The sequence below is a fragment of the Gammaproteobacteria bacterium genome (assembly GCA_030949385.1).
Lineage (GTDB): Bacteria > Pseudomonadota > Gammaproteobacteria > JAUZRS01 > JAUZRS01 > JAUZRS01.
Map to the genome: position 1 here is coordinate 237,605 of JAUZSP010000002.1, position 55,602 is coordinate 293,206.

Sequence of the window (55,602 nt, forward strand, 5' to 3'; positions counted from 1 at the left end):
AAAAGTCAACAAAGATCGGGGTCAGTTTGATCTCCATCAGGCAAACAGGCATGGCATTTCGGGCTTTGCTGATCGCCGTAGGATTGGCATTTTCCAAAGCTTCCAGAGTGGCATCGTAAAGTTTACGCAGCCGTGCCATATGAGCCTTGACCTCTTCGGGGTCTGGGCCGGTATCGACGGGCTCTTCGCTGGCCTCGTTGTTTTCCTCGGCGGCCTTTTTCTCTGCTCGACTTTTCGCTACTTCACTGGGAGTAGGGATCTTGTCATCTGCATCAGGGTCGATAAACGCAACCATTAAATCGCTGAGGCGGGTTTCGCCAGCGACGACTTTTTCGTGCCGCTCTAAGATGCCCGCAATGGTGGTGGGATCGGTGGCCAGTGCTTGCAGGGATTGTTTTAAACCCTCTTCGATGCGTTTGGCAATCTCGATTTCGCCTTCGCGAGTCAATAGCTCAACGGTGCCCATTTCGCGCATGTACATACGCACGGGGTCGGTGGTGCGACCAAATTCACTGTCTACCGTCGCCAGCGCGGCGGCGGCTTCGTCAGCGGCGTCGTCGTCGGTGCCGATGGCGTTGTCAGAGAGAATAAGGCTGTCACGATCAGGCGCTACTTCATGGACAGAGATGCCCATGTCATTGATCATGCCGATGATCTCTTCAACCTGATCCGCTTCTACGATACCTTCGGGCAGGTGATCGTTGACTTCCGCGTAGGTGAGATAACCCTGTTCTTTGCCTTTGGCGATGAGTTGCTTTAAGCGAGATTGTTGTTCTTGATCCATAGGGGATAAATAATAACTTTTGTGGGCAAACGCCCATTATGGTTGAGTTTTATAATTTTGTCCATCTAGAGAGATAAATAGGCTTTTTAGGTATTTATTCTTTGGATATTTAAAAAACCCTCTGTAAACAGTCAGAGGGTTTTAGTTTCATCAGGAGTTGCGCTGGGGCTTATTTTCCAGCAGGCAAACCTGAGAAGTGAGCAGCCAAGTTGGCCATATCAGAATCGCTCAAAGGTTTGGCCATATTGCCCATGATGGGGTCTTTACGCGTACCGCTTTTGAAGGCTTTCAGTTGTTTAACGAGGTAGCCTTCTTTTTGGCCTGCCAAGTTGGGGAACAGAGGGCCTATGCTGATACCAGCAGAGCCATGACAACCGGCACAAACGGCTGATTTTGATTTGCCAGCAGCTGCATCGCCGCCCGCCAAAGTTGCTCCACTAACAGCCATAAAGGTTGCGGCGACGATAAATGCTATTTTTTTCATACTCTACTTCTCCATTGGCTCCGATCAGGAGCGATTAAAATTCAAATTGTTCATTGTTCTCAGTTTTTTGAGATGAACGGCTTGGCAGTGATTGTTTCAAATTACCCCAGGCGGTGTAAACAATATTGCGGTGACTAAAGTGGGTCACTTATTAGTATGTGCATAGAATATCAGAATTTTTTTATAATTTTTAGAGCTTTATCGCACTTTTTGCCCATTTGCCTGAAAATAAGCCCGATTGGTCGCTGGTTTTATTGTTCGATTTGTGGCTGGAGAGAAGTTCGTTAGAGGTTAACAATTATTACGCCATCAATAGAGAGGTTGTTCGCTTTTATTTTCTGTGCTTGTGAGGCAGATGAGGGGAGCTTGTTCGGTGCGAACTCCTTTGCGCCTATTAATATGTGTAAAAATGGCTAAAAATCTGATTTTTTATGACCTTTTGATCGGTAGGGTCATTGTTTTTAGGTTCAAAAAGGAGTAGATTGCCCGCACTTAATATTAGCAAACTCTAATTAAGGTGTTTTGATGGATTCGAAAGCAGTTGATCCCCGTTGGCTCTGGTTATTTCCTTTTATGAGTTGGTTGCCTTCGGTAACCAAACGCGATGTGCGTGCCGATGTGATGGCGGCGATTACCGGCGCTATTGTGGTGTTGCCGCAAGGGGTGGCGTTTGCCACCATCGCCGGTATGCCGCCGGAATACGGTCTCTATGCGGGCATGATTCCGGCTATTATTGCCGCGCTGTACGGTTCATCAAAACATCTGGTCTCGGGGCCAACCACGGCAGCGTCCATCGTCTTGTTTTCGGCTCTGTCGGTGTACGCTGAACCAGGTTCAATGGATTACGTTGCCTTGGCCTTGACCTTGACCTTTATGGTGGGGGTATTTCAGATTGTTTTAGGCTGGGCACGAATGGGGGTGTTGGTTAACTTTATCTCTCATTCGGTGATCATTGGTTTCACCGCCGGTGCGGCGTTGTTGATCGCCGCCAAGCAGTTGACGTATTTTTTTGGGATCGAAATTGAGCGCGGCGGTCATATGCACGAAATTTTGATTCAATTTTTTCAGCAGTTGGGTGACATTAACCCTTATGTGACCTTGGTGGCGATGGTGACGCTGTTGTCGGGCATTGCGATTAAACGCTGGATGCCACGAGTGCCGTACATGGTGATGGCGATGTTGATTGGCAGTATTGTTGCGGCGATTATCAACACTTTATTAGGTGGAGAAGCCGTGACCGGTGTGGTGACAGTGGGAGCATTGCCTGCCAGTTTGCCACCCTTGTCGGCTCCCTCCTTAACACTGGAAAACATCAAAAACTTAGCGCCTGTGGCCTTGGCGGTGACTCTGTTCGCCTTGACCGAAGCGGTCTCTATTGGCCGTTCTTTGGCCGCTAAGGGCGGTTATCGCATTGATGGTAATCAGGAGTTTATTGGCCAAGGCCTCTCTAATGTGGCAGGTTCATTTTTCTCCGGTTATGTGGCAACGGGATCGTTTAATCGCAGTGGTTTGAACTTCCAGTCCGGTGCGCGTACCCCGATTGCGGCCATGTTGGCGGGTCTGTTGCTGATGCTGATTGTTTTGCTGGTGGCTCCTTGGGCGGCTTACTTGCCCAAAGCGGCGATGGCGGGCATTCTCTTTCTGGTGGCTTGGGGGTTGATCGATTTTCATGAGATTGGCCATATTTTGAAAGCCTCTAAGCGAGAAACGACCATTTTGTTGGTGACTTTCTTGAGCGCGCTCTTTTTGGAATTGGAGTTTGCTATTTTTGCTGGTGTGTTGCTCTCTTTGGTGCTTTATCTGGAGCGCGTTTCTAAGCCACGTACCGTGACTCGCACCCCTGATCCTCGTTTGCCTAAACAGGCTTTCTCCAGTGATCCGAGTTTGACCCAGTGTCCACAGCTGCGTTTTGTGCGCGTGGATGGTTCGCTCTTTTTTGGCTCGGTCAGTCATGTGCAGGACTTTTTCGACAAAATACGCAGTGAGTTTCCTGAGCAGACGCATCTGGCGCTCTTTACTCAAGGGATTAATTTTGTTGACCCTCAAGGGGGGGATGCGCTGGTGGAAGAGGCCAAACGGCGACGTGAAATGGGTGGCGCACTCTATTTGATCAACGTCAAGCAGGGCTTGTGGGATTCATTGGAGCGATGTGGCTGTTTGGATGAGATTGATCCTCGGCATGTGTTCCAGTCAAAAACCGCCGCCATTCACGCCCTTTATCAGAAATTGAATCGTGATAAGTGTAACGTGTGTGATGCGCGTATTTTCCATGAGTGTGGTAAAAAAGTCGAAACTGAGAGGGAGGTAACGTTAAATAAGGTTTGAAGCGAGTATATATACATTGGCTGTACTTGGAGCAAATGAATTGTTCGATTTTTTTGAATGTAGTAATTAAGTGGAGATTTGGAACGTGAAAATGCAAGCTGTATCTGCGGTTTTTTTGATGTTGGGTCTATGGAATGTAGCTCAAGCAGGGGATGTGGTTGCGGGCAAAAAAGCCTCTGCGATGTGTGCCGGATGTCATGGGGCGGCAGGTGTGAGCGCCATCGGTCAAAACCCTAATCTTGCAGGTCAGAATGAAGCCTACTTCATCAATACCTTGAAAGCTTATCGTGATGGGAAGCGCAAACACTCGATGATGGGCATGGTCTCAAAAGGATTGAGTGATGCGGATATGGCCAATCTTGCTGCCTATTATAAAAGCCTTTAAATTGCATTAAGGGTTTTGGGTTTGTCGTAAGTCATCCGTTGTGTTGAGGTTACGAAAGGCCTTTGTTTGATCAGAAAAGTCGCTTACAGCGACTTTTTCTGTTTCTAGCCAGCGATGAACGGCCAAACCATCTTGTTGGAGATAAGCGTCTAGAGAAACCTGCCGATTTTGTTTCAAGAGCATAAAGAGCGGTTGCTGGCGTTGACCATCAAAGGCGATGCTGATGTCGGCGTGTTCTTGTTGCAATGTTTTGTAGAGCCGTTCTGCCAGATCCAAGGGCAGGTGCGGGCTGTCACAGGGAGCGATGAGCAGATAAGGGCTACGGGTGTTGTGCAGTGCGCTGCTGATACCGGCCAGTGGACCCTGAAAATCACTCAATTGATCGCTAAAAACAGCGTACCCATATTTTTTATAGCGTTCTAAATTACGGTTGGCGTTAATAGCGAGTGTGTCCACTTGCGGTCTGAGGCGTGCTAAAACGTGTTCGATCAGAGGTTTCTGCTGATAGTGAATCAGACCTTTGTCCTCTCCTCCCATGCGGCGTGCTCGGCCTCCGGCGAGAATCACGGCGCTGATCTTGTGTTTGTGCATTGTTCGTTGCCTCTGAAAAAGAGGCTCAGATGCTAGCCTAATCGGAGTGATTCTGTAACACTTGGCAGCCCTTTTTTTGTCGATTTATTTGGGATGTTGCCTGTGTCTCGTTGTGATTCGCTGCCCTATTTTCATGACAGTGCGCTGTTGTTTGAGCGCTTAGCGGATCTGCCGTGGGCGCTGTTTCTCGACAGTGGTCGTCCTGCGGGTACTTTGGGGCGTTTTGATATTTTGTCCGCTGAGCCTTTTGTGACGCTGGTAACACGGGAAGGCGTGACCACAGTGACGACCGAAGAGGCCTGTTGGGACTCTCAAGAAGATCCGTTTCAGCTGTTGCGTGAACAGCTCTCGCCTTGGCAAGAGCCTGTGGGAGAGCTGCCGTTTTATGGTGGCGCAATGGGCTATTTTTCCTATGATTTGGCGCGTTTGCTGGAGTCGTTGCCGGAGTGGGCGGCAGAGAAAGAGCCGTTGCCGCAGATGGCGGTGGGCATTTACGACTGGGCGGTGGTGGTGGATCACCAGTTGCAGCAGAGCTGGTTGGTGTCGGCGGGGCGTGATCTCAAGACGACTCAGATATGGCCGCAATTGTTGGCGTGGTTTGAAAATCCAGAAGAGGCAAAGCAGCGGCGCGCTTTTCGAGTGGAGTCGGAGCTGAGTGCTTCGGAGACCGAGTGCAGCTATCGTCAGGCTGTGGCGCGGATTCACGATTACATTCGAGCGGGGGACTGTTATCAGGTTAATTTTGCTCAGCGATTTGATGTTGAGGTGAAAGGGGACAGTTGGCAAGGCTACCGTTCATTGCGTCACTCTAATCCAGCTCCTTATGGTGCTTATTTTTCTACCCCTTTTGCGACGCTGTTGAGCAGCTCCCCCGAATGTTTTTTACAGCATAAAAAAGGGCGGGTGATTACTCAACCGATCAAAGGCACTCGGCCTCGTTTTGATAACCGTGAGGAGGATAAAAGGTCGGCTGATGAATTGATTCACAGTGTGAAGGATCGCGCTGAAAATGTGATGATTGTGGATCTGTTGCGTAACGATTTGAGCAAACACGCGCGACCGGCTTCGGTTAAGGCGGTGAAACTGTGTGAATTACAGAGTTTTCCAAGAGTGCATCATTTGGTCAGCCGCATTGAGGCGGAGTTAAAAGAGGGTGTGGATGCCGTGCAGCTGTTGGCGGACTGTTTTCCAGGTGGCTCCATTACCGGTGCGCCTAAAATTCGTGCGATGCAGATCATTGAAGAGCTGGAGGCCTGTCGTCGAGGGGTTTACTGCGGCAGCGTGGCTTACATCGGTTTTGATGGCAGCATGGACAGCAGCATCACCATTCGCACCATGGTTAGAGTAAATGAACATCTTCATTTCTGGGCGGGAGGTGGTATTGTGGCCGATTCTCAGTGGCAGGCGGAATATCAGGAGAGTTTTGACAAGGCAGCGGCTTTTTTAGATTTTTTGATTGGCAGTGGATTCTGGAAGGAGACGGCTCATGAATGAACGAAGAGGTGCGAAGCGCACGCATTTGATGTTTCACATCACGGTACTGGACTGTGATACAGATGAAAACTTGGGTTACTTGGTGGATCTGACCACCGAGGGTTTGTTATTAATAAGTGAAGAACCACCTGAATTAAATAAAGTGTTTAAGCTTTGTTTGCATCTGCCTGTGGACGTTTTTGGTATGAGTGAGTTGAATTTGGTGGCCGAGAGTCGCTGGTGCAAAAAAGACCTTAATCCTGAATTTTATGACACCGGTTTTCGCATGATTGAGGTTGCTCAAGAGCAGGTGGAGAAGATCAACTGCATGATTGAAGAGTACGGCTTCACTGATTGATCCATAAGGCGTAAATGTGTTTTTCATTAAGCCTGTTCAGGCCGATGTCAGAGGGGCTTGTTATTCTCGCGCTGGCTGAAAAGTTTTCTTAAAAAAGCTTTTTCTGGTTGGGCGGTGTGTCATAATCGCCCCACTTTTTTAACTGCTTTTTCTTCCTTTCGTAGGAGTGTAACTATGTCATCCAGTTATCTAACCGGTATTTTTGCCGCCTCTCCAGTAGAACCAATGCAGAGCCATATGGATAAGGTGTTCGCCTGTGTCTCGGAGCTGATTCCTTTTGTTGAGGCGGTGTTGGCAGAAGACGACGAATTGGCGTTAACGCTGAAAAAGAAAATTTCTCGCCTAGAGCGTGAAGCGGACAAGCTGAAAAAGTCCTTGCGGATGCAGCTGCCCAAGTCGCTGTTTATGCCGGTGTCACGTCGGGATCTGTTGGAAGTGTTGACCATGCAAGACAAAGTGGCCAATCGCGCGAAAGACATTTCTGGTTTGATGTCGGGGCGTAAAATGCGTCTGCCTAAGCAGATGGGGGCGCTCTATTTGGCCTTTACCCAACGCTGTTTGGATGCCTGTGCGCAGGCACGAGAGGCGATTCATGAGCTGGATGAGCTGCTGGAGACCGGCTTTAAAGGCAATGAGGTGGATCTGGTGGTGAAGATGTTGGGTGAGCTGGATCGAATCGAAGCGGATACGGATCGTCTGCAAGCGGAGTTGCGCGGTGTGTTGTTTGATATTGAGAAAGATCTGCCCCCGATTGATGCGATGTTTCTCTATCAAATGATTGATTGGACCGGTGATGTGGCGGATCGCGCTCAACGGGTCGGCAGTCGTTTGCAAATTTTGCTGGCGCGTTAGGAGAGAGTTATGGAATACGCACAAATTTATCTGGGATTGGCTGCCGCTTTTGGGCTGTTTATGGCTTGGGGTATCGGTGCCAACGACGTGGCCAATGCGATGGCGACGTCGGTCGGTTCCAAGGCGTTGACGATCAAATCTGCGATTATCATTGCGGCTATTTTTGAGTTTGCGGGTGCCTTTTTGGCGGGTGGCGAGGTAACGGCCACGATTCGCAAAGGCATCATTGATGTCAGTCAGTTGGAGGGCTCGCCTGAGTTGCTGGTGTACGGCATGTTGGCTTCTCTGTTGGCGGCGGGGTGCTGGTTGCTGATGGCGTCTTCAAGAGGTTGGCCTGTTTCTACGACTCACAGCATCGTCGGAGCCATTGTTGGTTTTGCCATGGTGGGCATCGGCATGGATGCGGTCAAATGGGATAAAGTCGGCAGCATTGTCATGAGTTGGGTGGTGTCGCCGGTGATGGCGGGTTTATTGGCGTACATTCTCTTTATGAGTGTGCAGCGCTTGATTTTGAACACCAGTGAGCCGTTGAAAAATGCCAAGCGTTATGTGCCTTATTACATCTTTTTGGTTGGTTTTATTATCTCCCTTGTTACCTTGTTCAAAGGTCTAAAACATGTGGGAATAGAGTTTTCGCTGGGGCAGGCCTATCTGATTGCGTTTCTTATTGGTGCTGCGATTGCCCTAATAGGAACGGTATTGATTGCGCGAATTAAAATTGAAGCTTCAGCAGATCGAAATTTTCATTTTGCCAATGTGGAAAAAGTCTTCGGTGTTTTGATGATCTTTACCGCCTGTGCAATGGCTTTTGCACACGGTTCCAACGATGTGGCGAACGCCGTTGGGCCAGTGGCGGCGATTGTCGGCATTGTGCAGAGTGGCGGTGAGCTGACCCAGACATCGGTGATGCCGATCTGGATTCTATTGGTTGGTGGGGTTGGCATCGTAGCGGGTCTGGTGATGTACGGTCACAAAGTGATTGCCACCGTTGGCGATAAAATCACTGAGTTGACCCCCAGCCGTGGTTTTGCCGCCACCTTGGCGGCTGCCACCACGGTGGTGATCGCCTCGGGTACCGGTTTGCCGATCTCCACCACTCACACCTTGGTGGGGGCGATTTTGGGTGTCGGCATTGCCCGTGGCATTGGCGCTCTGAACCTGCAAGTGGTGCGTAACATCTTTATGTCGTGGGTGATCACCTTGCCCGCCGGTGGTTTGCTGGCCATTTTGTTCTTCTTTGCTTTGAAAGGGGCGTTTTCCGCTTAGAAAATGGGGCAGTGATTGTGGTCAAAAAAGGCTCCCTTGGGAGCCTTTTTTAGTGTTTGGCCAACAGTGCTTTGAGGCCGTCGAGGTGGTTTTTGCCCGTTTTCAGGCGCTGTTCTGGATCGGGGTTTTCTTCTTTGCCCTCCCAATTTAACTCCTCTTCGGGCAGCTCAAACAGAAAGCGGCTCGGTTCACAACGGCTCTCTTCGCCGTAACGTCTGCGCCGCTTGGCGTAGCTGAAGGTAAGGTTTTGTTGTGCGCGGGTGATGGCGACGTAGGCCAAACGGCGCTCCTCTTCTAAGTTATCTTCTTCGATGCTGGTGCGGTGCGGCATCAGCTCCTCCTCCATGCCGATCACATAGACATAGGGAAACTCCAGGCCTTTGGCGGCGTGAACGGTCATCATTTGCACTTGGTTGTCACTGCTGTCGTCGCTGTCACGATCGAGAATGTTCATTAGAGTGATGCGATTGACGATGTCGGCCAGATCACGTTGCTGGCCGTTGTCGGTTTTTTTTGCCAGTTGTTCGACCCATTCCAGCAGTTCGGTGACGTTGTTCAGCCGTCGTTCTGCGCCTTTGGGGTCGCTGGCTTGGTCGCGCAGCCAGCTTTCGTAGTGAATTTCCTCTAGCAGTTGCTTGACTAACGGCAGCGGTTCTTCGTGGCGTGCGCGTTCGGCGGTCTGTGTTAACCAGCTGGAAAACTGTTCCAGACGCTGTGCGGCACGTTCCGAGAGGCGAGATTTCAGCCCCCACTCCAAGCTGGAGATCAACATGCCATTTTCCCGTTCGCGGGCGTAACCGGCCAAGGTTTCCAAAGTGCTGGCACCGATCTCTCGTCGTGGGGTGTTGATGATGCGCAGAAAAGCGGTGTCGTCGTTGGGGTTGACCAGCAGGCGCAGATAGGCCATCACGTCTTTGACTTCGCTGCGTTCAAAAAAGGAGGTGCCACCGCTGACTTTATAGGGGATGTTGCGCAGCCGTAGGGAGCGTTCGAAGAGCCGAGATTGAAAATTGCCTCGGTAGAGAATGGCGTAGTCGCTGTAGTTTTTTCCGCTGCGAAAGTGATGGCTGAGAATCTCTGAAGAGACCCATTCGGCTTCGTCTTCGGCGTTGCGACAAGGTACGATGCGCAGTGGATCACCGATGCTGAGATCGCTCCAGAGGCGTTTTTCAAACAGGTGGGGGTTTTTGCTGATCAGCTGATTGGCGCAGCGTAAAATGCGTTTACTGGAGCGGTAGTTTTGTTCCAGCTTGATCACTTTCAGGCGTGGGTAATCTTGCTGTAGTAAGTTGAGGTTCTCAGGGCGTGCGCCGCGCCACGCGTAGACCGATTGATCGTCATCGCCCACCGCAGTTAGGCCACCGAGTCGTCCCACCAGCAGTTTGACCAGTTCGTATTGAGTGGCGTTGGTGTCTTGATATTCGTCTACCAGCAGATGGCGGACGCGCTGTTGCCATTTTTCTCGTAGCTCGTCGTGCTCTTGCAACAGGCGCAGCGGCTGGATTATGAGGTCGTCAAAATCCACCGCATTGTAGGCCAGCAGCAGACGTTGGTAGCGTTGGTAAATTTTCGCGTTGTACTGTTCTTCGTCGTTGCTGGCCTGTTTGAGAGCTTGCTCGGGGTTGATAAAGTCGTTTTTCCAGCGGCCAATTTGATCTCGCAGAGATTCTTCTTCATTCAAACCACCAGCTCCGCCGTCGCGCAGCAGCTCTTTCAGAGCTGCCAAGCTGTCGGAAGCGTCCATAATGGTAAAACCGCGCTGAAAGCCGAGGCGATGACCCTCTTCGCGAAAGATCTTTAGACCCAGAGTGTGAAAGGTGGAGACAGAAAGCCCTTTGGCTTCTTGCTGAGAGAGCAGTTGACCGACGCGGGCTTTCATCTCCTTGGCGGCTTTGTTGGTGAAGGTGACGGCGTAGATGTGGTGAGCGGCCATACCGCTCTGCATCAGGTGGGCGATTTTTTGCGTAATAACGCGGGTTTTGCCGCTGCCTGCGCCTGCCAGCACCAGCAGCGGGGTCTCGGTGTGATTGACCGCTGCTTGTTGTTGTGGATTAAGTTGAGCCATGTTAAGACATTGTTCTATTTTGATAATTCGCGTTAGGATAGCAATTTTGTTGTGCCGTTGGGAGCTTAGGTGAACATTGATGCCCAAGGTTGGTTGTTAGAGGCGCGTTGGCAGCCATCGCCTAATTGTGATGCGCGTCCTGTGGGTGGGGTGGTGACTCTGCTGGTGGTTCACAACATCAGTTTGCCACCCGGTCAGTTTGGTGGTGATTACATTGATGCGCTGTTTTGCAACCGTTTGAATCCAGCGGACGATCCTTTTTTTGAGTCGATCAAAGGGCTTCAGGTCTCATCGCATCTGCTGATTCGTCGTGACGGTGAGGTGGTGCAGTACGTACCGTTTCAGCAGCGGGCGTGGCATGCGGGGGTGTCGAGTTACCAAGGCCGAGAGCGGTGCAATGATTTTTCCATCGGCATTGAGCTGGAGGGGATGGATCATCTGCCGTATGAAGAGGATCAGTATCGGCGTTTGGCGGCGGTGATTGTGACTCTGTTGCGTGTGTACCCCAGCTTGAGTCGAGAGGCGTTGGTGGGGCATTGTGATATTGCTCCTGATCGAAAAACCGATCCTGGAGCGGCCTTTAATTGGGCGCGTTTGAATGCGTTATTGGATGCCGCATTAGGTTAGTTTATCAAGGACAGTTACTGTTACGCGCGTTGCAAGGGTTCTGTTATGACATTGATTACCATTTTGCTGGCTCTGATTTTAGATCGTCTGCTGACCTCACATAAACATTGGCGCAGCCTCTGTATTTTTAACCGTTATGTTGATGGGTTGATGCCGCGCCTGAAGTTAAAGCCAGAACAGGCGTATTTAGGTATTTTTGCGGTGTTACTGATTCCTATTTCCCTGCTGTTGTTTGGTCAAACTTTGGTGGCTGGGGTGTGGCTGGATCTCTTTAGCGTGGCTTTGGGTGCGGTGGTGCTGTTGGTCTGTTTGGGGCCATTGGATTGGGATTGGGCGGTGGATAAATACTTGAAAGCACGCAAACGAGGTGATGATGAGACGGCGCACAAACGGGCGTACGATGTGATGGGTGAACAGCCTCCGCAAGATAAAAATGAGCAGATTTTGGCCGTGACTCGTACTTTATTGATTCAATCGGGAGATCAATTATTAGCGGTGTTGTTTTGGTTTGTCATTTTTGGTCCGGCTGGGGCGATGGCCTATCGTTTCAGTGCGCATTTAGTCAATGATCCACCGCATTGGTTTGCGCATCATCCGCAGGCTCGCCAAGCAGCGCGTTATTGGTTGGGCTGGTTTGGTTGGCTGCCGACGCGCATGGTGGCGATTGGTTACGCTTTGACCGGCAGTTTTGAAGATGTGATGCATCGTCTCAAAGAGTTGCGCCCCTTGGCGCATCCGCTGGACGGCAATCATACCTTGTTGCTGGAAACGGGCTGTGCCGCTCTGCATAAAGAGGTCAATGATCTGTTGCCGCACGGCTATCCTCATGAGGTGCCTCACCTCTCTTTGGTACGCAGTGCGCGGGCGTTGGCGCTGCGTACCTTGTTGGTGTGGCTGAGTTTGTTGTCGTTGCTGACCTTGGTGGGTTGGTTTGCATAAAATAGGAGAAGAACGGTCGTGTTGATGGATTTTTTGCGTCACGGTGAGCCTGAAGGTGGACGGCGTTATCGAGGTCACGGTTGTGATGATCCTCTTACAGAAAAAGGCTGGAATCAGATGTGGGGGGCTGTTTCTGGTACTCTGCCGTGGGGTCGGGTTGTGAGTTCGCCGCTGATGCGCTGCAAGGCTTTTGCAGAGTCGTTCGCGCAACAAGAGGGATTGCCTTGGGAGGTTCGCGAAGATCTAAAAGAGGTGGGGTTTGGTTGCTGGGAGGGGCGTGATCGAACGGAGTTGATGGCCGATCCTAAGGCCGGTTTTGAGGCTTTTTATGCTGATCCGGTCAATTGTCGTCCGCAAGGTGCGGAGGATTTGGCGGCTTTTATCGCTCGTGTGGGTGCGGTGATGGATAATTTGCAGGATGAATATCAAGACGAACACCTGTTGGTGGTGGCACACGCTGGGGTGATTCGAGCGGCGCTTGCGCATGTGACGGGGCTTTCGGCGGCGGGCATGTATCAAGTGAAAGTAGGCAACGGTGAGTTGAGCCGTTTTGAGCTGCATAAAAAGAAACCAAGTCTGTTGGTTTTTCACGGTTTAAAGCGGCTGTAGGATAAGATGATCATGCAGGACAGGACAGGACAGGACAAAATTTATGCGTTTGGGTGACTTAACAACACAGATTGCCCTGCACGAAGGCGAATTGAGCGCCACGCAGCAAACATTGTTGCTGCAACAGACCGATGTCGATTTGGCTACGCTTTCTTTGGCTTCCGTTCTGTTGCTCTCTTTGGGAATGCTCTGGTCTTGGAGTGTACTGGAGTTTCCCGCTGCTGAGCGACCTTTGATAAGTCTCTTGATGGGTGGTTTTTTTCTCGGTGCGCTGTTGCGGGTGTTTGCTTTTATCAGCCTGAAAAAATCGTTTTACCGCACTCATCAGGCACACTGGCGAAGGCTCTTTTTTAGCGGTGTGGTGTTGACGGCGGCAACTTGGGGGCTGTTTGTTGGTGTGCTGATTGTGCAGTTTGGTTTTGGTTGGCAATCTTGGGTTTATGTGATGGCGAGCGCTGGAGTGGGTGTGGGCGGTGCGCTGAATTTTTGTATGTGGAAAAAACTGGCGGTTTTTCATGTGTTGCTGGTGTTTACTCCGCTGCTGCTGGTTTATCTCTGGTTGGGTGGTGATCCAGGTCACAGCGCCTTGTTGGCCGGTGGCATCTATCTGTTGCTGCTGTTTGTCCATATTGCCTATTGGAACCGCCGTTATTGGGAGTCGATGATTAATGTGCAGATGCTGAAAAACATTGGCAAAGCGCTGGAAGAGTCCAATGTTCGCCTTTACACCTCGGCCAATACCGACTCCCTGACCGGTTTGGCCAATCGTATGCGTTTGGATGAGGTCTTTGCTCATTTGCATAATGTGTATGAACGTTATCAAACTTCGTATGCGGTGGTGATGGTGGATCTGGATCATTTTAAGCAGGTGAATGATCGTTACGGTCATCATGTCGGCGATGAGGTGCTCTGTTTTGCTGCACAGCAGTTTGAGCAAGGGTTGCGAAAAAGCGATTTAGTTGGGCGCTGGGGCGGCGAAGAGTTTCTGTTGCTGCTGCCTGAAAGTGATTTGAATGGGGCATACCGTCTGGCCGAAAGCCTGCGTTTGCGTTTGAATCAAGCAGAGCACTCAGGGGTGGGGCGGATCAGCGCCTGCTTTGGGGTGACGGTTGTGGAAAGGGGAGATACGGTAGACGATTTACTCAAACGAGCGGATCGGGCGCTTTATGTGGCAAAACAGAGCGGTCGGAACCGTGTCTGTGTGGCCGATGAAAATCCAATGCCGGAAGAGCCACTGCAAAAGCGCGCTTAAAGTTGAGCAAGGCAGGGCAGTTCCAGTTTGAACTGCTCTGCTTGTTGACGGGCTCGCGCCAAACGAGCCGGAGCGCTGCGTCCCATGCAGTTGTGTTGCAGATCGCCCTCAAACGCCAGCAGCATCGCGTCAATCAGGGCTTCGCTTTCCAGTGGTTGATCAACCAATTTTTCCTGAATCGCTAAAATATCCTGAATCAAGTCACGAGCAAAACCTTCGTGATTCTGCCACAGCTCACCCACGTTGCCGCCGACGTTGAGACCGGCCAAATTGCTGAGCAAAATATAGAGATTTTTGCGTACCAGCTCAAACAGCAGTTCGGCCTCTGAACCTAAAACTACGCTGGTAATATTGAGTTTGCCCAAGGCGTTGGCCATCAGCGCAGCGTGAGGGCCGTAAACAGGCGAGGCTATGATCACTTTGGCTTCGATGGCCGGTTTTTTCTCAAACCAGACGGAAATAACCGTTGGATTGGTGATGCCGTGCTGGATCCAATCTCTGGGCAGCAGTTCGTTTTGCAGCAGAGCAAGGCGATCTTTCCACACTTTGGGCAGCTGTTTTAAGGTGTCTTGCAGATCCGCTTCGCCAACGGCGAGCAACACCAAAACGGGCTTGATCTGTTCGGAGAGGTTCTGCATATCTTCGTGCCGTCCAACAGGGTAGATCGGATGACCGCTGCGCAAAAAACCGCGCGCAAAAACGCCGCCCATTTCACCGATGCCGATAATCACCACGGGATCTAACATAATGTACTCCTGATAAAATTGTATTTGGGATTGTAGCAGCAGTTTGGGATTGAAATGAGGCGTTCAAGAATTTCAAGAGCTGTTAAAATCCCCCCTTTTTTTGTATGAGCATCGAGGAGAGTGGTGATGAAAAGCGCGTATTTGAGTAAGGCGATTGAAGCGGCTGAGGCGGCTCAAGAGGTGATTCGTCACTACTACCGTGGTGATAAACTCAATACCCAACTGAAAGAAGATCAAAGTCCGGTGACGGTGGCGGATGTGGAGACGGAGAAGGTCATCAAAGAGGTGCTGTTGGGCGCTTTTCCTGAGCACGGTACCTTTGGTGAAGAGACCGGCAAAGACAATCCCGATGCGGAGTTTACTTGGTTAATTGATCCCATCGACGGTACGAAAAGTTTTGTTCGCCAGTATCCGCTTTTTTCTACGCAAATCGCGTTGATGCAGGGTGATGAGATCATTTTGGGGGTCTCTAACTCGCCCATTTACGAGGAGCTGGCTTACGCTGAAAAGGGCAAGGGTGCCTTTATGAATGATGAGCCCATTCGGGTCAGCGGTGAAACGAGTCTGGCAAAGTCAATTTTGTCGATGGGTAACATTGAGACTTTGGCAAAGAATGAAACTGCTTGGAAACAGATGGCGAAGATTATCGGTGAAGTGAATCGCACCCGAGGGTATGGGGATTATTACCATTATCATCTGCTTGCGGCGGGCAGCATTGATGTTGTGTTGGAGTCTGATGTGAATATTCTCGACATCGCTCCCGCCAGCATTATTATTCAAGAGGCCGGTGGGGTCTTTACTGATCTTGCAGGTAAGCCGGTGGGCTTGGATACCACTTCCGTGCTGGCGGCGGCCAGCCCAGAGCTGTACAAGGCGATTAGTGATCGTTTGATTTGTTGTCGGGGTTAAGCTTTTCAGGTTTAGCAGATGCGGGGCAACTGCTCACCTACCAACATGTCCACAATGCGTTCACCGCCAAAGCTTGTTTTGAGAATGACCCGTTCTGCAGGCGTGGCCAACACGTCTCCGATGATGGCGCTTTTTTGACCGGCGGGGTGTTGTTGCATGGTGGCCAATACCGCTTCTGCGTGTTTGGCGGGGACGATGGCAATCACTTTGCCCTCGTTGGCCAAGTAGAGCGGATCAAGGCCTAAAATTTCACACATGCCGCGTACCTCTTGGCGAATCGGAATGGCGGTTTCATTTAGTCGGATTGCCACTTGGCTGCTGCTGGCAAATTCGTTTAGCACCGTGGCCACTCCGCCTCGGGTGGCGTCCCGCATACAGCGAATTTCAGGACAGGTCTGCAACATCGCTTCGATGAGGCCATTGAGGGGTTGGCAATCGGATTGAATGTTATTTTCCATCGCCAGTTCGCCCCGCGCATCGACAATGGCCGCGCCGTGATCACCCAGATAACCGTTGATGATGACCTTGTCGCCCACGTGTGCGTGGTGAGCAGCGAGATTGAGGTGAGGGGCAATCACGCCAACCCCTGCGGTGTTGATAAACAGCTTGTCCGCCGCGCCGCGTTGCACCACTTTGGTATCGCCGGTGACAATCGCCACTCCGGCAGCGTCCGCAGCCTGTTTCATTGATGCGACCACACGCCGTAGCGTTGCCACGGGCAGACCCTCTTCGATGATCATGCCGCAGCTCAAATAGAGCGGTTTGGCGCCGCCAACGGCCAAATCATTGACCGTGCCACAGACCGCCAGCTCACCGATGTCACCCCCAGGAAAAAACAGCGGGTCAACCACATAGGAGTCGGTGGTCATGGCCAGTTGAGAGCCGTATTGAGCGAGATCCGACAGCTCAAAACGGGCTTGATCTTCCAAGCCTGTGAGGTGCTCATTATCAAAACCACTGACAAAAACATCGTCGATCAGGTCACGCATGGCTTTGCCACCTGCGCCGTGGGCGAGGGTGATGGTGTCGGCTCTGAGTGTTCGTTTATTTCGAATTGGGGCGGGTTTCACGCAGATTCTCCGTCATTAGAGGTTGATTTACGCTTGGCTAGCAGTTCTGGTAAGTTGCCGAAATTGTAGTAGGCGGCGCAGGCACCTTCAGAGGAGACCATTAATGCTCCCATTGGGGTTTCAGGGTTACACTGACTGCCAAACACTTTGCATTGCCAAGGGCGAATCGCTCCTTTGAGCACCTCACCGCATTGACATGCTTTGGGATCTGCAATTTTTAGGTTGGGAATCTGAAATTTTTTCTCGGCATCAAAATCAACGTATTTCTCGCGCATCTTCACCCCAGAGTGATCAATGGAACCGAGGCCGCGCCATTCAAAAAATTCTCGTAATTCAAACACCTCTTGAATGGCGTTGAGCGCCGGAGTATTGCCCTCTTTAGGCACCACGCGCGCGTATTGGTTTTCCACCGTGCAGCGTTTTTCCGCCAGTTGTTTGAGGGTCATCCAGATGGATTGCAAAATATCCAGAGGTTCAAATCCGGTGATCACCAAAGGGCGTTGATAGTGCTCAGCGACAAATTCAAAGGGGGTTTCTCCTACGACCATGCAGACATGGCCGGGAGCCAAAAAGGCATCGATGCGCATGTCAGGTGAGTCGAGAATGGCTTTGATGGTGGGTACGGTGGTGATGTGATTGCAAAACAGAGCAAAGTTTTTAATGCCGTCACGTTCGGCTTGTTGCACCGTCAATGCGGTGCTGGGCATGGTGGTCTCAAAGCCGAGGGCGAAAAAGATCACCTGTTTTTCAGGGTTTTTACGCGCCAAGTTGAGGGCATCCAGTGGCGAATAGACCATGCGGATGTCGGCTCCCTCTGCTTTGGCTTGCAGCAGGCTCTTTTTGGAGCCAGGCACGCGCATGGCATCGCCAAAGGTGGTGAAGATCACATTGGGGCGTTCGGCTAAGGAGACGCAGTCATCCACTCGTCCCATGGGCAGCACGCAGACGGGGCAGCCGGGCCCATGTACCAGTTCAATCCAATCGGGCAGCATCTGTTCGATGCCGTAGCGAAAGATGGTGTGGGTGTGTCCACCGCAAAACTCCATTAACTGAAGAGGGCGATGTTTTGTGTCTGGTAGGGCGTTTTTTAGGCCGTTAATCTGTTTGATCAGTTGTTGCGCCTTGTCAGGATCGCGGAATTCGTCAACGTATTTCATGTTTTATTTCCCAAGTTGCCACGCTGGTCGGCCAGCAGGGTGTGGGTCAGATCCCAGAGGATGTGATAACAGGTGAGGTGAATTTCTTGGACTCGATGAATGGAGTCACTTTCCACCACTAAGCAGTGATCCAGCAGGCCCGAGCGGCGCATTTCGCCACCATCCCCCCCCGTAAAACCAAGGGTTACCATGCCGATCTGTTTGGCTTTTTGGTAGGCTTTCAGCAGATTTTCAGAGTTGCCGCTGGTAGAAAACCCCACCAGACCGTCACCGGCTTGGCCGTAAGCTTCCAGTTGGCGAGAGAATATCTGTGCCATACCCACGTCGTTGCCCACCGCAGTCATCATGGCGTTATCGGCGGAGAGGTTGTGAGCGGGCAGTGCCGGTCGTCCTGCGGTGACTGGATGTTGAAACTCCACCGCAAAGTGAGCCGCATCACAACTGGAGCCGCCATTGCCCATGCTGTAGAGGCGGTGCTGTTGTTGATAGAGCTTGGCCAAGCTGGTGGCAGCGGCCAGCAGCGCCGCGCCATTTTTGGCAAAAAAGCGTTTTTTCTCGGCACGACTGTGTTCCGCTTTTTGCTGGATGGAGTCCAGCAGCGCGGCGTTTTGTTGCACGGGTTCTTTTTTCTGACCGTGCAGAAAAGGGTAGAGGGCGTGCAACGATTCTGTGTTGTCGCTCATGAGGGTTCGCTGTTTTTCATGGCGGCCAACTCCTCTTCTACTTCACCCAGCTCGGTGAGCAGCGCCAAGGTTTTTTCAGCCTCGTCAGCATCAATGCGGCTCATGGCGAACCCCACATGCACCAGCACCCAATCGCCGATGCACTGTTCTGGTGGGTGTTGTGGGTCAATAATGCAAGCAATGTTAATCGGGCGTTGAATGCCTGCCACATCAACTTTGGCCATGAGTGTGTCGTGGTCGAGAATCTCAATGATCTGACCTGGAATGCCAAGGCACATAAGGTGGTTACTCCCCTCTTTGTTGAGCTGCGCCAATCAGGGCTTGGCCAAAGGCCAAACCTCCGTCGTTGGCGGGCAGCATTTGATGGCTGAAGACCGTGAGGCCGTTCTGTTGCAAACCTTCTGTAACGGACTCCAGCAGTGTGCGGTTCTGAAACACGCCGCCGCTGAGGACAACCTGTTTCAGTGTTTCTTTTTTCGCCAGTTTGGTGGCCATTTTGACTACGCTGTTCGCCAGCCCTTGATGAAAGCGGTAGGCCACCACGCCGACGGGAACGCCTTGCTGAAGCTCTTTGAGCAGAGGCTGCCAGAGAGGGGTGGGATCCAATTGCCACAGCGCTTGATCTGTTTGGATAGCAAAAGGGTAGGCGTGGTTCCTTGGTTTTTCATCAGAGGTGATGGCGGCTTCCAATGCGCTGGCTGCTTGGCCTTCGTAACTGCATTGGGTTGGAGCCAGTCCCAGTGCGGCGGCCACGGCATCAAACAGGCGACCCATAGAGCTGGCGTTGGGGCTGTTGAGCTGCTGTTCGATCATGCGTTGAAGAGTGGCCAGTGGTTTTTTGTTCAGCTCTTGTAAGGCGCTTAGGTCGGCAAATTGTGTGTTTATTTCTGCCCAGCCGACGGCGTGCAGTTGCGCAAAAAGATTGCGCCACGGCTCTCGCATCGCCTGCGCGCCGCCCAGCAAGGGCATGGTTTTTAGGTGCGCCAGCCGTGTTGCCTGTCGGTAGTTGGCGCGTAGAAATTCCCCGCCCCAAAGCTGTCCATCAGCAGCGTAACCCAGACCATCAAAGACAATCCCGAGCAGCGGCGGATGTTGGCGCGGCAAGTGATGTTCGCCCATGCAGGCGGCGATGTGGGCGTGGTGGTGCTGTACTTCGATCAGCGGCAGTTGCTGCTGTTCTGCCCAGTCACGACCCAATTTACTGCTGAGGTATTCGGGGTGTTGGTCAATGATCAGTTGGCTGGGTTGGTGGGCGAAGAGCTGTTGATAGAGTTGCAGGTGGTGTTGATAGTCGTCGTAGTGGTGCAGGGACTCTAGATCGCCAATGTGCTGTGAAAGGGTCGCGCTGCCACTCTGCAACAGGCAAAAAGTGTTTTTTAACTCGCCACCAAAGGCCAGCAGAGGGGGGCTGTGTTCAAAACCGGCGGGCAGTTTTAACTGCTCTGGGGCGTAACCGCGCCCGCGCCGCAGCAGACGCACTTTGCCCGCCATAAAACGACCAACCGAATCGTCGATGCGGTTTTCTATATGGCGATTGTGGAGTAAAAATCCCTCTGCAAGGGGGGCGAGCTGCATTAATGCGGATTCGTTATCAATGCATTGAGGTTCACCGCTGCGGTTGGCTGAGGTGAGCACAATGGGCTGCGTCAGTTTCGCCATGAGCAGATGGTGCAGTGGTGAGTGGGGCAGCATAACGCCCCACAGGCGCTGCTGCGGTGCGAGGTTGTCGGGCAGGGCGTTGAGCTGTCGAGGACGGAGAAGCAGAATCGGTGCGGCACTGCTCTGTAGGCTCTGTCGCTCTGCGGCGTTTAGGTGGCAGTACTGTTCGACTTGTTGGGTATTTTTAGCCATCATCGCCAAGGGTTTGTCGGGGCGACCTTTGCGCTGGCGCAGGCGTTCGATGCTCTGCTTATTGTGAGCATCACAGGCGAGGTGAAAGCCGCCAATGCCTTTGATGGCAATGATGTTGCCTGCGCGCAGTTCCGCTGCCGTGCGCAGCAGAGCGTGATGTTGCTCGGCTTGCGGTTCGCCGCTGCTGTTGAGGTAGCTCAGTTGGGGGCCGCAGTCGGGGCAGGCGATGGGTTGAGCGTGAAAACGGCGGTCGGCGGGGGTATCGTACTCCGCTTGGCAGCGTTGGCAGAGGGGGAAGCAGGCCATGCTGGTCTGTTGTCGATCATAAGGAATGGCTTTTATGATGGAGAAGCGTGGGCCGCAGTGGGTGCAGTTTAAGAAAGGATATTGAAACCGCGCTTCTTGAGGGTTGTTTAACTCTTGCAGACAGGCTTCACAGGTGGCGGCGTCGGCCACCACACCCGTTTGAATGGTGTGTTGTTGGCTTGGCAAAATGACAAAGCCACGGTCAATCTCGGTGTGCAGTGGACGGCTCTGTAGCTGGTCGATGCGCGCTAAGGGCGGGCACTGTTCTGTGAGTTGTTGCTGAAAAAGATCGAGGCGTTTGCGCTCGCCTTCAAGCTGGATTAAGACCCCTTGGCCGTCGTTGCAGACGCTGCCGTTGAGCTGTAGCGCGGTGGCCAAGCGCCAAACCGTGGGGCGAAAGCCCACCCCTTGTACCCGACCTGAGACCCGTATTTCGATGCTGATCATATCAGTGAACCGTGCAGACCATGCAGGGATCAAAAGAGCGCACCACATGTTGCACCGCTACGGAGGTGCGATTGTCATCACTCAGTGGGGTGCCAACCAGGGCTTGTTCCAGTGCGCCTGGTTGTTCTTTTTCATCTCGGGGAGAGAAGTTCCAAGTGGTGGGGGCGATGATCTGATAGTTGATAATGTGACCGTGTTTGACTCGAATCCAATGGCCAAGACTGCCCCGAGCGGCTTCCACAAGGCCGTAGCCTTCTCCTTCGTCAGGCATCTTCGCTTGTTGAATAAAGGCTTCGTCAATGCGGATGTTTTTTGCCCAGCGTTCCATTTCTGGCAGCACCCGCGCCAATTCCAGTAGGCGTGCCACCACGCGGTTTTGCACATTGCCACCGCTTTCTTTCACCAAGCCGTTGATCATCGGCTGGCGATCGAGTAGCTGACGAGCGAGGGCACCGACTTCCATGACGTGACCGTCGTAACGGGGAGCTTTGCACCAACTGTAGGCGTTGGCGGCATCGGCATCGGGTTCGGTGCTGCCTTGATAGGGGTGTTTTGGGCTGCGTTGGGCGTGCATCCAGCTGTGTTTTATATCTTCGCTGATGGCTTTGCTGTCAAAAGGCTGTGGTTTGCTGTGCCAAACACCGGCTTGAAACAGGTTGGTTTGTGGGGCTGTTTCATAGGCACCGTAGCTGAGAAAACGGTCGTTGGCGCGTCCCAGTTGCTCAAGGTCTAAGCGTTTGCAGAGCATTAAAAATTGGCCGAAGTCGCTCTGTGGGTGTTGCTCTGCCCATGCCCAAAGCGCGTCGCTGTTGTGCAATTCGGCGACCTGTTCCAGTGGTGCGCCAAACAGGGTGTTTTGCAAAAATTGGCGAAAACTGCCCAGCAGAGTGATTAGCTTAATGCGTTCACGAGCGTCGATGGCGCAGGTGGTGCCGCCCGGTTGCAGTGCCAGTGAGTGTGGCCAGCGTCCGGCCAACAGCCCTGTGAGCTGTAAAAATTGGGAGCGTGCGGGCAGCGCGTCTCGTGAGGCGCTGCCGCGCTGGGCGGCAAAGCGGCGGTGAATGGTTTCGAACCACGGCTCTTTTTGGTACACCTCACGGGCAAAATCGGGCATAAAAAAGAGATAAAAGTGGGAGAGGTGATCGGCCATATTTTCGCAGGCGAGAATCAAATTGGTGGCCAGTCGCCCGTTGTCGGTGTAACCAACGCCTTGCAGGTCGGCCAGCGCGCGTGAGGCAGCTACGGATTGGGAGACGGAGCAGATGCCGCAGATGCGTGGGGTGTAGACCAGTGCATCCTGTGGGTTTTTTCCCACGAGCATCTGTTCAAACCCTCGGTAGAGGGGGGAGTTGACCCAGGCACGGCTGACTCGTCCATCGTGCTCTTCAATTTGTACTTCGAGGTCGCCTTCAACGCGGTTAAAAGGGCCAAAGATGCGGCGGCTGGGCTGTTTCATTGGCTGGGTTCTTTTTTCAAAATGCGTGGCGGAGCAACGATGTGATCGGCCACCGCGTTCTCTTTTAGTCGAGCGGGAGTGGCGGCTTTGGAGAGTGAGGACAACGCCACAAACCACGCTTTGGGCATGTCGATGGGCAGCCCGATAGGAATACCGGCTATTTTTGGGGTTTGATGGAAGCTGTGGCCAGGTTCTTCGAACTCCGGCGCGGTGCAGTTGATGCAGGCAAAACCGCCTTTGATGCAGGAGCCTTCGCCGTTCCAAGGGCGACGGTTGCAGTCGGCGTGAGCTTGAGTGCCGAGGCAGCCTAAATTTTCCATCATGCAGCCTTGATCTGAGGGCTGTTCTGCACTGGCTTTAAATTCGTAAAACTCGTTGCGGTTGCAGCCGTGATGCACCAAGTGATTGGTGTAACTGCGAGGGCGGTTCAGCTCGTCTAAGTGACGTTGATCCAGCTCGCCCATGGCCAGTTGGATCAACGTATCTGTGACCCAGCCCGGATGGGTGGGGCAACCAGCTACATTGATGACGGGCAGTCCAGCTGGGCTGAGCCACGTTTCACCGAGCAGGCCGCCCGGTTCGATGCCGTCGTATTGCAGGCCGCAGGCATCGGTGGGGTTACCGCCGCCGCTGGTGATGCCGCCAAAGGCCGCACAACTGCCGATGGCCAAGGTGTAGTGGGCTTTTTCCACCAGCTCTTGCAGCCAGTGCATCATGGGACGACCGCTGCCCGCGAGCATGTGAAAACGGCCGCTGCCATTGGGGCCGCGCATCACCGAGCCTTCCAAGCAGAGGGCGTCCAGTGGCTGCTGATCGTTGAGGATGGCGCGCAGCAGGTCGAGAAAATCTTCACAACTGGCTTCGCTCAGAGAGGGGTGCCAGAGCAGCTCGATGTTGGCCAGTTCGAGGGTGCTGTAGAGATCGGGGTGTTCGGCGTTAAGCAGCGACATGCTACAGCCACCGCAGCCGCCGGACTGCAACCAGAGCAGGCGAAAGGGGCGGCTCATGGAGCGACCTGCAGAGGCAGGGTGAGACGAAACAGCGCGCCTCCGTTGGGGTGGTTTTCGGCTTGCAGTTGGCCTTGGCACTGTTCTGTGGCGAGGTTGTAGCTGATGTAGAGACCTAAACCGGTGCCTTGCCCGACCTCTTTGGTGGTGAAAAAGGGGTCGAAGATGCGCAGCAAGTGCGTTTCAGATATGCCGTCGCCGTGATCGTGAATTTCAATGACGGCGTGCTCTGCGTGCTGCGTGAGCTGTATGTCGATACGGGGAGTATCGGATTGCTGTACCGCATCGGTGGCGTTTTGCAGCAGATTGATTAGGACTTGATGTAAATAACCTTTATAGCCGTAGATTTCTACAGTTTCATCGGCATCAATGTTCAGTTGTGGGCTTTTACGTTGGGCTTTTATGACCCAATCCGCAGTGGTACGAATGACGGCGATGAGATTGAAATACTGGGCTTGTTGTTGATTGGGAGTGGAAAAACGGCGCAGTTCTTCGACGATCTCTCGTACCCGTTCAGCGCCTTCCAGCGAGCCGTCAATGAGGGAGCCGATGTCGCGCAACAGCGGGTCGATGCGCAGTCGCTCTCGCAGCTCTTGATGTTGTTGGCAGGTGTTGTTGGCATGAATGGCGGCCAGATATTCGCTGAGGCGCTGTTCGTAACGCCGCAAGGCGTGCATGTTGCCGAAGACAAAGCTGATGGGGTTGTTGAGTTCGTGGGCGACCCCTGAAACCAACTGCCCTAAAGAGGCCATTTTTTCTGATTGTACCAGTTGATGCTGGGTGGTGCGCAGTTGTTTGTGGGTGTTTTTTAGTTCTTGATAGGCGTGCCGTAATTCACCTAATGGGCGACCGGTGATGACCAGACCGGAGAGACGACCTTTCTGTTCAAAGCGCGGTGTGCAGTTGATCGCAATGGGCACGCCGTGTTGATGTTGGGTGCGCAGTTCGACTTCGCAGTCGGTGACGGTGTGTTCGCGGATGTGCTCGGCAAAATCTTCCACCTGTTCGGCGTAGTCGGGCATAAACAGGCTGGCCAGTGGTTGACCTTTGAGCTCTTTGGCGCTTTGGCCGATGAGCGATTCGAGTGAGTGGTTGACCTGTTGTATTTTACCGCGAATGTCGGCCACGATGAGCACGTCACTCATGGAGGAGATGACGCTGCTGATAAAGCGTTGGGCGTTTTCCAGTGAGGTGTTTTTCTGCTCCAACTCGACTTGGTGATTTACCAGGTCGGCGTAGATCTGATCCATGCGTTGGATCACTTCGATCCATGCGCTTTCGTCGAGGCTGATGGCGGGGTTGGGGGTTACCTCTGCCTGTGCCATGAGTCCTTTCATATGGTTTTCTGCCTTGTTGTTGAGAACGATTCTCAAGGATGTTGGCCGTTGTTTTTGTTTTTGATTTTGTCGATGCCTTCGATCTGTTCGAGTCCGTAGCGTTCAAGTTTGTTGCGCAGACCGACGCGGGAGAGGCCGAGCTCTTCGGCGGTGTGGGTTTTGTTCCAATGGTGACGAATCAAAGACTCTTTGACGATGCGTGCTTCTAAGGCTTCCATGCGCTGTTTGAGGCTGCCTTCAACCTGTTGTAGAACGGAAAGGTCTTTTTCTTGTTCGTTGTTGCCGCCGTGCAGAATTTGGGTCGAAATCAGGTCGGCATCCAAGCGGTTCTCTGGGGCTAAGATCAACATGCGTTTCAGCTCGTTTTGCAGCTCGCGTACGTTGCCAGGCCAGTGGTAGGTGGTAAGGCAGTCGATGGCCTCTTTGCTGATGCCGCTGATGGGTTTGCCCAGCTGCGCTTGCAGCTCTTCAAGAATGGAGTGAACCAAGATGGGGATGTCTTCTTTGCGTGCGCGTAGCGACGGAATGGGAATGATAAAGGTAGCCAGTCGGTAATAGAGGTCTTCACGAAAACGACCGGCTTGAACTTCGGCTTCTAGGTCACGGTTGGTGGCGGCAATGACACGTACATCGACGGTTCGGCGGCGATTGCTGCCGATAGGACGGATCTCACCCTCTTGCAGTACTCGCAGCAGTTTGACCTGAAAAGCGGGGGAGATTTCACCGATTTCATCGAGAAAAAGAGTGCCGCCGTCGGCCAGTTCAAACAGCCCTACACGGTCTTCGTAAGCGCCGGTAAAGGCGCCCCGTTTGTAGCCGAACAGCTCACTTTCCAGTAGTTCGTCGTTGAGTGCGCCGCAGTTTTCCGCCACAAAGGCGCGTTCTTGGCGCAGGCTGTTGTAGTGTAAGGAGCGAGCGCAAAGTTCTTTGCCAGTGCCTGATTCACCACTGAGAAGCACGTTGACATCAAAGGGGGCTACTCGGCGTACTAGGCGGCAGATTTCGTTCATGCAGCTGGTGTCGCTGCGAATAATGCCTTGATCACCCTTGAATTTCTGTTGCAATTGTTGGCGTTTGGCGGCGATGTCATCGGCTAGGATTTTGGGGTGCAATTTGAGTTCGCTGGAGAGCACTGAGTTTTGTTGTTGTAGGTAATACAGCTCGACCGCGTTACGAATTTTCAACAGTAGTTTTTCTGGATGCCAAGGTTTGTTGATGTACTGATATATGGCCGCTTGGTTAATGGCTTCAATCAGGTCGTTTGAGTCGGTGTAACCGGAGATGATAATGCGGATCACATCGGGCCACTGCTTACGTACTTTACTAAGGCATTCTAACCCCGACATGCCTGGCATACGTTGGTCGCATAAAATCACCTGCACCCATTCTCGCTCCAGCAAGGCGTGAGCTTCACTGGCGTTGAGGGCGGTCAGTACTTCGAACTCCTCTTCCAGAGTACGCCGCAGAGTCTCTAGAGAGCGAAGCTCATCATCAACCACCAAAATGGTGGGCAGAGTGCTCATAAGGCGTTCTTGGCCTCGGCTGACGTGATGTCGTGTTGCAGTGGATGACCGATGAGACGCATGGCACGGTTGGCGCGTAACCAGTCGTACCATTGCGACATGCCTTCACCGCTGCGCGCAGAAAGTTGCAGTACCTGTAGGCTGGGATTGACCCGTCGTGCGTATTCGATGCACTTTTCCATGTCAAAATCGAGGTAGGGCAGCAGGTCGATTTTATTGATCAGCATCAGGTCGGCGGCGTGGAACATGTCGGGGTATTTGATCGGTTTGTCTTCGCCTTCGGTGACGGAGAGAATGGCGACTTTATGCGCTTCTCCTAGATCAAAGGCCGCTGGACAGACCAAATTTCCGACGTTTTCGATAAACAGCAGTGCGCCTGCCTCGGGGGCGAGGCTCTGTAGTGCGTGGCCAACTTGATGGGCGTCCAGATGGCAACCTTTACCGGTGTTGATCTGAATGGCGCGCACGCCAGTGGCGCGGATGCGTTCGGCATCGTTACTGGTCTGTTGGTCGCCTTCGATCACCGCCAAGGGCAGCTCCTCTTTTAGATCGTGCAAGGTGCGGGTTAAGAGGCTGGTTTTACCTGAACCTGGGCTGGAGACCAGATTGAGACTGAGAATGCCCTGTTGATTGAACTGTTGGCGATTTTTTTGGGCGTATTGGTCGTTTTTACCCAAGATGTCCTGTTCGATCTGCACCATGCGTTTTTGCGTTAACCCAGGGGCGTGGGCGTGAGCTGGGCCATGACCGTAGTGGTGATCATCACCTTTCTCATGGAGGTGCGAGCCGTCATCGCTGGCGTGAGTATGTTCATGCTCATGCTCATGCTCATGTTGAGCATGGGAATGTGTGTGTTGATCTTCGTGTGAATGGGTGTGGCTGTGACCCTCAATTTGGGTTTCGCCCTCACTGCAACCGCATACGGTACACATTTATTCTACCTCCAGTTCTTTGATTCTCATTTCGTCACCGGATGAGACCTGTAGTTGATAACTCCCACAGGTGGGACAGGCATCGTGACGTTCGTTTATATTAACGCTTTCTGCACAGGCCATGCACCAGGCGATGGCGGGCAGAGAGATGATTTCTAGTCGGCTGCCTTCGGCGAGTGTGCCACGACAGACCACGTCGTAACTGAACTCCAAGGCACGGATTTCGATGCCGGAGAGTACGCCCACTTCCAGCCAGACGGTTTTAACTTTGCTGTAATTCGCTTCTTTGGCTTGATCTTCAAGGATCTGTACGATGCCTTCACAGAGGGACATTTCGTGCATCAGTGTTTGCCCCATTGCAGTTCAAATCCGACGCAGGGGTCAATGGTGTGGATTAATAATCGAGCTTGCAGTTCGGTCTCTGCTTGGGTGGTGTGTTGCAAGCTGGAGAGGGCGTGTGCGGCGACGCCGTGAGGGTGAAAGTTCCACTCTGTGGGGGCGAGAATGCGGTAGCGTCGAATGCGGTTTTTGTTCAAGGTCACATGATGGCAGAGGCGACCTCGTGCGGCTTCCAGTTGGGAGAGGCCGTTGCTGCTGCTGTCGTGTTGTTGTGGGGGCTGTTGCAGAGAGAGACTGAGCTGTGCAATTTCCAACAGGCGAGCCAGCAGCCGCCAGCTGACGCCTTTGCCCCACTGCGCGGCGGCGGCGTGCATCAGAGGGTGCTGTTGCTGTCGAGCAGCGGGGCCGGTTTCAGAGGCCTGTTGCTGCCAAAGGGGGGCGGCGATAAAGGTATCTGCCGCTTCGTTGCTGAGTAAGGTGTTGAGGGTTTGATTGGGCAGGGTAGGCAGTACATTCGGTTGCAGTGCGCCCAAAGAGTGCCATTGTCGCTGTTGGAGGTGGTGCAGTAGGTGGCTGGCGGGGGCTTGGCCGTGCGAGAACCACTCTTGTAGCTGGTTTAAATCTGCGCTGATCCACGCGTCAAGATTGCAGTGAAATAGCTCGTTTGCAATGCTTTCATGCAGTTGTTTCAGTTCGTTGGCCAGATCATTGTTGTGTTGGACTGGGGTTTGACGTGCCACCTCGGTGAGCAAGGTTTGCTTTGGATCAAGGTGATGTTTAATGCGGTTGATGAGTCGGTTTAAGCGCGCCAAAAGAGAGGTTTGTGGCGCTGTTTTGCTTAAATGAGGGGCATCTAGCAACAGTCTCCATAGGTGTTCACGCAGAGTTTCTAGATTTTTGAGTTGTTCTCGTTGCAGCTCCACGGCGCTGGAGGCGGCGGTGTGTTGGGCTGATTCAATGGCACGAATGGCAGCTAAACTTTGGGCTTGGCCGCAGATGTTGAACAGCAGGGGCATTAATTTTAGGGTGTCGGCGATGGAGCGCCCTTCAAACAGGCGGCAGGCGTGCAGTGGGCGACTGGAGTCAATGTGAGCGGCGTTAGGAGTTAGCCGGATGGTCAGTTGGCCTTCGGGAGAGGGCATCTTATTCTGCCTTAGGTGGCTCGTTGGAAGCGGATCGAAATTGGCCGCGTAAAAAATCACGACGGCTCTGTTCGGTCTCTTCTAGGGCGACTTTTTCTACTACGGGTGTGTTGTCTGCCTCGTGAATGGGAGCAGAGAGTTCTGAGTCGGTTTCAGGCGGAGTTTCAGCGGGCTGATACCACTGTTGCTCAATTTCAGTGGCGTGAGTGGAAGAGCTGTTGTCGCGGCATTCTTCGTCTTGTAGGGCTTCCAGTGCGGCTACGGCCACGGCTCGGGCGGTCTCTTGGCTGTCGAGTTCCAGTACCGGTGAGAGCAGAGAGCAGCTTTGATAACGGCCAATCTCCTCGGCTTCGTTGAGCAGAAATTGATAGCGTCCTGAGGCAAACACCTGATTTTGTGTGCTGCCGATGACCAATTCTTGCCACTGATCGCCTTCACAGGGTAGAAGAACTAAGTTCATAAACCACGGGGTGATTAAGATGCCCAAATAGCCGCTGGTGCGGCGGTGAAAACCGACGGCTTCGACTTGTAAGGCAGGATTTAGAATGGGTACGCCCTGCATCCGAGTCTGCTCGATGTGACAGAAATGGTGTACCAGCTCATCGCTGAGGGCGCTTAACAGGGTATCCATTAGTCGCTTAGAATAACCATAAACTGTTCTTTTTCGCCGTCGCATTCAGGACAGCGCCAGTGTTCGGGCAGTTGTGAAAAGGGCGTGTTAGGTGGAATTTGCCAATAGTCGTCGCCCTTTTTTGGGTCGTAGACGCGCCAGCAAATTTTGCACTCCAATACTGCATCGTCGTCGATACGCTGATTGTCGCCGCCGTAAGAGCCTTCAAAAATACTCATCGATAGAGTGCCAAAATTTCATCAAGGCGTTCGATGCTGTCGTGCAGATCTTCAGGAGCTGCCAGCGCCACTTCAGGAATGGAGGTGACCTCAATGGTGTTAAGGATCAGTTTGTCTTCGGAATTGTAATATTTGATCCACCAGACGTTGTTTTTGGCGGTACTGCCAATGCGGCAGTTGCCGTAACCACGAGAGAGAATGGTCACCGGACCGACTCCGAGGCGAGAGCCGATCAGATGCAGGTCGGCGTCGGTCAGCGGCAGTAGGGTGAGATTGATAACGTGCAGTTCACTCTCGGGTGTCCACTCTTTGAGCTGATCTTTCAGTTCCACCAGCAGTGCGGGTGAATTTTGCAGCTCGCCGCTGCTGAGGTCAAAGCGGGTATCCAGTTCGCTGTTGGCGGTTTGAAAGGTGAGGCTGCGCACCATGTCGGGTACATCGCCAATTTCAATGCTGTCGTGCAGTGGGCGGTCGTGTTGATCACAGTGCTGCACCCGCCAGATGCCTGCCATCACAGACTCTTGAGCTTTAATGGGGGCGTCTCCCGTCGACATGACACTGACTTCGCCGTCGCCCAAAGCCTGATTGACAAAACGCAGGTTGATGTCGTTTAAATGGCTCAGATTCACACTTAAGGCGGCTTGGCCTGGTTGGTAGCGTCTTAATGCGATGAGAGCATCTTCCAGAGCTTGAATACCGGCTTTAACGTCCAGTTCTTCCAGCACTTCTATTTCTGGCATGATTGGTTGAACGTAGGTGGACATACCAGAGGGCATGGAGGTGATGGCCAGTTCAGCTTCGGCATCGGTGGTTTGACTGCCAGGACCGATGGTGGCGACGGGAATTTCAGGGAATTTATGCATGGTTGGGTTCTCAGCTAAGAGGTTGATTGACGACAGGGATGCCGACTCCTGGATTGTGGATGGCATCGCGTGCCAGTATTTCTGGAATACGTTCCATGTAATCCGACCAATCTTGAATTTTATTGATCTTGCCGAGAAATTTGCCTTGGCGCAGGAAGACCAAGCTGGGCCAGATCAGGATGTCGTAACGGCTTTTCATGGTCTTTTCAAGGCTGCGATCCACCACGGCCGGGACGAATTGACCGGCAAAAACGTTGACCAATTCGGGCAGCACCACGGCTACGTCGTTGGCTTCGGGAAAACGTTTGGGGTCTTCACTGCAAAACAGCACCACGGTCCCTTCTTGTTTTAAAAACTCGGCGAGGTTTTTTTCGGTCAGTAAGGGATAACCTAGTTCTTTATAGAGAATTTGAATCAGAGGGGATGGCATGCTTAAAAGTCCTTGGGTGGGGGTTTTAGGTGATCGGGCAGTTGCGGTTCGCGGTCGATCAGATCAGCAAAGAGGTGGTCGACGTTGGATTCGCCCGACATGATGTGGCTGATGGCGGCCACGGCATCGCGCATTTTTAGCGCGTTGCTTTCGGTGAGAATTTCTCGTGCGCTACCAAGAAAAACCAATAACCAGTCGCCGATTTTGGGGCGTTCAATTAAACGGATGTCCACGGACAGAGGCGCACCGTTATCGTCGCAATCGGCGTAAAACTCGTGCAGCTCTTGGACTTGCATAGGCAGGCCGATGCACATTTATTCTTTGCCCCAATGGTCTTGGCGGTGATCGACATGCACCCCCACGGGACGTTGCCCTAAATCCACGGGGTTGGGGCTGAAGGTGGCGTGTTGGTCATTGAGGACGCGCTCGTCACCTTCGCGGCAGGCTTGATGTGAGCTGGGCCGGCCTGCTTCGTAATCGTTCAGGTTGATTTGGCTGGGGTTGAGGTGTTCGCTCTCGGGCAAGGGGGTACTGCGTGGCTGAGCAATCACATCTTTGTCGCTTAACCAACGGAGTGCTGCCTCGATGGCGGGGGTAATTTGCGCGCGTACGGAGGGGCGTAGGCTGCCACCGTAATCTTCCAGTGCCTCTGGTTGCACTCCTACCAAAAGCAGATGGTCGGGGTAATTGCCGAGCAGTTCGGCCATCGCCAACACTTCTTGGAACCCCGTTTGATGGAGGCTCATTTTTTTTTGCCCCCATGAATTTGGGTACGTCATCGCCTTCGATTAATTTCAGTGTGCCAGGTTCAAGGCCGTAATCAATGGCATCAAACACCAGTAGAATCTGCGCTTCTTGAACGTGCTGCACTAAATAAATGCCCTGAGTGCCGCCGTCGATCAGGGTGACGTCCTCTGAAAATTGGTAACGTCGATTGAGCTCTTCTACGGCACGTACACCGAAACCTTCGTCAGCCCAGAGAATATTGCCGACGCCCATAATGGTAACTTTTGCTCTGCTCATTTTGTAAATCCCACTTTAGTATTTTCCACTAAAGTCGATATAGCAATTAGCAGGCCAATTTTATTTATTCCCTTAACCAATTGAAAATAAAAGATAAAATGTGTGTTTTTTACTTTGTCTTCAAGCGGAGGGGTAAGTTTGTTTGCGGTCATGGTGCTCTATAGGAAGGTTTATTTGCACTGTGCGTTTGTGAAACAGAGGAGAGTGGTTTTTGTGCTGACTGTGGGGCGGTAGTGCTGATAGGTAAGTTATCGTTTGTCTGTTCTGATAGGAAAGTTAGATTGCATTTATTTCAGGCAGTAGATAAGAATTGTGTTGTAACAAGTTGATTTTATTGTATTTTTTTAGTTGGCAAGGGTATTGCTTTGTCTTTGTTTGCGGTAAATTTATTCAGCCTCGTGGTTGCATTCAATTCGAGGTAATTACTGGGAGAGATGAGAGTATGACTGAAACATTTTATGATGTAATGCGCCGACAGGGCATTACGCGCCGGAGCTTTTTAAAATTTTGCAGTTTGACTGCGGCAGCACTGGGACTGGGGCCACAGTTTGCCGGTAAAATCGCTCACGCGATGGAGACCAAGCCTCGTATTCCCATTATCTGGTTGCATGGTTTGGAGTGCACCTGTTGTTCTGAGTCGTTTATTCGTTCGGCACATCCATTGGCCAAAGACGTGATTTTGTCTATGGTGTCGCTTGATTACGACGATACCATTATGGCGGCAGCAGGCCATCAGGCTGAAGCGATTATTGCGGAGACCATCGAAAAATACGATGGCAATTACATTTTGGCGGTTGAAGGCAATCCACCTTTGAATCAAGAAGGCATGTCTTGCATCATCGCAGGTAAACCGTTTGTCGAACAACTCAAGCACGTTGCCAAGCATTGTAAAGCGATCATCTCTTGGGGTTCCTGTGCTTCTCACGGGTGTGTGCAAGCCGCTAAACCCAACCCAACCCATGCTGTGCCGGTGCATAAGGTTATTCACGATAAACCCATTATTAAAGTTCCCGGTTGTCCTCCCATTGCGGAGGTGATGACGGCGGTGGTGGCGTACATGGTGACCTTTGAGCGCATTCCTGAATTGGATCGTCAAGGGCGACCGAAGATGTTCTATAGCCAGCGGATTCATGATAAATGCTATCGTCGTTCGCACTTTGATGCCGGTCAGTTTGTTGAAAGCTGGGATGATGAAGGTGCGCGCAAAGGCTACTGTTTGTACAAAATGGGCTGCAAAGGCCCGACCACCTACAACGCCTGTTCCACCATTCGTTGGAATGAAGGTACTTCATTCCCGATTCAAGCCGGTCACGGGTGTATCGGTTGTTCAGAGGACGGTTTCTGGGATAAAGGTTCTTGGTATGCGCGTCTGACTGACATCAAGCAATTTGGTATTGAAAGCAACGCCGATGTGGTCGGTGGTACTGCGGCGGCTGTCGTTGGTGCTGCGACCGTGGCTCATATGGCCGTCAGTGCGGTGAAACGTGCCCAACAGAAAGGAGACCAAAAATGAGCGTCATTCAAACGCCGAACGGCTATACCCTAGATAAATCTGGCCGCCGCGTGGTGGTGGATCCTGTGACCCGCATTGAGGGTCACATGCGTTGTGAAGTCAACGTCGATGAAAATAATGTGATTCGTAATGCGGTCTCTACTGGCACGATGTGGCGTGGTCTGGAAGTGATTCTAAAAGGCCGTGACCCTCGTGATGCGTGGGCGTTTGTGGAGCGAATTTGTGGTGTTTGTACGGGTTGTCATGCTTTGGCATCGGTGCGTGCCGTTGAGGATGCGCTGGATATTGAAATTCCGAAAAATGCGTTTTTGATCCGTGAAATTATGGCCAAAACGCTGCAAGTGCATGATCATGTGGTGCATTTTTACCACCTGCATGCCTTGGATTGGATTAACCCAATTAAGGCTTTAAAAGCTGATCCGAAAGAGACTTCGCGTATTCAGCAGAGCATCTCACCGAGTCATCCGCTCTCCAGCCCAGGTTATTTCCGTGACATTCAAACGCGCATTCGTAAGTTCGTTGAGTCGGGCCAGCTGGGGCCGTTTAAAAACGGTTATTGGGATAACCCTGCCTATAAGCTGCCACCTGAAGTGGATTTGATGGCGGTGGCGCATTATCTCGAAGCGTTGGATATGCAAAAAGAGTTTGTCAAAGTGCATACCGTGTTCGGTGGTAAGAACCCACATCCCAACTATTTGGTGGGTGGGGTGCCGTGTGCAATCAACATGGATGGCGATCTTTCTGCTGGTGCGCCGCTGAACATGGAGCGTTTGAACTTTGTTAAAGCGCGCATCGATGAGATGAAAGCCTTTAACGACAACGTTTATGTGCCTGATGTGCTGGCCATTGCCAGTTATTACAAAGATTGGTTGTACGGCGGTGGTTTGGGTGCCAAATCCATTATGGATTACGGCGCGTATCCAACAGTGAACTACGACAAATCCACTGACCAACTGCCTGGCGGTGTGATTTTGAATGACAACTGGGATGAGGTTTTTCCTGTTGATCCACGTGATCCAGAGCAGGTACAAGAGTTTGTTGATCATGCTTGGTACAGCTACCCTGATGAGAGCAAAGGTTTGCATCCTTGGGATGGGATCACTGAGCCAAATTACGTTCTTGGTAAGAACTTTAAAGGCACAACGACCAACATCGAAGAGTTGGATGAAAACGCCAAATACTCGTGGATTAAAGCGCCTCGTTGGCGGGGTAACGCAGTGGAAGTGGGGCCTTTGTCGCGCTATGTGTTGGCTTATGTACAGAACAACGAATACGTTAAAGAGCAAATTCACAGCAGTGTGGCGGCCTTTAACCAATTGGCTGGGACGGATCTGGGTGCAAAACCCATTTTGCAATCCACCATTGGCCGTACTTTGGCGCGGGCATTGGAGTCACAATATGTTAGTGACATGATGGTAGACGACTGGAATGCCTTGATTGCCAACATCAAGGCCGGTGACAGCAGCACCGCCAATATGGAAAAATGGGATCCTGCTACATGGCCAAAAGAGGCAAAAGGGGTGGGTACGGCTGCTGCTCCGAGGGGTGCTTTGGGTCATTGGATTCGCATCAAAGACGGTCGAATTGAAAATTATCAGTGTGTGGTACCCACCACTTGGAACGGTTCCCCTCGTGACCCAGCAGGCAATATTGGTGCCTTTGAGGCCAGTTTGCTGAATACGCCGATGGAACGTCCTGATGAGCCGGTGGAAATTTTGCGCACGCTGCACAGTTTCGATCCCTGTTTGGCTTGTTCCACCCATGTGATGTCCGAAGACGGCGAAGAGCTGACTACGGTTAAAATTCGCTGAGGCGAGGAGAAAAACATGAAAAAAATCATGCAAGTTATTATTGCTTTGTCTCTATTGCCACTCTCCGGTTTGGCCTTGGCGCATACGGGCAGTCATGAATCGATGGGTCTGTTGAGTGGTTTGTTGCATCCAGTGTTGGGTATGGATCATTTGGTGGCCATGTTGGCCATCGGTCTTTGGTTGGGTATGAGCACGCGCCAGAACAGTTGGTTGCCGATGGCGGCATTTTCTCTCTGTATGTTGGCGGGGGTGTTTCTGGCCGTGGGTGGTGGCTTGAGCCTTGGCAGTATTGACATCGGAGTTGCGCTGTCGTTATTGGTTGTCGGGTTGTTATTGGCCAGTAAAATGGCGCTACCGGTGGCCTTCAGTGCGATTTTGATCTCTCTGTTTGCTCTGTTTCATGGTGGAGCGCATGGGGTTGAAATGCCTTTTTCAGCGTCGCCTTTGTTGTATGGGCTTGGCTTCTTGCTCTCTACTGCGGCGTTGCAGGGCGTGGGTTTGGTGTTAGGGCGCATGGTGCAACAAGCACGTACAGAGTGGTTGTTGCGCAGTGCAGGTCTGGCTGCCAGTGGTTTTGGAGCTTGGTTATTGTTGAGCGCCTGAGCGCTTTAAGCTAACTGGAGAGTTTTGCAATGACAACAAAAGTAACAAGCAATCATGCTGAGGCAGCGGTGTATGTGTATGAAGCACCGCTGCGTATCTGGCATTGGATCAATGCCTTGGCAATTACGGTTTTGGCGCTGACGGGTTATTTCATCGCCAGCCCTTTGCCAAGTGTGCCGGGTGAGGCGCACGATAACTTCTTAATGGGTTACATTCGGTTTACCCATTTTGCAGCGGGTTATATTCTTGCCGTTGGATTTTTGTTCCGCGTCTACTGGGCGTTTGTCGGTAACTCACATGCTCGCCAACTGTTTTTTCCGCCGATTTTCAGTGGGACATTTTGGGAGGGAGTCTGGCATGAGGTGAAATGGTATTCTTTTATGGCCAAGGAGCCACGTAAGTACATTGGTCACAACCCTTTGGCGATGTTAGCCATGCATGTGCTGCTGTTATGGAGCCTGATTTTTATGCTCTTTACCGGTTTTGCTCTGTACGGTGAAGGTACGGGCATGGGGTCTTGGCAGTTTGAGATGTTTAGCTCTTGGATGATTCCGCTGTTTGGTCAAAGCCAAGACCTACACACTTGGCATCATTTGGTGATGTGGGTCATTATCTGCTTTGTGATTGTGCACATTTATGTGGCAATTCGTGAAGACATTATGTCTCGCCAATCCATTGTCAGTACTATGATTGGTGGCTGGCGCATGTTTCGTGATGATGGCAAAGCGGCGGATGAGGATCACGATAAGAAAAGTTGATCTTACTTTTCATTTGAATTGGCGCATTAAAAGCGCCTTAAATTCCCTCTCTCGTTCTATTATGTACGAGCTTTAGCGCGGTTTTCCGCGCTATTTTTTTGCCTAAAATAGAGGGTGCTGTCGTGATTAGGCGAGGTCTAATTCTTTTTTGTAGTTGGGGTGTGACCCCAACATCAGCGCCTTAACACTCTCTCGGCAGGCTAAAATATGCTGCTCCGAAAGCGGCACGTTTTTCATCGCTTGCAGCAGAATATCGTCATCCACATCCAACAACGCCACGATGCTGATCAGCTCCTGTTGGTGAGGGTCATCAGTGGAGTTAAGCAGCTCGATGGTGCTGATGCCGTGCTGGTAGCGTTTCTCGATCCACGGCCAGAGCTCTTCGGCTGAAATTTGGCAAAAGCAGTGCTGTGGATGGCTTGTTTTATTGTTTTTCATTGTGGGTTCCTCCCATGACAACGTACTTATCTCGTATTCCTTAGAGTAAGTGTAGCGGCTGAAATTCGCTCACAACGGTTTGGATTGTGACTTAATCCGCATATTTTTTTTGCAGCGCATCCAACAGTTTGAGGTGCAGACCGGCAAATGCGCCGTTGCTCATGATCACCACCTGATCTCCCGCTTGCAAGGTGTGGCACAGCTCGGCGATGAGCGGTTCGATCTCTTCATTCAGATGAGCGCGTTTCCCTAAGGGTTTAATAACGTCTTGCATAGACCACTCCAACCCTTTGGACTGGTAGAGGTGAATAACGTCGGCAACTCGCAGCGAGTGAGCCAAGGTCTCTTTGTGAATGCCCAGCCGCATGGTGTTGGAACGCGGCTCCAGAATGGCGACCAAACGGGCGCTGGGGTGAGCAGCACGCAGACCGGCTAAGGTGGTTTCGATGGCGGTGGGGTGGTGGGCAAAATCATCGTAGAGAGTGATGTTGTTGACCGTGCCGATCTTCTCCAGTCGCCGTTTGATGCCTTTGAATTGAGACAGAGCCTCCACCGCTTGGGCAACGGGAATGCCTGCGTGACGAGCAGCGGCGATGGCCGCCAGTGCGTTGGTGCGGTTGTGCTTGCCAAGCAGATCCCAGTTGAGTCGGTGGGTTTTGTTGTCGGGATCACTCAGCTCAAAATCAGTGCCGTTGTCAAAACAGCGTTTGACCGACCAGTCAGCTGAATCTCGGCTGGAGAAATGCTCCTGTGGTGTCCAGCAGCCACGGGCTAACACGTCTGTTAAATTGGCTTCGTCTTGATTCACCAGCAGCAGACCTTGGCTGGGTACAATTCGCACCAGATGGTGAAATTGGCGTTTGATCGCTTCCAGATCATCGAAGATGTCGGCATGATCGAACTCCAAGTTGTTCAGCACCACGGTGCGTGGGCGGTAGTGGACAAACTTGGAGCGCTTGTCAAAAAAGGCGGTGTCGTATTCGTCCGCTTCCACAACAAAAAAGGGTGACTCACCGAGGCGTGCTGATTCGCCAAAGTTGGCTGGAATGCCCCCGATCAAGTAGCCAGGATTCATTCCCGCGTACTCTAAAATCCAAGCGATCATGCTGCTGGTGGTGGTTTTGCCGTGGGTACCGGCGACGGCCAACACCCAGCGATTGTGCAGCAGATGTTCTGAGAGCCACTGCGGGCCGGAGCAGTAATTGAAATTGCGATTGAGCATCTGTTCCACAGCAGGATTGCCCCGTGACATCGCATTGCCCACCACGATCAGATCGGGTTCGGGGTCGAGGTGTTCGGCAGCGTAGCCCTCCATCAGGGTGATTCCTGCTGCTTCCAGTTGGGTGCTCATGGGCGGGTAGACGTTGGCATCGGAGCCGGTGACACGATGCCCCATTTCACGCGCCAGCAGGGCGATGCCGCCCATAAAGGTACCGCAGATTCCGAGGATGTGAAGGTGCATGAGGGGGCGATCCTAGGGTGGTAAGAGAGGAGGGAGTATGGCACACCTAGAGAGTAATTTGATCTGGGTTCGTCTGGTTGTTAACCACCCGTAAACGACATAAAACGCACCACTTGCTCGGGGTTTTCGTTGAACTCGTGTTTTTCTGGTTTGAGATCAATGGCCGCTCGAATGGCGTTTTCCAGCTCGTGATCACTGATGCCTGCACGCAGCAGTGGGCGCAGTGGGAAGTTGTGTTCTTGGCCAAGGCACATGTAGAGCGTGCCGTCGGCTGAGAGGCGCACGCGGTTGCAGGTGTCGCAGAAGTGCTGCGAGATGGGGGTGATAAAACCGATGTTGGCCTTGCTACCGGCGATGTTGTAATAACGCGCCGGACCGCCACCGGGCATAAAACCGGGGATCAGGTCGTAACGCTGTTGCAGGCGGTGTTTGATCTCTTGCAGATCTTGGTAGTGATCCGTGGCTTCCAGGCCGCTGCTGCCCATGGGCATGGTTTCGATAAAACGCAGGGTGAAGTCGTGTTTGAGGCAAAACTCGACCATGTCTTCGACTTCGTCGTCGTTGATGCCTTTCATCACCACCATGTTGATTTTGATCGGCGAAAAGCCCGCCTCTTTGGCGGCCATCAAACCCTTGATGACCTTATCCAGTTTGCCTTTGGTGATGGTTTTAAAACGTTCGGCTTGCAGGGTGTCGAGGCTGACGTTAAGGCGGCGCACACCGGCTGCGTAGAGCGGTTGGGCAAATCGGCTCAGGCTGACGGCGTTGGTGCTCATGGAGAGGTCGTCTAAACCAGGCAGCACGGCGAGCTTTTTCACCAGTTGATCGACGTTACGTCGTACAAGAGGTTCTCCGCCAGTGATGCGGATGCGACTGACACCGAGGCGGGTGAATGCGCCGATAACCCGTTCAACTTCATCGAAGCTGAGCCACTCTTCAGGTTCTTGAAATTCGTGGTGGTCTTCGGGCATGCAGTAAAAGCAGCGCAGGTCGCAGCGATCGGTCACCGAGAGGCGAACGTATTCGATGGGGCGTTTGAATTGGTCGATAAGTTGAGTCATGGTTTTGATTATAGGCTTAAACCTGAAAAATAAACGCTGCGAAGGCGCTCTTTTTAAGGTGCTTTATTCCTGTATAAGTTTATTTTAATGCTTATTAGTTTTTTCTATATCAGAATAAGGTAAAATTCTTTGATTATTATATTCTAAAACGCCAAGATATGGTCACTTTTAGAATAAACGTGTGTTGAGATGGGATCAGTTTAATGGATACAACGGTAAATATTGAGCAGCAAGGCGGGGACGAGGTAAAAAAAACCACCTGTTACATGTGTGCCTGTCGCTGTGGAATTAAAGTAACTTTGCGCGATGGCAAGATACGTTACATTGAAGGTAACCCCGACCATCCCTTGAATAAAGGCGTGCTCTGTGCCAAGGGCGCTTCGGGGATTATGAAGCAGAACTCCCCTGGACGTTTGACCAAACCGCTGTTGCGCCGTGCTAATTCTGTGCGTGGTGAAGCGAAGTTTGATGAGATCAGTTGGGATCAAGCGTTCAAAATCATGGAAGAACGTTTAAGTAAAATTCGCGCAGAAGACCCGAAAAAATTTGCTCTCTTTACTGGCCGTGATCAGATGCAGGCGTTGACCGGCCTGTTTGCGAAACAGTTTGGTACCCCCAACTACGCCGCTCACGGCGGGTTTTGCTCGGTCAATATGGCCGCTGGCATGATCTACACCATCGGTGGTTCCTTTTGGGAGTTTGGAGGGCCGGATTTGGATCGCGCCAAGCTCTTTATCATGATCGGTACCGCTGAGGATCATCATTCCAATCCGATGAAAATGGCGCTGTCTAAGTTCAAACGCAGCGGTGGTCGTTTTATCTCCATTAACCCCATTCGTACCGGTTATTCGGCCATCGCCGATGAGTGGGTGCCGATCAAACCAGGAACTGACGGTGCTTTGATCATGGCGCTGAACCATGAGCTGATCAAAAATGGGTTGTATGACCGTGAGTTTTTGATTGACTACACCAATGCGCCTGAATTGGTGAACTTGAATGAAGAGAGTTCCGAAAGCGGTATGTTTGTGCGTCGCGAAGTGTCGGAAGAAGAGGGCTGTTTTGAGCCACAAAATAAATTGTGGTGGTCAGGTAAGGAAGACAAGGCGGTCTTTACCCGTACGCCAGACAGTGAGCCGCGCTTGCTGGGCGCATTCCAATTGGAAGACGGCACTGGAGTTAAACCCTCTTTTCAACTGTTGAAAGACCGGTTGGAAGAGTACACACCCGAGTGGGCTGCGGGCATCACGGGTATTTCAGCTGAGACCATTCGCCGTTTGGCGTATGAAATGGGGGTGACGGCACGCGATCAGAAGATCGAGTTGCCGATCCAGTGGACTGATACCTGGGGCAAAGAGCATGATACGGTAACCGGTAATCCGGTGGCGTTTCACGCCATGCGTGGCTTGGCTGCCCACTCAAATGGTTTTCAGTCGATTCGGGCGTTGAGTATTTTAATGACCCTCCTGGGTACGATTGATCGTCCTGGGGGCTTTCGCCATAAAGCCCCGTTCCCCCGTCCGATTCCTCCTTGTGCTAAACCACCCAAAGGGCCGGAGGCGGTGCAGCCGAATACACCCTTGGATGGGATGCCCTTGGGCTGGCCTGCCGATCCTGATGATCTGTTTGTGGACGACAAGGGGGAGCCGGTGCGTCTGGATAAAGCGTTTTCTTGGGAGTACCCGCTCTCGGTACACGGTTTGATGCACAATGCGATTACCAATGCGTGGCGTGGCGATCCCTATAAAATCGACACCATGCTGCTCTTTATGGCCAATATGGCCTGGAACTCCTCTATGAACCCAGAGGATGCCCGCATGATGTTGGCGGATAAAGATGAGAACGGTGAATATAAAATCCCCTTCTTGATTGTGGCGGATGCCTATTTCTCCGAGACGGTGGCTTTTGCCGATCTGGTGTTGCCCGATACCACTTATCTGGAGCGTCACGATGCGATGTCGATGTTGGATCGTCCCATTTCTGAATTTGATGGGCCAGCAGATTCGGTGCGCATCCCTGTGGTGCCACCGAAAGGTGACTGTAAGCCGTTCCAAGATGTGTTGGTGGAAATGGGAACTCGTCTCGGTTTGCCTGCGTTTGTGAACGACAAAGGTGAGCGTAAATACCGTGATTACCCTGATTTTATTATCAACTTTGAGACCGAGCCTGGTTCGGGTATTGGTTTCCTTTCTGGCTGGCGCGGCAAGGGTGGCGAGAAGTTTATGCGGGGTGAGCCAAATCCTCGTCAGTGGGAGATGTACGAGAAGAACAACTGCGTCTATCACCATAAGCTGCCAAAATCTTTCCAGTACATGCGTAACTGGAACAAAGGCTATCTTAACTGGGCGCACGCCCACGGTCTGACCAAATACGAAGAGCCGATCAACATCCATATTTACTCTGAGGTGTTGCAGAAATTTCGTCTTGCCGCTCAGGGTAAAAACCCAGGTGGGCGAGTGCCGCCGGAACGTTTGCGTAAACGGGTAGAGACCTATTTTGATCCCTTGCCCTTTTACCATGAGCCACTGGAATCGCAATTAGTGGATACACAAAATTATCCATTGAATGCCCTGACCCAACGCCCGATGGCGATGTACCACTCGTGGGATTCGCAGAATGCGTGGTTGCGTCAGATTCATACGCACAATTACATGTACGTCAATCCGCGTACCGCGCAAGCGCAGCAGATTGGTGATGGTGACTGGATGTGGGCGGAATCGGCACACGGCAAGGTGCGCTGCATGTGTCGTTATTCGGAGGCCGTCGAACCTGGTACGGTTTGGACTTGGAATGCGATTGGTAAAGCCGCCGGTTCTTGGGGTTTGTCGCCCAAAGCCAATGAGTCACAAAAAGGCTTTTTGCTTAATCACGTGATTTCTGAAGAGTTGCCAGCGTGCGAAGCAGGACCGCATCTTTCCAACTCTGATCCGATCACGGGTCAAGCGGCATGGTACGACGTGCGGGTGAAGATTTATAAGGCGGGAGCAGATGAACCAAAACAGAGTTATCCGCAGTTTAAGCCGGTGAAAGCCGTGCCGGGTATGCCCACTAAGATCTCCAATGTGGTGGCGCGTGTGTTTGGTTTTGGTAAGCGCTAGCAAAGGAAGAGAATAAAATGACTCAATTGGCCTTGGTAATTGATTTAAACGTTTGTGTGGGCTGCCACGCGTGTGTGACCAGTTGTAAAGAGTGGAATACGGCGGGTGCCGCCGGTCCGATGACGGATCAAAGTGCCTACGATAAAGACCCTACGGGGACCTTTTTTAACCGTGTGCAGACCTACGAAGCGGGTACTTTTCCAGAGACGGAGACGATCCATTTCCCGAAAAGCTGTCTGCATTGCGAAGATCCACCTTGTGTGCCGGTCTGCCCTACGGGAGCGAGTTACAAGCGCAAAGAAGACGGCATTGTGCTGGTGGATTACGACAAGTGCATTGGCTGTAAATACTGCTCTTGGGCGTGTCCTTATGGGGCGCGTGAATTTGATGAAGAGCAGAAGGTGATGAAAAAATGCACTTTGTGTGTGGATCGAATTTACGATTTGAGTAAACCGGAAGAAGAGCGTCTGCCTGCCTGTGTGATGTCGTGTCCTACCAGTGCGCGTCTGTTTGGTGATGTGCATGATCCTGAATCCGATGTCTCCATTGCGATTCGGGAACGTGCCGGTTATCAGTTGATGCCTGAGTGGAGTACCCATCCAGCCAATCATTATCTGCCGCGTCGTAAGACGACGATGAACATCCATCAGGATGAGTTGATTCGAGCAGATAACCCACTGAAAAAAGAGGGTTTGTTGTCTGACCTTCCCAGTGACAAACAGACTTTGGATGAGACCACCAGCTGGTAGTCTCGCCTTTTGTTTTAACGATATTTAGGTGTTTTATTATGCATCCGGCATTTTCTGTGATTTTTTTAACCACCCTGATCGGTGCTGGTCAGGGGTTGTTTTTGGCTCTGTTTACAGGGCAAGTGTATTCGCTGCTTGATTTTATTCCCGCTCAAGACGACCAAACCTTTTACGGTTTGGGCAGTTTTGTGGCGCTGTTTTTGATGGGCGGCGGCTTGATCGCCTCTTTCTTTCATCTGGGACACCCTGAACGGGCGTGGCGTTCGATGGCCATGTGGCGCACCTCTTGGCTGTCTCGTGAGGTGATTGTATTGCCCATCTTTATGTTTTTCTTGGCGCTGTACGGTTTGATTCACTACATGCAGTGGACTCAGCCTTTGTTTCATCTCAGTGCGTCTATTCCCGTTGATGCCAGTCTGTTGGTGGGCTTTGTGGCAACCTTTGTGTCTCTTATTTTGTTTGTCTGCACGGGGATGATTTACGCCTGTTTGAAGTTTTTGCAAGAGTGGCATTCGCCTCTTACGGTGTTGAACTTCACTCTGTTGGGCAGCGCTTCGGGTTTTACGTTGGCGACGGTGTTTGCCGCTTATGCCGCTCCCGATTTGTTGGCGTTTTATCTTAACTGGGCGTTGATTTTGACCGTTTTGGCCGCAGTAGGACGTGGTGCTTCTCTGTTGCGTAACGCCAAATTAAGAGGCCGTTCGACCACGCAAACCGCAATTGGGGTGCGTCACACCAAAGTGGTGCAAAAATCACAAGGTTCTATGGGTGGCTCTTTTAATACCCGTGAATTTTTTCATGGTAAATCAGAGTTGGTGGTGAGAAACATGCGTACGCTGTTTTTGCTCTTGGTTTTCCCTTTGCCGGTTGCGTTTTTGTTGATCGGTCAAGCGAATGACTCTTCTGTGGTTTTGGTGGCGGCGTTTGTATTGCAATATGTGGGATTGATTGCGGAACGTTGGTTCTTTTTTGCCGAAGCAAAACACCCACAGAACCTCTATTACCAGCAAATTTCCTAATCGTTTGCTGTTTACATCCTTATCAGGTGGCCTGTTCTCAGGCCATTTTTTTTGTCTTAATTTTGCTGTTTTGTTGTCGTTAGGTTATTGACTTAGCTTGATTTTTCTGCCTATTTTATGGGAATTATTATGCGGCAATGTGCGGCTTTTTATTTTATTGTGTCTCTTGTGGGGTGTGCGGACAACGATATTGTTGATCCTAATTCATTTTTGTTGGGTGGAGATAATTCCACTGTTGCTGAAAAAAAGGATTCGATTCAGGGTTTATCTATGCCTAGAAGCTTGGATTTTATTCAGCCAAAAAAAGGGCTACTGCAACGTTTGCCGAAACGCTTAGCCGGTTTAAGCGGTGGCAATTCTGATTATGCTCTTGATGAAATGGAGACCACAGTCAATGAGGTGTCGATGCAGCCTTTACATCGTATTAATTTTTTACTCTGTTTATTAGCGCAATCGAATTTTTCAGAGAAGGTTAATCAGGGTGATTATCGCGTTTTTCTTAATCCAAAAAACTGTCAAGGGATGTCAGTTGAGGAGGAGGAACAATTGTGGATTTTGAATTCCACCCGGTTGAACAATCAGAGTTCTCAACAGGTGCAAATTTGGATTCCAAATATGGGGTCAAAAACATGGGGTGCAATAGAGAAAAAGTCGGCGACGATGTTAATTGAACTGGAAATTTTATCTGCGGTCAATTTGGATCGTCCTTACGGTCAGTTTCGAATGAATTTTTCCACCCTGTTGTCTGATCAGTACGATTATTTGGGCAATGAAATAAACACCCTGCGCGGTTCGTTATGGAGTTTAGAAAACAGTTTTGGTCAAACAGAGGTGGGGTTTATTAATCTGGGTGACTCTTTTGAACAGGCTCTTCATTTTGTTTTCAATGATCAGGAAAAGAGTGGCCGTGGTCTCAGTTATCAACGTGAAATGTCTGGCTTAGAGTCTGCTGAATTGCGTTTTGTCGTTGTCTTTAATGACGATTATTTTTATCGTGTCGAAGATCAAAACAACAATGCTGCGTTGGAAGCAGAAAATAGTCTCTGTCTGGCGCGTTATGAATATGATTTACAGGTGCAGCATTATCGTCTCTACCATGCGGAAGAGACTCTTTTTTTGGGTAAGTCGGTTATGGCCGGTGAGCGTCTTTCACCGACTGAGTTGTCGGGCAGGTCTTTGGTCTTTTTGTATCAACATCGTCGAGCCAATGATTTGAATGGCCGTTTGCAGGGAGTGGGTGAAGAGTTTGTTTTGCAATACGATGCTGAGGGTGAACTCAAGGGGTTGTCAAATGCCGCCATCGCTTTGAAAGCGGGAACGGTGTTGAGCAATCAAACGAGCAGTTTCATTTTAAAACCAGCACGTCAGCAGCAAGTGATGGCTTTGGTAGATGAACGTTGGTGTGCTGATCTGGATACGAAAGCCCGTTTTTATACAGCAGATTTGTTACTGCCACTGGCGAGTAATATGGAACCACTCAGTTTTGGGCTGGCAGATCAGCCGCTGCTTGAGAGTGAGTTGTTGTAGCTTGATCTGTTTTTTTATTCCTACTGTTTTCTTCAAGAAGTGTTTGGATCTGCCGAATGTTTTGGCACTGAAAAGGATTTAAGTGGCGGTGAACGAGCTGCTTTTTGACAATGTGTTGTTTTGGATGGGCGCTTTTTATGTAAATGCAATTGAAAATCATTGTCATTTGCATTAGAGTCTTGTCGAGTTTTTATTACTGGATGCTTGGAATGAGAAATCGAGTTTTACTGTTGTTGCTGTTGGTGTTTCCTCAGTGGCTGTCAGCGGCGGTGGACGAAGCGCGAATTGAGCAGTTGGAAGCGCAGATAGAGGCTTTGGCGGACATGCTGGAGCAGGGCGGTAGCGGTGTGGCTACTCAAGCCACTCAATTTGGTTCTTACGGTGAACTGCACTATCAAGCGAATGAGAAGGGAAATAATAAAATCGACTTCCACCGTTGGGTGCTCTTTATGAGCCATGAGTTCAGCGAGAAGATCCGTTTCTTTTCTGAGCTGGAAGTGGAGCATGCGATGGTGGGTGAGGGTCAGGCTGGGGCGTTGGAGCTGGAACAGTCTTACATCAGTTTGACACCGAGATCAGGAACGGAAGTAAAACTAGGCTTGTTCTTGTTGCCCATTGGTATTATTAACGAAACTCATGAGCCGCCGCGATTTTACGGTGTTGAGCGCAACCCGATTGAGAAAATCATTGTTCCTGCTACCTGGTGGGAGAGCGGTGCCATGTTGTCGCAGCAGTTTGCCAGTGGGATTTCTTATGATGTTGCTTTGCACAGCGGCTTGAACGTCAGTGACAGCGTTGACCTGCGTAAAGGGCGGCAGCGTTCGGCTAACGCCAATGGCAATGCGTGGGCGGTCACCGGTCGGCTGAATTACAGCGGCCTTGCTGGTCTGCTGTTCTCTTTGGCGCTGCAACATCAGTCGGATCTAAATCAGTCTGCCAGTGATTCGCTGGGTGCCGCGCAGCTTTATGAAAGCCATTTGGTTTGGCAGTCTGGGGCTTTGAGTTTGAAGGCGTTGTACGCCGTTTGGAATATTGAAGGCAGGCAAGCTCGGTTGTTAAAGAAAGACCGTCAGCAGGGCGGTTATCTGGAAGCCGCGTATCGCCTTAACCCTCAATGGGGTGTGTTCGTGCGTCAAAATAGCTGGCAGACGGTGCGGGATATTGACCAAGAGCAGCTGGATTTTGGGGTGAACTGGTGGCTGCATGAGGATGTGGTGGTGAAGCTGGATTACCAGCAGAGCAATCAGTCAGCAGGCGATTTGCAGGCACTTAATCTTGGTGTGGGTTACCAATTTTAGTGGGAAGTGTAATGAAAAAAGTCAGAGTTTTATTGCTTGGTTTGCTGTTGTTTTCTGCGCAAAGCATGGCTGAAGTCTATCTTTCGCCACAGGATTTTTTGCAACAGACGTTTGCGCCAAAAAACGTCCCAAAATCCCAAGTAGTGTGGCTGAGTGGTGCATTGGCTACCGAGGTGCGAGACATCTTGGGGCATCGTTATAAAAAAGCTCGGGTACGTTATTGGAAGGATGATCAACGTTCCGCGTGGATTCTGGACGAAGTCGGTAAAGAAAAACCGATCACCACAGGGGTGGTGGTTAAAGATCAACGCATTGAACGTCTGCAGGTGTTGGTGTTTCGTGAAAGCCGGGGTTGGGAAGTGCGCCACAGTTTTTTTACCGATCAATTTAAAGGCCGTGTTTTGAGTGCGGAAAAGCGCTTGGATCAGGCTGTGGATAATATTTCTGGGGCAACGTTGTCGGTTCGAGCGGTGAGTAAATTGGCGCGCTTGGCACTGTTGCTGGATAAAAAGGTGGATCCATGAGAGATCGGCGAACATCACGGAGGACTCAAGGTGTTGGGCAGGTGGCAGTGATTAAAGTACACCGTTATTTTGGTTTGAGTGCGGCCTTTTTAATATTGTTTATGGTGGTGAGTGGTTGGTTGCTGGTTCACAGCAACGACTTTGATCTGGATAAAAATTACGTTGAAAATGAGCTGGTCTTAGATTGGTACGGCATTCATAACAAACCCATTTACGGTTATGTTGTGGCAGGACATTGGTTCTCTTCTCTGGGCAATGGGGTCTATCTTGATCAAAATAAAGTCGCTGATTCTTGTCGTTTGCACGGCGTGGCGCGCAGCAATGGTGAGTGGGTGTTGGCCTGTGAAGAGGGTCTGCTGTTGTTGACCGTTCAGGGTGAATTGATTGAGCAGCTGGTGCCTGGAGCCGGTTTACCCGATGTACCGATGGGAATTCAAGCTTTAAGCGATGGCACGTTGTTATTGAAAGGTCGTTTTCGTGTGTGGCAGGTGGACAGCGAGTGGTTGAATTGGCAATCGGCTCCACAAGAGGTTGTTTGGCCAGAGGCAAAATTGTTGCCTGAAGCGTTGCAGCTGCAATTGCAGAGTGTGGAGCGTTATCAATCGATTCAATGGGAGCGTTTTTTGCTGGATTTGCACAGCGGTCGCCTGTTGGGCGGTTATTTGATTGATGTGGTGGCGTTGTTGTTGCTGTTAATGGCAATCAGTGGCTGGGCGATGTGGCTTAAACGCCGTCGTGTACAGCGCCAGCAGCGTTTGCGTTTGCAACGTCAGCGTTTGGCTACCCAGACTCGGAACCAAGAGGTAGAGGTGGCTGGAGGCGTTGTTTAAGTTGTTCTGCTAAGGCTTTGGCCTTTGTTAGCTCTTCATCTATGACGGTGAAGTGACCCATTTTTCGCCCAGGGCGCGCCTCTTGTTTGCCGTACAGATGCAGCTTGATGTTGTTGTGTTGCAGCAGCAGCTGCCACTCTGGTTGACTCTCTCCCCACGCTTCACCCAATAGATTGACCATCACCACCGGACTTAATAGGCGAGTGTCAGCGGCGGGCAGTCCGCACATCATGCGCACTTGCTGCTCAAATTGGGAACTGACACAGGCATCAAGGGTGTAGTGGCCGCTGTTGTGTGGGCGAGGTGCAATTTCATTCACCATGATTTCATCGTCGTGGGTGACAAAAAACTCCACTGCCATAATGCCGCAATATTCCAGCTCGGCTGAGATCTGCTTTGCCATCGCGTAAGCGCGTGTTTTTAGGTTGTCATCAATACGAGCGGGTACCAGAGTGACATCGAGAATTCCATGGTCGTGGATGTTTTCCGCAACAGGGTAGGGGGTTACCGTGCCCTCAATACTGCGGGCTAACACCACCGACAGTTCGATGGCCAGCTTAATTTTTTTCTCTAATACACAGGCAACTTTACCCATTGAGAGGAAGGCATTTTGCACCTCTTCAAGGCTGTTGCAGATCGCTTGCCCTTTGCCGTCGTAACCAAACGCAGCGCGTTTTAAGACCACGGGGCCTTCTAGGTCATGAAAAGCAGGGGCAATGTCTTCAACTTTTAAGATACTGTGAAAGGGTGCTGTCGGCAGTCCGGCATCGCGCAGAAAGGTTTTTTCTCGAATTCGATCTTGGGTCAGCTCTACGGCGTAAGCTGCGGGGCGCACAGGACAGAGCGGCTCCAGCGTGCGCAGAGTGGCCGAAGGCACATTTTCAAATTCGGTGGTGATGGCATCGCAGGACTTGGCCAGTTGTTGCAGTGCCCATTCGTCGCTGTAGGCGGCGTGCAGATGTTCATCGGCAATTTGCCCAGCGGGGCTGTTGGGGTCGGGGTCGAGCACGATGACGTGATAACCCATGGTGCGCGCGGCAACGACAAACATGCGTCCCAGTTGGCCACCGCCAAGCATACCGAGTGTTGCACCTGGAAGAATCATGATTTTGGGGGCAGCTCCATCGCAAAAACGGCCTGTTTTTGCTGTTCACGGAAGTCGTCGAGGGCGGCTTCCAATTGAGGATCGTTATTGGCCAGCAGACTGACGGCGTAGAGAGCGGCGTTGGCCGCCCCCGCTTCACCGATGGCAAAGGTGGCCACAGGGATGCCTTTGGGCATTTGCACAATGGAGAGCAGCGAGTCTTGACCTTTGAGGTAACGAGAATTAACCGGAACACCTAAAATGGGCAGGGTGGTTTTGGCCGCCAACATGCCCGGCAGATGCGCCGCGCCACCGGCTCCGGCAATAATGCACTTGAGGCCGCGTTGGCGAGCGCTCTGAGCATAATCGAAGAGAAGATCAGGGGTGCGGTGAGCGGAGACTACTTTGGCTTCATAAGGAATACCAAACGCTTCCAGCTGTTCCACGGCGTGCTGCATAACGGGCCAGTCGCTGTTACTGCCCATAACAACGCCAACGATGGGGTTTGACATCACTTTACCTGCTAATCGGAAAACCGCGTATTCTCGCTAACTTAAGGAAATTACGCCAGTAATAAATGGGGATTGGGGCTGTTTTTTTAGCCGGTCGGTTTGACCTTGTGGGACACAAGGCCGGTTGATTGCTGTATTCAGCCGTTTTTCAGCGGGGTGAGGTGCGCCATCAGTTGTTGCCAATGGTGAGCTTTGGGTTGGGAGGGGTCGGCATAAATTAGCGCAATGTGCTGTTCACTGTTGCCGTACAACTCTAAAGCAATCGTTTCACCTTTGGGGTGAGGGGTTCGTACCACCCAGGCGGAATGAGCCTTATTTAGGTTGAGATTCATTTTAAAGTGGTTGTTGCGCAGCAGGTGGCCTTCATCGGTCTCTTGAATCACTTCAATGTGGCCGCAGTGAATCTGTAGCGCACCAGGGTTACGCACCCCAAGGCAGAGGTGCAAATCGGCATCATTGACCACATGCAGGAGGCTGCCAATTTCGGCAATGTCCACTGGGTAGGCAAAGTCGGCTCCGGCCAATTGAAAGGCTTGTAGGCGTTGCAGTCCCAGCTGCTGAAGGGTTTGATCCAGCTCCAGAGGGGTTTGCAGCTTGAGCCAATCTTGACAGAGTGTGTGTCGATCTTGTTCGTCGGTAGCACGCGCTTGTTCAATGGGGCTGGCAACGTTGGTTAAGGGGGCGTTGTGATCGGCGAAGGTGATCTTAATGGCTTCGTAAGCGGCAAAATTACTCTCTGAGGTAAGATTGATCTGGTGGGTTTCATTGCCATTTTTATCGTAAAAACGAAAGCCGTGGCTGATGCCTTGCGGCGTGCTTTCACTGATGGCAAAGCCGCTTTGCCAATCACCAAAACAGAATTGCAGACTGAGATTGTTGTGGTGTAGGGTTGCGCGCTGCTGCTCAAAACGGATTGCCTGAAAGTCGGTTTTTTGCTCGATGGTCGCGTGCGGATTGCGTGTGATCACACTTACCGTAGCTAGGGTGTAGAGTTGATTCAGTAGCGCTTGCCAATCGTTTTGCAGTGGCAAAGCGATTGGACCTCGTGACGTATTGAGTTGTTCAACACGTCGAGAGGGAATTCGGGTGTGCTCCAACCAGCGCAATGCCGGTGATGTTTTGATTTTATTTGAAAAGGGTCTGGTGCTGCTGGAGAGCTTGGCTCCCTCGTCGTTGTAGTAGTTCATCCTCTTATCCTCCTGATGTAACTTCGTATACTGCCCACGTTCCTATTGTCGTTATTATAGATTAAGGCTTTATGAGCATACTAACGATCATTACAAATATAATTCTGATCAAAAAATAACCAACCTCTTTCGTTGTGCAGTCAGCTTCGGTAAAGTGTCGCCACTTTTGATGACATAAAGATGAAAGAGATCACAATGTTAAACAGCGTATTTGAGACGCAAATTGCCAGTTTGCCACTTCTCCATCGCGGCAAAGTCCGCGATATTTATGAGATCGACGCTCAACGAATGTTGATCATCACCACAGACAGAATCTCGGCGTTTGATGTCATTATGCCGACGCCCGTTGCTGGCAAAGGCGTGTTATTGACGCAGATCTCAAATTTTTGGTTTCAACGCAGTGCTGATTTGATTCCGAATCAGCTCTTAGAGCTGGATCTGGAATCGTTGCTGCCTGATCCTGCTGAGCGTGCTCAGGCGGAGGGGCGGGCTATTATTGTCAAACGCTTACGGGCTTTGCCGATTGAAGCGATTGTGCGCGGCTACCTAATCGGTTCCGGTTGGAAAGATTATCAGTGTAACGGTGCCGTTTGTGGCTTGAAACTGCCTGAGGGGTTGCAATTATCTGACCAACTTCCTGAATCTATTTATACCCCGTCCACCAAAGCGGCGGTGGGCGCGCATGATCAGAACGTTGATTTTGAGCATACGGTGGCTTTATTGGGTGCAAAACGAGCCGAGGAAGTACGTGAGGTGAGCTTAAAGCTTTATCGTATGGCGGCAACGTACGCCGCTGAGCGGGGCATTATTATTGCAGACACCAAATTTGAATTTGGCTTGGACGAAGAGGATAACTTGGTGCTGATTGATGAGGTTTTGACCCCCGATTCATCGCGTTTTTGGCCAGCAGATCAGTACCAAGTGGGGATCAGTCCACCAAGTTTTGACAAACAATTTTTGCGCGATTATTTAGAAACTCTGGATTGGAACAAAGAAGCGCCCGGCCCTGCACTGCCCGCAGAGGTGGTGGTGCAGACCACAGAGAAATACGCCGAAGTGGTACGACGGTTGATGGCTTAGGCGATGAAAGGTCTGTTTATTACCGGCACAGATACGGGGGTCGGGAAAACCTATCTGGGGGTGCAGATTGCGCAGACGCTGTTTCAACTGGGAGAGCCGATTCGGCCACGAAAACCGTTGGAGTCCGGTTGTCTTGCTACTGTTGATGGTTTGTTGCCTGCCGATGGTCACGCGTATTGGCAGGCCATTGAGAGGTGTGAGTCGCTGGCTGTGATCACTCCACATCGCTTTGAAGAGAAGGTCTCTCCGGCGCGTGCGGCGCGTTTAAACCGGCTTTCTTTGAGCTTGGGCGAGTTGAAAAAGGCGTGTTTACAGGATGTTATGGCAGATGATTTCTTATTGCTGGAAGGCGCGGGTGGGTTTTATTCACCTCTGTTAGACGGTGTGTTGAATGCGGATTTAGCGCAAGCGATGGCGTTGCCCGTATTGCTGGTGGCGGAGGATCGTTTGGGCTGCATCAATCAGGTGTTGTTGTCATTGGAGGCGATTGAACGCCGTGGTTTGGTTTTGGCTGGGGTGGTGTTGAATCGTTTTCAGGGAGCCGCTGGGTCTCATCCTGATCTGGATAACGAGCAGGATTTGCGCAGGCTGGGGGTGGACGTTCACCCGCTGGCTGAAAACGAAGGCATTAGTTTGGAGTTGCTCAGTGGCCTGTTGAGGTTAAATCAGGCTGCTGATGATGCTGCTGATAAATTTGATCGTAACGAGGGTCAGAAGTAGGAAGGTGCCACGGCTGGCCCAGATCAGAGTGGTGTTGTGATGCTTCATTATTATTTTCCTTAAGCGTATGTCAATTATTGATCAATAATAAAGCTAGTAATGCACGTTTTGCGCCAATTTTCTTTAGGTTGACAGGCTGAGACGGCTTGGCCAGACTGACGCGCTTTAAACGCCTTGTTTATCCCTCTTATTTTTGTGAGAACATCCCGATGTCAAAATCCTCAAACAGCAGTTTAACCAAACAGATCATGATCGCCATGATCGTCGGTGCCTTTTTGGGCATCGTTTTGAATCAGGTGGCTCCGCCTGGTGAGGAGAGCCTGATTAACAGTTGGTTGGTGGGTGGACTACTGACGGTAATGGGGGCGATTTTTGTCTCAGCGTTGAAAATGATGGTGGTGCCGTTGGTGTTTGTTTCTTTGGTGGGCGGGGTGACCAATTTGGGTGATCTTTCAGCTTTGGGACGCATCGGCGGCAAAGCGCTGCTGTTTTATCTTTTGACCACCGCGATTGCCGTTACCATCGCCTTGACCTTGGCGGTCTCCAGTGGTGTGGGGGAAGGCTTTGAGAAGAGCAGCGAGGCGAGTTTTGCTGCTAAAGAAGCGCCTTCATTGAGTCAGGTGATCATCGACATGGTACCGAGCAACCCCTTTGCGGCTCTGGCTGAAGGTAATATGTTGCAGATCATCGTTTTTGCCATGTTGTTTGGCATTGCGATTACCCTTTCTGGTGAGCGCGGCAAACACGTTTTGAACCTGTTTAAAGACCTTGATGTGGTGATTATGAAGATGGTGGACATCGTCATGAAGTTAGCTCCCATCGGGGTCTTCTGCTTGATTGCCAAAACCTTTGCTACTCAGGGGATGGACATTATTTTGCCACTGGCGCAGTACTTCTTGATGGTGGTGCTGGCGCTGCTGCTGCACGCCGTGGGTACCTTTGGTTTTATGTTGAAAGTGGTGGCGGGTCTGAATCCGCTGCGCTTTTTTACCAAAATGCGCGCTACTCAGTTGTTTGCTTTTAGTACTGCCAGCAGCAGTGCGACCATTCCCGTGACCTTGAAAACCGTTGAACATCAGTTGGGTGTGAAAAACTCGGTGGCGTCGTTCACGGTGCCGCTGGGCGCAACCATCAATATGGACGGCACGGCGATTATGCAAGGGGTGGCGACGGTCTTTATCGCCAATGTCTACGGCGTGGATCTGGGCATGTCGGAGTATTTGATGGTGGTGGTGACGGCAACGTTGGCTTCCATTGGTACCGCTGGAGTGCCGGGTGTGGGGTTGATTATGTTGGCGATGGTGTTGGGTCAGGTGGGGCTGCCCATTGAGGGCATTGCTTTGATCATCGGGGTGGATCGTTTGCTGGACATGATGCGTACGGCGGTCAATGTCACTGGGGATGCTACGGCTGCTTGTCTGATTGCCAAGAGCGAGGGAGCGTTGGATCAGGCGCGTTTTGATGATCCAGCGCCCGCGCAGAAAACCGAAGGGGTTTAGGGTGGTTTTTTGTGTTTAATTAGGTTTAGGGTGGTGTGTTGAAGGTGAATTTATGATCCAATACATGCTCCTGTTTTTGGCTTAATTTCAAAGGTGATGCACGCATGTCGATGTCGGACCGCGATGGTTGGATTTGGTTGGATGGTGAATTGGTGCCGTGGCGTGAGGCGAAAGTCCACGTTTTAACTCATACTCTGCATTATGGCATGGGTGTTTTTGAGGGCGTCAGGGCGTATCAAACCGATGGTGGTGCGGCGATTTTCCGTCTTGAAGAGCACACCAAGCGCCTCTTCAATTCGGCGAAAATTTTGCAAATGCCGATGCCTTTTGATACACAAACCATCAGCGAAGCGCAGAAAATGGTGGTGCGGGAAAACAATCTCTCCTCTGCGTATTTACGCCCGATGTGTTTTTATGGTTCCGAAGGCATGGGGTTGCGTGCAGACAACCTTAATGTCCACTGCATGATTGCGGCATGGGAGTGGGGTTCATATCTCGGTGCGGATAATATGGAGCGCGGCATTCGCATCAAGACCTCTTCTTATACCCGTCACCACGTCAACATCACCATGTGCAAAGCCAAAGCGAATGGCAATTACATGAATTCGATGATGGCGCTGCGAGAGGCGATGAACGACGGCTACGACGAAGCGATGCTACTGGATAATGAAGGTTATGTGGCGGAAGGCAGCGGTGAAAATATTTTTATTATCCGTGATGGCACCATTTACACGCCTGATTTGACCTCGGCT

54 protein-coding genes and 1 pseudogene (2 of these 55 only partly in view) are annotated in these 55,602 nt (G+C 51.5%); 26 read left to right on the forward strand and 29 right to left on the reverse strand.

Annotated features, from left to right (window positions below; all coding sequences use genetic code 11):
• Positions 1-784 carry the start of an RNA polymerase sigma factor RpoD gene (rpoD, locus tag Q9O24_03145; protein ID MDQ7074147.1) on the reverse strand. Its footprint begins 1,040 nt before the window's first position, so 784 of the gene's 1,824 nt are visible here — the first part of the coding sequence; the start codon lies at positions 782-784; its stop codon lies beyond the left edge, outside the window.
• 169 nt (positions 785-953) lie between these two features.
• Positions 954-1,268, reverse strand: a complete 315-nt coding sequence (locus Q9O24_03150) for a cytochrome c (GenBank protein ID MDQ7074148.1) — start codon at positions 1,266-1,268, stop codon at positions 954-956.
• 525 nt (positions 1,269-1,793) lie between these two features.
• On the opposite strand from Q9O24_03150, the gene Q9O24_03155 reads away from it, so the two are divergent.
• Together Q9O24_03155 and Q9O24_03160 are read left to right on the forward strand one after the other, a co-directional pair.
• On the forward strand, positions 1,794-3,593 hold the full coding sequence (locus Q9O24_03155) for a SulP family inorganic anion transporter (protein ID MDQ7074149.1): 1,800 nt from the start codon (positions 1,794-1,796) through the stop codon (positions 3,591-3,593).
• 91 nt (positions 3,594-3,684) lie between these two features.
• Entirely contained in the window at positions 3,685-3,978 is a 294-nt protein-coding gene (locus Q9O24_03160; protein ID MDQ7074150.1) for a cytochrome c, read from the forward strand.
• A gap of 6 nt (positions 3,979-3,984) precedes the next feature.
• Here Q9O24_03160 and mobA read toward each other — a convergent pair whose 3' ends face one another.
• Positions 3,985-4,569, reverse strand: coding sequence for a molybdenum cofactor guanylyltransferase MobA (mobA, locus tag Q9O24_03165; GenBank protein MDQ7074151.1), 585 nt, complete (start codon positions 4,567-4,569; stop codon positions 3,985-3,987).
• 93 nt (positions 4,570-4,662) lie between these two features.
• Here mobA and pabB point away from each other — a divergent pair, with 93 nt between their 5' ends.
• The 4 genes from pabB to Q9O24_03185 all read left to right on the forward strand — a co-directional run bounded on the left by pabB (position 4,663) and on the right by Q9O24_03185 (position 8,518).
• On the forward strand, positions 4,663-6,063 hold the full coding sequence (gene pabB / locus Q9O24_03170) for an aminodeoxychorismate synthase component I (protein MDQ7074152.1): 1,401 nt from the start codon (positions 4,663-4,665) through the stop codon (positions 6,061-6,063).
• On the forward strand, positions 6,056-6,400 hold the full coding sequence (locus tag Q9O24_03175; GenBank protein ID MDQ7074153.1) for a PilZ domain-containing protein: 345 nt from the start codon (positions 6,056-6,058) through the stop codon (positions 6,398-6,400). The genes pabB and Q9O24_03175 overlap by 8 nt, the downstream gene beginning before the upstream one ends.
• A gap of 174 nt (positions 6,401-6,574) precedes the next feature.
• The gene (locus Q9O24_03180; protein MDQ7074154.1) at positions 6,575-7,252 is read left to right on the forward strand and encodes a TIGR00153 family protein; all 678 of its coding nucleotides are present in this window, start codon (positions 6,575-6,577) and stop codon (positions 7,250-7,252) included.
• 9 nt (positions 7,253-7,261) lie between these two features.
• On the forward strand, positions 7,262-8,518 hold the full coding sequence (locus tag Q9O24_03185; protein MDQ7074155.1) for an anion permease: 1,257 nt from the start codon (positions 7,262-7,264) through the stop codon (positions 8,516-8,518).
• Between the two features lie 49 nt (positions 8,519-8,567).
• Here Q9O24_03185 and rep read toward each other — a convergent pair whose 3' ends face one another.
• Positions 8,568-10,583 carry a DNA helicase Rep gene (rep, locus tag Q9O24_03190; GenBank protein MDQ7074156.1) on the reverse strand — a complete coding sequence of 672 codons (2,016 nt, stop codon included), beginning with the start codon at positions 10,581-10,583 and terminating at the stop codon, positions 8,568-8,570.
• A 69-nt stretch (positions 10,584-10,652) separates the two neighbouring features.
• Between rep and ampD the strand changes: the two genes are divergently transcribed.
• Genes ampD through Q9O24_03210 form a run of 4 tightly spaced genes read left to right on the forward strand, consistent with a single transcriptional unit; the run spans position 10,653 to position 14,010 of the window.
• Positions 10,653-11,210, forward strand: a complete 558-nt coding sequence (gene ampD, locus Q9O24_03195) for a 1,6-anhydro-N-acetylmuramyl-L-alanine amidase AmpD (protein ID MDQ7074157.1) — start codon at positions 10,653-10,655, stop codon at positions 11,208-11,210.
• Between the two features lie 45 nt (positions 11,211-11,255).
• The gene (gene ampE / locus Q9O24_03200) at positions 11,256-12,149 is read left to right on the forward strand and encodes a regulatory signaling modulator protein AmpE (GenBank protein ID MDQ7074158.1); all 894 of its coding nucleotides are present in this window, start codon (positions 11,256-11,258) and stop codon (positions 12,147-12,149) included.
• A 24-nt stretch (positions 12,150-12,173) separates the two neighbouring features.
• Positions 12,174-12,758: a histidine phosphatase family protein gene (locus Q9O24_03205; protein MDQ7074159.1), complete on the forward strand. Its 585-nt coding sequence runs from the start codon at positions 12,174-12,176 to the stop codon at positions 12,756-12,758.
• A 43-nt stretch (positions 12,759-12,801) separates the two neighbouring features.
• Positions 12,802-14,010: a GGDEF domain-containing protein gene (locus Q9O24_03210; protein ID MDQ7074160.1), complete on the forward strand. Its 1,209-nt coding sequence runs from the start codon at positions 12,802-12,804 to the stop codon at positions 14,008-14,010.
• Here Q9O24_03210 and Q9O24_03215 read toward each other — a convergent pair.
• The gene (locus Q9O24_03215; GenBank protein ID MDQ7074161.1) at positions 14,007-14,756 is read right to left on the reverse strand and encodes a hypothetical protein; all 750 of its coding nucleotides are present in this window, start codon (positions 14,754-14,756) and stop codon (positions 14,007-14,009) included. The genes Q9O24_03210 and Q9O24_03215 overlap by 4 nt on opposite strands.
• A 126-nt stretch (positions 14,757-14,882) precedes the next feature.
• On the opposite strand from Q9O24_03215, the gene Q9O24_03220 reads away from it, so the two are divergent.
• Positions 14,883-15,665, forward strand: coding sequence for an inositol monophosphatase family protein (locus Q9O24_03220; GenBank protein MDQ7074162.1), 783 nt, complete (start codon positions 14,883-14,885; stop codon positions 15,663-15,665).
• A gap of 11 nt (positions 15,666-15,676) precedes the next feature.
• Here the strand turns inward: Q9O24_03220 and hypE are convergent, their stop codons facing one another.
• The 18 genes and pseudogenes from hypE to Q9O24_03310 all read right to left on the reverse strand — a co-directional run bounded on the left by hypE (position 15,677) and on the right by Q9O24_03310 (position 32,080).
• A complete protein-coding gene (gene hypE, locus Q9O24_03225) occupies positions 15,677-16,735 on the reverse strand; it encodes a hydrogenase expression/formation protein HypE (GenBank protein ID MDQ7074163.1) in 1,059 nt (352 codons plus the stop codon).
• The gene (gene hypD, locus Q9O24_03230) at positions 16,732-17,892 is read right to left on the reverse strand and encodes a hydrogenase formation protein HypD (protein MDQ7074164.1); all 1,161 of its coding nucleotides are present in this window, start codon (positions 17,890-17,892) and stop codon (positions 16,732-16,734) included. Before hypD ends, hypE begins: the two co-directional genes overlap by 4 nt.
• Positions 17,889-18,575 carry an SIS domain-containing protein gene (locus tag Q9O24_03235; GenBank protein MDQ7074165.1) on the reverse strand — a complete coding sequence of 229 codons (687 nt, stop codon included), beginning with the start codon at positions 18,573-18,575 and terminating at the stop codon, positions 17,889-17,891. The genes hypD and Q9O24_03235 overlap by 4 nt, the downstream gene beginning before the upstream one ends.
• Entirely contained in the window at positions 18,572-18,853 is a 282-nt protein-coding gene (locus Q9O24_03240; GenBank protein ID MDQ7074166.1) for a HypC/HybG/HupF family hydrogenase formation chaperone, read from the reverse strand. The genes Q9O24_03235 and Q9O24_03240 overlap by 4 nt, the downstream gene beginning before the upstream one ends.
• Before the next feature lie 7 nt (positions 18,854-18,860).
• Positions 18,861-21,179, reverse strand: coding sequence for a carbamoyltransferase HypF (gene hypF / locus Q9O24_03245; protein ID MDQ7074167.1), 2,319 nt, complete (start codon positions 21,177-21,179; stop codon positions 18,861-18,863).
• 1 nt (position 21,180) lies between these two features.
• Positions 21,181-22,635 carry a nickel-dependent hydrogenase large subunit gene (locus Q9O24_03250; protein ID MDQ7074168.1) on the reverse strand — a complete coding sequence of 485 codons (1,455 nt, stop codon included), beginning with the start codon at positions 22,633-22,635 and terminating at the stop codon, positions 21,181-21,183.
• Positions 22,632-23,642 (reverse strand): HupU protein, encoded by a 1,011-nt coding sequence (locus Q9O24_03255; protein MDQ7074169.1) that lies wholly within the window; start codon positions 23,640-23,642, stop codon positions 22,632-22,634. The genes Q9O24_03250 and Q9O24_03255 overlap by 4 nt, the downstream gene beginning before the upstream one ends.
• On the reverse strand, positions 23,639-24,979 hold the full coding sequence (locus Q9O24_03260) for an ATP-binding protein (protein MDQ7074170.1): 1,341 nt from the start codon (positions 24,977-24,979) through the stop codon (positions 23,639-23,641). The genes Q9O24_03255 and Q9O24_03260 overlap by 4 nt, the downstream gene beginning before the upstream one ends.
• A gap of 32 nt (positions 24,980-25,011) precedes the next feature.
• Entirely contained in the window at positions 25,012-26,502 is a 1,491-nt protein-coding gene (locus Q9O24_03265; protein MDQ7074171.1) for a sigma-54 dependent transcriptional regulator, read from the reverse strand.
• Positions 26,499-27,434, reverse strand: a complete 936-nt coding sequence (gene hypB / locus Q9O24_03270; GenBank protein ID MDQ7074172.1) for a hydrogenase nickel incorporation protein HypB — start codon at positions 27,432-27,434, stop codon at positions 26,499-26,501. Before hypB ends, Q9O24_03265 begins: the two co-directional genes overlap by 4 nt.
• Positions 27,435-27,776, reverse strand: a complete 342-nt coding sequence (gene hypA / locus Q9O24_03275) for a hydrogenase maturation nickel metallochaperone HypA (GenBank protein ID MDQ7074173.1) — start codon at positions 27,774-27,776, stop codon at positions 27,435-27,437.
• On the reverse strand, positions 27,776-28,915 hold the full coding sequence (locus Q9O24_03280) for a nickel-dependent hydrogenase large subunit (GenBank protein MDQ7074174.1): 1,140 nt from the start codon (positions 28,913-28,915) through the stop codon (positions 27,776-27,778). Before Q9O24_03280 ends, hypA begins: the two co-directional genes overlap by 1 nt.
• A 1-nt stretch (position 28,916) precedes the next feature.
• On the reverse strand, positions 28,917-29,546 hold the full coding sequence (hybE, locus tag Q9O24_03285; protein ID MDQ7074175.1) for a [NiFe]-hydrogenase assembly chaperone HybE: 630 nt from the start codon (positions 29,544-29,546) through the stop codon (positions 28,917-28,919).
• Positions 29,546-29,764 carry a rubredoxin gene (locus Q9O24_03290; protein MDQ7074176.1) on the reverse strand — a complete coding sequence of 73 codons (219 nt, stop codon included), beginning with the start codon at positions 29,762-29,764 and terminating at the stop codon, positions 29,546-29,548. The genes hybE and Q9O24_03290 overlap by 1 nt, the downstream gene beginning before the upstream one ends.
• A complete protein-coding gene (locus Q9O24_03295; GenBank protein MDQ7074177.1) occupies positions 29,761-30,627 on the reverse strand; it encodes a hydrogenase expression/formation C-terminal domain-containing protein in 867 nt (288 codons plus the stop codon). The genes Q9O24_03290 and Q9O24_03295 overlap by 4 nt, the downstream gene beginning before the upstream one ends.
• A 10-nt stretch (positions 30,628-30,637) precedes the next feature.
• The gene (locus tag Q9O24_03300) at positions 30,638-31,057 is read right to left on the reverse strand and encodes a hydrogenase-1 expression HyaE (GenBank protein ID MDQ7074178.1); all 420 of its coding nucleotides are present in this window, start codon (positions 31,055-31,057) and stop codon (positions 30,638-30,640) included.
• 2 nt (positions 31,058-31,059) lie between these two features.
• Positions 31,060-31,371 carry a HypC/HybG/HupF family hydrogenase formation chaperone gene (hypC, locus tag Q9O24_03305; protein MDQ7074179.1) on the reverse strand — a complete coding sequence of 104 codons (312 nt, stop codon included), beginning with the start codon at positions 31,369-31,371 and terminating at the stop codon, positions 31,060-31,062.
• Positions 31,372-32,080: pseudogene (locus Q9O24_03310) on the reverse strand (HyaD/HybD family hydrogenase maturation endopeptidase). It lies immediately after the preceding gene.
• Between the two features lie 442 nt (positions 32,081-32,522).
• On the opposite strand from Q9O24_03310, the gene Q9O24_03315 reads away from it, so the two are divergent.
• From Q9O24_03315 to cybH, 4 genes are read left to right on the forward strand one after another with little or no spacing between them, the layout of a single operon-like run.
• Complete coding sequence (locus Q9O24_03315) at positions 32,523-33,593, forward strand: hydrogenase small subunit (GenBank protein MDQ7074180.1); 1,071 nt, start codon at positions 32,523-32,525, stop codon at positions 33,591-33,593.
• The gene (locus Q9O24_03320) at positions 33,590-35,404 is read left to right on the forward strand and encodes a nickel-dependent hydrogenase large subunit (protein ID MDQ7074181.1); all 1,815 of its coding nucleotides are present in this window, start codon (positions 33,590-33,592) and stop codon (positions 35,402-35,404) included. The genes Q9O24_03315 and Q9O24_03320 overlap by 4 nt, the downstream gene beginning before the upstream one ends.
• A 15-nt stretch (positions 35,405-35,419) precedes the next feature.
• Positions 35,420-36,007: a HupE/UreJ family protein gene (locus tag Q9O24_03325; GenBank protein ID MDQ7074182.1), complete on the forward strand. Its 588-nt coding sequence runs from the start codon at positions 35,420-35,422 to the stop codon at positions 36,005-36,007.
• 29 nt (positions 36,008-36,036) lie between these two features.
• A complete protein-coding gene (cybH, locus tag Q9O24_03330; GenBank protein MDQ7074183.1) occupies positions 36,037-36,765 on the forward strand; it encodes a Ni/Fe-hydrogenase, b-type cytochrome subunit in 729 nt (242 codons plus the stop codon).
• A 126-nt stretch (positions 36,766-36,891) separates the two neighbouring features.
• On the opposite strand, the gene Q9O24_03335 is transcribed toward cybH, so the two are convergent.
• From Q9O24_03335 to moaA, 3 genes are all read right to left on the reverse strand, one after another.
• Entirely contained in the window at positions 36,892-37,203 is a 312-nt protein-coding gene (locus Q9O24_03335; protein ID MDQ7074184.1) for a hypothetical protein, read from the reverse strand.
• A gap of 91 nt (positions 37,204-37,294) precedes the next feature.
• Positions 37,295-38,665 (reverse strand): UDP-N-acetylmuramate:L-alanyl-gamma-D-glutamyl-meso-diaminopimelate ligase, encoded by a 1,371-nt coding sequence (gene mpl / locus Q9O24_03340; protein ID MDQ7074185.1) that lies wholly within the window; start codon positions 38,663-38,665, stop codon positions 37,295-37,297.
• A gap of 80 nt (positions 38,666-38,745) precedes the next feature.
• The gene (gene moaA / locus Q9O24_03345; GenBank protein MDQ7074186.1) at positions 38,746-39,726 is read right to left on the reverse strand and encodes a GTP 3',8-cyclase MoaA; all 981 of its coding nucleotides are present in this window, start codon (positions 39,724-39,726) and stop codon (positions 38,746-38,748) included.
• Positions 39,727-39,929: 203 nt separating this feature from the next.
• Here moaA and Q9O24_03350 point away from each other — a divergent pair, with 203 nt between their 5' ends.
• The 7 genes from Q9O24_03350 to Q9O24_03380 all read left to right on the forward strand — a co-directional run bounded on the left by Q9O24_03350 (position 39,930) and on the right by Q9O24_03380 (position 48,768).
• Complete coding sequence (locus Q9O24_03350; protein ID MDQ7074187.1) at positions 39,930-42,821, forward strand: molybdopterin oxidoreductase family protein; 2,892 nt, start codon at positions 39,930-39,932, stop codon at positions 42,819-42,821.
• 17 nt (positions 42,822-42,838) lie between these two features.
• Complete coding sequence (locus tag Q9O24_03355; protein ID MDQ7074188.1) at positions 42,839-43,570, forward strand: 4Fe-4S dicluster domain-containing protein; 732 nt, start codon at positions 42,839-42,841, stop codon at positions 43,568-43,570.
• 38 nt (positions 43,571-43,608) lie between these two features.
• Entirely contained in the window at positions 43,609-44,589 is a 981-nt protein-coding gene (locus tag Q9O24_03360; protein MDQ7074189.1) for a DmsC/YnfH family molybdoenzyme membrane anchor subunit, read from the forward strand.
• A 129-nt stretch (positions 44,590-44,718) separates the two neighbouring features.
• Complete coding sequence (locus Q9O24_03365; protein ID MDQ7074190.1) at positions 44,719-46,116, forward strand: hypothetical protein; 1,398 nt, start codon at positions 44,719-44,721, stop codon at positions 46,114-46,116.
• A gap of 209 nt (positions 46,117-46,325) precedes the next feature.
• On the forward strand, positions 46,326-47,414 hold the full coding sequence (locus Q9O24_03370) for a porin (GenBank protein MDQ7074191.1): 1,089 nt from the start codon (positions 46,326-46,328) through the stop codon (positions 47,412-47,414).
• 11 nt (positions 47,415-47,425) lie between these two features.
• On the forward strand, positions 47,426-47,938 hold the full coding sequence (locus Q9O24_03375) for an FMN-binding protein (protein ID MDQ7074192.1): 513 nt from the start codon (positions 47,426-47,428) through the stop codon (positions 47,936-47,938).
• A complete protein-coding gene (locus Q9O24_03380) occupies positions 47,935-48,768 on the forward strand; it encodes a PepSY domain-containing protein (GenBank protein MDQ7074193.1) in 834 nt (277 codons plus the stop codon). Before Q9O24_03375 ends, Q9O24_03380 begins: the two co-directional genes overlap by 4 nt.
• Here Q9O24_03380 and Q9O24_03385 read toward each other — a convergent pair.
• The 3 genes from Q9O24_03385 to Q9O24_03395 all read right to left on the reverse strand — a co-directional run bounded on the left by Q9O24_03385 (position 48,719) and on the right by Q9O24_03395 (position 51,551).
• Positions 48,719-49,873 (reverse strand): 5-(carboxyamino)imidazole ribonucleotide synthase, encoded by a 1,155-nt coding sequence (locus Q9O24_03385; GenBank protein MDQ7074194.1) that lies wholly within the window; start codon positions 49,871-49,873, stop codon positions 48,719-48,721. The two genes, Q9O24_03380 and Q9O24_03385, sit on opposite strands and share 50 nt — an antisense overlap.
• Positions 49,870-50,364: a 5-(carboxyamino)imidazole ribonucleotide mutase gene (gene purE, locus Q9O24_03390; GenBank protein MDQ7074195.1), complete on the reverse strand. Its 495-nt coding sequence runs from the start codon at positions 50,362-50,364 to the stop codon at positions 49,870-49,872. The genes Q9O24_03385 and purE overlap by 4 nt, the downstream gene beginning before the upstream one ends.
• Positions 50,365-50,501: 137 nt before the next feature.
• Complete coding sequence (locus Q9O24_03395) at positions 50,502-51,551, reverse strand: ChuX/HutX family heme-like substrate-binding protein (GenBank protein ID MDQ7074196.1); 1,050 nt, start codon at positions 51,549-51,551, stop codon at positions 50,502-50,504.
• A 195-nt stretch (positions 51,552-51,746) separates the two neighbouring features.
• Here Q9O24_03395 and Q9O24_03400 point away from each other — a divergent pair, with 195 nt between their 5' ends.
• The 4 genes from Q9O24_03400 to Q9O24_03415 form a co-directional block, all read left to right on the forward strand.
• On the forward strand, positions 51,747-52,631 hold the full coding sequence (locus tag Q9O24_03400) for a phosphoribosylaminoimidazolesuccinocarboxamide synthase (GenBank protein ID MDQ7074197.1): 885 nt from the start codon (positions 51,747-51,749) through the stop codon (positions 52,629-52,631).
• A gap of 3 nt (positions 52,632-52,634) precedes the next feature.
• The gene (gene bioD, locus Q9O24_03405) at positions 52,635-53,351 is read left to right on the forward strand and encodes a dethiobiotin synthase (GenBank protein ID MDQ7074198.1); all 717 of its coding nucleotides are present in this window, start codon (positions 52,635-52,637) and stop codon (positions 53,349-53,351) included.
• Between the two features lie 209 nt (positions 53,352-53,560).
• Positions 53,561-54,850: a dicarboxylate/amino acid:cation symporter gene (locus tag Q9O24_03410; GenBank protein MDQ7074199.1), complete on the forward strand. Its 1,290-nt coding sequence runs from the start codon at positions 53,561-53,563 to the stop codon at positions 54,848-54,850.
• Between the two features lie 104 nt (positions 54,851-54,954).
• Positions 54,955-55,602 carry the 5' portion of a branched-chain amino acid transaminase gene (locus Q9O24_03415; GenBank protein ID MDQ7074200.1) on the forward strand. It continues 276 nt past the right edge of the window, so 648 of the gene's 924 nt are visible here — the first part of the coding sequence; its start codon is at positions 54,955-54,957; its stop codon lies off the right edge, out of view.

Excerpts from the sequence above, each read along its gene's own strand:
- hybE (MDQ7074175.1), bottom strand. The coding sequence starts at position 29,546 with ATGGATACCCTGTTAAGCGCCCTCAGCGATGAGCTGGTACACCATTTC.
- Q9O24_03255 (MDQ7074169.1), bottom strand. The coding sequence starts at position 23,642 with ATGAGCCGCCCCTTTCGCCTGCTCTGGTTGCAGTCCGGCGGCTGCGGT.
- Q9O24_03175 (MDQ7074153.1), top strand. The coding sequence starts at position 6,056 with ATGAATGAACGAAGAGGTGCGAAGCGCACGCATTTGATGTTTCACATC.
- Q9O24_03160 (MDQ7074150.1), top strand. The coding sequence starts at position 3,685 with ATGCAAGCTGTATCTGCGGTTTTTTTGATGTTGGGTCTATGGAATGTA.
- Q9O24_03395 (MDQ7074196.1), bottom strand. The coding sequence starts at position 51,551 with ATGAACTACTACAACGACGAGGGAGCCAAGCTCTCCAGCAGCACCAGA.
- Q9O24_03250 (MDQ7074168.1), bottom strand. The coding sequence starts at position 22,635 with ATGAAACAGCCCAGCCGCCGCATCTTTGGCCCTTTTAACCGCGTTGAA.
- rep (MDQ7074156.1), bottom strand. The coding sequence starts at position 10,583 with ATGGCTCAACTTAATCCACAACAACAAGCAGCGGTCAATCACACCGAG.
- hypD (MDQ7074164.1), bottom strand. The coding sequence starts at position 17,892 with ATGAAATACGTTGACGAATTCCGCGATCCTGACAAGGCGCAACAACTG.
- Q9O24_03325 (MDQ7074182.1), top strand. The coding sequence starts at position 35,420 with ATGAAAAAAATCATGCAAGTTATTATTGCTTTGTCTCTATTGCCACTC.
- Q9O24_03155 (MDQ7074149.1), top strand. The coding sequence starts at position 1,794 with ATGGATTCGAAAGCAGTTGATCCCCGTTGGCTCTGGTTATTTCCTTTT.
- bioD (MDQ7074198.1), top strand. The coding sequence starts at position 52,635 with ATGAAAGGTCTGTTTATTACCGGCACAGATACGGGGGTCGGGAAAACC.
- Q9O24_03375 (MDQ7074192.1), top strand. The coding sequence starts at position 47,426 with ATGAAAAAAGTCAGAGTTTTATTGCTTGGTTTGCTGTTGTTTTCTGCG.
- Q9O24_03210 (MDQ7074160.1), top strand. The coding sequence starts at position 12,802 with ATGCGTTTGGGTGACTTAACAACACAGATTGCCCTGCACGAAGGCGAA.
- hypF (MDQ7074167.1), bottom strand. The coding sequence starts at position 21,179 with ATGATCAGCATCGAAATACGGGTCTCAGGTCGGGTACAAGGGGTGGGC.
- Q9O24_03235 (MDQ7074165.1), bottom strand. The coding sequence starts at position 18,575 with ATGAGCGACAACACAGAATCGTTGCACGCCCTCTACCCTTTTCTGCAC.
- Q9O24_03400 (MDQ7074197.1), top strand. The coding sequence starts at position 51,747 with ATGTTAAACAGCGTATTTGAGACGCAAATTGCCAGTTTGCCACTTCTC.
- Q9O24_03335 (MDQ7074184.1), bottom strand. The coding sequence starts at position 37,203 with ATGAAAAACAATAAAACAAGCCATCCACAGCACTGCTTTTGCCAAATT.
- Q9O24_03150 (MDQ7074148.1), bottom strand. The coding sequence starts at position 1,268 with ATGAAAAAAATAGCATTTATCGTCGCCGCAACCTTTATGGCTGTTAGT.
- Q9O24_03410 (MDQ7074199.1), top strand. The coding sequence starts at position 53,561 with ATGTCAAAATCCTCAAACAGCAGTTTAACCAAACAGATCATGATCGCC.
- cybH (MDQ7074183.1), top strand. The coding sequence starts at position 36,037 with ATGACAACAAAAGTAACAAGCAATCATGCTGAGGCAGCGGTGTATGTG.
- mpl (MDQ7074185.1), bottom strand. The coding sequence starts at position 38,665 with ATGCACCTTCACATCCTCGGAATCTGCGGTACCTTTATGGGCGGCATC.
- pabB (MDQ7074152.1), top strand. The coding sequence starts at position 4,663 with ATGTTGCCTGTGTCTCGTTGTGATTCGCTGCCCTATTTTCATGACAGT.
- Q9O24_03355 (MDQ7074188.1), top strand. The coding sequence starts at position 42,839 with ATGACTCAATTGGCCTTGGTAATTGATTTAAACGTTTGTGTGGGCTGC.
- Q9O24_03365 (MDQ7074190.1), top strand. The coding sequence starts at position 44,719 with ATGCGGCAATGTGCGGCTTTTTATTTTATTGTGTCTCTTGTGGGGTGT.
- Q9O24_03300 (MDQ7074178.1), bottom strand. The coding sequence starts at position 31,057 with ATGCCATCCCCTCTGATTCAAATTCTCTATAAAGAACTAGGTTATCCC.
- Q9O24_03180 (MDQ7074154.1), top strand. The coding sequence starts at position 6,575 with ATGTCATCCAGTTATCTAACCGGTATTTTTGCCGCCTCTCCAGTAGAA.
- Q9O24_03290 (MDQ7074176.1), bottom strand. The coding sequence starts at position 29,764 with ATGAGTATTTTTGAAGGCTCTTACGGCGGCGACAATCAGCGTATCGAC.
- Q9O24_03380 (MDQ7074193.1), top strand. The coding sequence starts at position 47,935 with ATGAGAGATCGGCGAACATCACGGAGGACTCAAGGTGTTGGGCAGGTG.
- Q9O24_03350 (MDQ7074187.1), top strand. The coding sequence starts at position 39,930 with ATGGATACAACGGTAAATATTGAGCAGCAAGGCGGGGACGAGGTAAAA.
- Q9O24_03240 (MDQ7074166.1), bottom strand. The coding sequence starts at position 18,853 with ATGTGCCTTGGCATTCCAGGTCAGATCATTGAGATTCTCGACCACGAC.
- Q9O24_03360 (MDQ7074189.1), top strand. The coding sequence starts at position 43,609 with ATGCATCCGGCATTTTCTGTGATTTTTTTAACCACCCTGATCGGTGCT.
- Q9O24_03320 (MDQ7074181.1), top strand. The coding sequence starts at position 33,590 with ATGAGCGTCATTCAAACGCCGAACGGCTATACCCTAGATAAATCTGGC.
- Q9O24_03385 (MDQ7074194.1), bottom strand. The coding sequence starts at position 49,873 with ATGATTCTTCCAGGTGCAACACTCGGTATGCTTGGCGGTGGCCAACTG.
- hypC (MDQ7074179.1), bottom strand. The coding sequence starts at position 31,371 with ATGTGCATCGGCCTGCCTATGCAAGTCCAAGAGCTGCACGAGTTTTAC.
- Q9O24_03220 (MDQ7074162.1), top strand. The coding sequence starts at position 14,883 with ATGAAAAGCGCGTATTTGAGTAAGGCGATTGAAGCGGCTGAGGCGGCT.
- moaA (MDQ7074186.1), bottom strand. The coding sequence starts at position 39,726 with ATGACTCAACTTATCGACCAATTCAAACGCCCCATCGAATACGTTCGC.
- hypB (MDQ7074172.1), bottom strand. The coding sequence starts at position 27,434 with ATGTGTACCGTATGCGGTTGCAGTGAGGGCGAAACCCAAATTGAGGGT.
- Q9O24_03265 (MDQ7074171.1), bottom strand. The coding sequence starts at position 26,502 with ATGAGCACTCTGCCCACCATTTTGGTGGTTGATGATGAGCTTCGCTCT.
- Q9O24_03280 (MDQ7074174.1), bottom strand. The coding sequence starts at position 28,915 with ATGCCCTCTCCCGAAGGCCAACTGACCATCCGGCTAACTCCTAACGCC.
- Q9O24_03315 (MDQ7074180.1), top strand. The coding sequence starts at position 32,523 with ATGACTGAAACATTTTATGATGTAATGCGCCGACAGGGCATTACGCGC.
- Q9O24_03260 (MDQ7074170.1), bottom strand. The coding sequence starts at position 24,979 with ATGAAAGGACTCATGGCACAGGCAGAGGTAACCCCCAACCCCGCCATC.
- purE (MDQ7074195.1), bottom strand. The coding sequence starts at position 50,364 with ATGTCAAACCCCATCGTTGGCGTTGTTATGGGCAGTAACAGCGACTGG.
- Q9O24_03215 (MDQ7074161.1), bottom strand. The coding sequence starts at position 14,756 with ATGTTAGATCCCGTGGTGATTATCGGCATCGGTGAAATGGGCGGCGTT.
- Q9O24_03185 (MDQ7074155.1), top strand. The coding sequence starts at position 7,262 with ATGGAATACGCACAAATTTATCTGGGATTGGCTGCCGCTTTTGGGCTG.
- Q9O24_03295 (MDQ7074177.1), bottom strand. The coding sequence starts at position 30,627 with ATGCATAAATTCCCTGAAATTCCCGTCGCCACCATCGGTCCTGGCAGT.
- hypA (MDQ7074173.1), bottom strand. The coding sequence starts at position 27,776 with ATGCACGAAATGTCCCTCTGTGAAGGCATCGTACAGATCCTTGAAGAT.
- Q9O24_03370 (MDQ7074191.1), top strand. The coding sequence starts at position 46,326 with ATGAGAAATCGAGTTTTACTGTTGTTGCTGTTGGTGTTTCCTCAGTGG.
- ampE (MDQ7074158.1), top strand. The coding sequence starts at position 11,256 with ATGACATTGATTACCATTTTGCTGGCTCTGATTTTAGATCGTCTGCTG.
- Q9O24_03205 (MDQ7074159.1), top strand. The coding sequence starts at position 12,174 with ATGGATTTTTTGCGTCACGGTGAGCCTGAAGGTGGACGGCGTTATCGA.
- mobA (MDQ7074151.1), bottom strand. The coding sequence starts at position 4,569 with ATGCACAAACACAAGATCAGCGCCGTGATTCTCGCCGGAGGCCGAGCA.